A 57,671-nucleotide genomic window follows, 5' to 3' on the forward strand; every position below is an offset into this window, starting at 1 on the left:
GCAGCCTGCCGTAGAGACTGTCCGCTCGTCGAGGGCCGACCTTCTGTTTCATGCGCTGGGTGACGCCAATCGCCGTCGCATGGTGAGTCATCTTGCGGAGCAGCCCGCGAGCGTTTCGGAACTTGCTGCGGTACTGGCGATCAGCAAGACAGCGATAGGCCAGCACCTTGCAGTTCTTGAGGAAGCCAAGCTCGCCAGCTCGACCAAGCTTGGACGGGTGCGCACCTGTCAATTCGATCCTGCCGGGCTCGCGCCGTTGCAGGATTGGATCGACTATCACCGTCAGGAATGGAACGAGCGGCTGAACCGCCTTGATGATTTGATCAGCGGCATCGTTTCCAACGAAGACTGCGCCTGAACGTCGGCTTCTGCCTAGAACTGTCGTTCGGGTTATCGCTGCAATCGGCGGGAATGTCCCCAAACCAAGCCGCTCGGATCGGCGCTTTTGCGACATGAACGCGCGGCCGAAGTTGAGAAGCCGAAACGAGCCCGCGAACGTCCGCAACTGGTCGTCGCGGCCTCTAAGTAGCCCAACAGTTTTCTCCTCCGTCGTCATGCGCTGCCGATCCCCATGGACATCCATGGGCCAGCCTTAAGCGTATTTGAAACCCTGAAGGTCAAACCTGCCTAGTTGGCCACTACATCCGGCCCGAGCCACGCGGCGCGAAACGCGAGTTGTTGGGCGGTTGGTTTAACCCCTGCGGTTTCGTAGCGGACCACCTCGACAGTGGGGTCGGCGAGGAAGGTCAACGTGGCGCGGCGGTCGAGGCCGCGTTGGCGGTAGGTGATGTCGGCGGTCTGACCGGGTTTGTAACGGCCAAGCACCGCAGCCGCGTCAGCATCGCTGGTGATCACCGTCCCGCCTAGGCTGACGAGCTGGTCGCCGTTGTCGAGGCCGGCGCGGTAGAGCGGAGTATCGGGGGCGGGCGCGCCGTCGATGCGGACGTCGGTGCCGGTAGTCTTGAGGCGGACGTTGCCGAGCCACGCGGCGGTCGGGTTGGCGGGACGGAGCTTCAGACCCGCCTGGTCGAGCAGGGGAGCATAGTCGGGAAGCGCCTCGGCATCGACCGAGGTCCTGAAGAAGGCGTCCGCGAAGGCGGGATCCTTCGTCACCTCGCCTAGCGCGCGCGACAGGTCGGCGCGGGTATAGGGGCGCTCGGGCTTGCCGAAGGTCTGCCATAGGTGGCGCATAAACGTGTCGAGCGTGATGCCCGGGTAACGCTGGCGCAAAGTCAGGTCGAGGGCGAGCGCGAGGCCGGCGCCATAGGTGTAGTAGGACACGAAGATGTTGGGGTTCGTCGCGTCGATCGACTTTGCCGCATCGACGAACGGCGCCCGCAGGCTCATTTCCTGCGGACCGCCGTAACGGCGGGCGGTGCCAGTGGTTAGCGCGTTGACGGTAGAGCCGACCCCGCGCAGATACGCGTCGATCGCGGATTCCCCCGCTCGGCGGATCATCAGCGGCCCGTAATATTGGGTGAACCCTTCCGCAAGCCAGAGCGACGGGGTCGGGTTGGCGCGGGTGAAGTCGAACGGTTCGAGCTCGGCAGGGCGGATGCGCTCGACGTTCCAGCTGTGGAAGAATTCATGGCTGAGTGTGTCGATCTGCGCAAAATTCGCCGCGGTGAACGAACGCGGCTGCGATATGATCGTCGAGTTGCGATGCTCCATGCCGTCGCCGCTGATCTGCGGCATATAGTCGGCGATGAAGGTGTAGGTGCCGAAGTCGTAGGCGGGGTGTTCGCCCCACATCGCTATGTGCTGCGCGACGACCTTTTTGGCGCTGGCGGCGAAGCGATCGAGGTCGGCGGGCGAGCCGTCGTGATGGACCGCGAGCCGGATCGTGGCGCGCGTCGATCCCTCTCCGACCTGCCATTCGCGCAGATCGAAATTGGACAGCTCGGTGGGGCTGTCCATGAAATATTGGAAGTTGGGCGCGGCGAAGGTGTAGGGGTCGCCGGTCGGCTGGAGCTGGGTCGCGACCTTCCACTTGGTGTCGAATGGCACGAACCGGACGCTGATCGGGCGCGCGTCCTGCCCGACCGCCCACAAAAAGGTCGCGGGCATATTGAGATGCGCGTGGGTTGCGTCGATCTGCGCATATGTGCCGTCTCCGTGATCGCCGAACAGCGTGTAGGTGACGCTTACCGTCCCGTCGTGCCCGGGAATCGTCCAGCCATAGGGGTCGGTCCGCGTCATCGCGAGCGCGCGACCGCGGCCATCCTTGGCGGCGAGCGAATAGACGTTCTTGGCGAATTCGTGGATCGCGTAGCGGCCGGGCGAGGAGCGCGACATCTGGACGCGCAAGGGGGCCGGTCCGAGGTCGCGCCAGGTGACGGTCACCTGTGCCTCATGATGGACCGCGTTGGGGAAAGCGATCTCGTACCGGGTCACCGCTGGCGCCTTGGTCTGTGCAATCGCGGGGCCGGCGAGCAACGCCAGCGTGGCGGTGCAGGTCGCGAAAATCGTCTTCATGGCTGGTCCCCCGGATCGTCTATCGGCACCTAGGATCGATCGACATTCACCTTGTCAATGCTCCCGCCAGCCGAGGAGGAACGGCGGCCAAGACCTAAAGCCGAGATTATCGCGTAGTCGTGTGACGGATATGAACGAGCGTCCGGAGTTGCGAGACGCTGAAAGCTGTCGGACCGACCGGTCTTGGGGGCGAATCTGATTTTGGAGCAAATTGGAGCAAGAGCCCGAATTTTGGTTGGTTAGATCAAGGCGTTAGGCTGGAGCGAACGTGGCGATCTCATTCGAGTCGAGAGCTACGCCATATCACGCCGGTTTTCCCGAGTCCGAACATGGCCACGTGACAGGGCTGCTGCATCGTTCACGCCGGCGAGCATCAACGTGCGCGCGAACTCTTCTGTCAACAACGTCAGAGCGCGATCGACGCCTGCTTCGCCGCCGGCTGCGAGGCCGTACAGATAGGGGCGCCCGATCGAACAGGCGGTTGCCCCGAGCGCCAACGCCTTCGCCACGGCCGAGCCGCGTCGGATGCCGCCGTCGCAGATGACGTCCGGCCCACCGCCAACTGCGTCGCGTACCGCTGCGATCTGGTCGATCGGGGCGGGCGCTCCATCGAGCTGGCGTCCGCCGTGGTTCGATACCATCACGCCGGTCGCGCCCGACGCGATCGAACGTCGCGCGTCCTCGGGTGTCATCACGCCCTTGATCGCGAGCGGCCCGTTCCACTCGCGTGCGAGCCATTCGACGTCGCGCCAACCGACCGACCGATCGAACTGGCCGCCGATATAATCGAACAGGCTCATCGGTCCCGACGCGAGCGCGTCGATCCTGTGGCTCACGTTCGCAAGATCGAACTTGGACCCTGTCAGCGCAGGCAGCGACCATGACGGATGCCGCGCGAAACTCAGCAACGACTTCAGCGTCAGCTTGGGCGGCAGGGACAATCCGCTGCGCCTGTCTCGCTCGCGGTTGCCGGCGACCGGCGTGTCGACGGTCAGCGCCAGCCCGTGAAAGCCTGCATCCCGGCAACGCGCGACGAACTCTGCGGTCAGACCGCGGTCCTTGAAAATATAGATCTGGAAAACCTTCGGTCCGGCGAATGCCTGGGCAAGGTCTTCCAGCCGCGTCGTTCCCATCGTCGACAGACTGTACGCTATGCCGTGACGCGCAGCAGCGCGAGCGACGGCCAGTTCGGCATCGCAGTGGAACATACGGGTGAGCCCCGTCGGCGCCAGCATCAGTGGCCAGCGCGATGGTTGTCCGAACAGCGTCGTGCCGGTGCGGACTGCAGAGACGTCGTTCAGTATGTCCGGCACCAGCTCGTAGTTTGAAAATGCGGTGACGTTTCGGCGTAGCGACACTTCGTCGTCGGCGCCACCGTCAATATAGTCGAAGATCGGTCGTGGCAGCCGTTTGCGTGCCATGAGGCGCAGGTCAGCAACATTGTTCGCCCGGTGAAGCTGCCTCATGGCCGTGCCCGCGTCTTGATCGCAAACAGCTGCGCACCCTGATTCACCATCACTCTCCCACGTCTTGACCCCTCGCCGATGTCCGGGATGGCAAGCACGGCGAGCAGACGTAATCCCGACGCGTCGTCCCCGTGATCCGGATATCAGAAGAGCTGTCGCAGTCTGCGCGCATTCGGGGCAGGCGACGAAACCAATTACTGTGCAAGGCCGCTGCATGACTGTGCGCACCGAAGGCATTTGGAGCGTACCGCCCTGTTCTAGGGTATCACTGCGAAGCGTCGACTACAGGCAGGGAAATGAGCGCGTGGGGATACATCATCGGATGGTCGGCAGGGTAGCAAGGCTGGTATGGCGGATCAGCAAGCCGCGCACGATCGGTGTCCGCGCTGTGTTGCTGGATCCGGACGAGAGGGTCGCGTTGGTGCGGCATACCTATGTCGATCAATGGTATCTTCCGGGCGGCGGCGTGAAGAAGGGCGAAAGTATCGCCGCCGCGCTTGTGCGGGAGCTTGCCGAGGAAGTGGCGATCGCCGCCCCGGTGATCGAGCGGGTGCTGGGCGTCTATCACAGTCGCCGAGAGAGCAAGGACGACCATATCGTGATCTTTATCGTGCGAACGGCAGCAAGCGGAACCCTGGGGCGTGCTGATCTGCAAGAGATCGAACAGGCTGACTGGTTCCCGGTGGACGACCTGCCTGAAACTACGTCCCCGGCGACCCGACGGCGCATCGCCGAATACCGGCAGGGGGCGACTGGAACTGGAGCCTGGTAACGCGGGCGGGTGCTGGCCCGCCGTACGGCACGATCAAAACAACGATTGGCATAGCCTGAGTTCGAGACTGGCGCCTCGCGGCTGCTACCTTTGCCTCCGACCGCTGCTGCGGATCCGAAGGAGAGAATATCGTGAGCGAACCTATGGTCTCGACCGCCGACGGTATCGTGCAGGGAGGGGCCACGGGCGGTGTGCTGCGGTTCCTCGGCGTGCCTTACGCCGCGGCGCCGGTGGGTGCGAACCGGTTCGCGCCGCCACAACCGGTCACGCCGTGGTCCGGGGTGTGCGACGCGACGACGGCTGGACCCAACGCGCCGCAGCGGACCAGGGCATTTCCCGGCCTCGATATTGTACCGCTGATCGGCAAAGGCTGGGTGTCGGGCGATGAATATCTGACGGCGAATATCTGGCGTCCCGATGACGACCGGACCGGCTTGCCGGTGATGGTGTTCATCCACGGCGGCGGCTTCGTGATCGGCAGCAAGGATGCACCCGTGCAGGACGGCGGCACCTTCGCGCGCGACGGCGTGATCTGCGTCGCGATCAACTATCGGATGGGGGTGGACGGCTTCCTGCCGATCCCGGGCGTGCCGACGAACCTCGGCCTGCGCGACATGATCGCGGCGTTGACGTGGGTACGGGACGGCATAACCCAGTTCGGCGGCGATCCGGGCAACGTCACGGTGTTCGGCGAATCCGCCGGCGCGATGGCGATCGCCGACCTGATGGCATCCCCGCTTTCGAGGGGATTGTTCCGGCGCGCGATCGTTCAGAGCGGGCATGGCGGCATGACGCGTTCGATGCCGGTGATGCAGCGTCTGGTGAAGAAGCTTGCGAAGATCCTGAAGATCACCCCCGACGTCAGTGGTTTTGGCAGCGTGCCGTACGATGCGCTGATCGACGCGGTAGAGGCGGTATCCGCGCCGACCGCACGGATCGATCTGCGCGACGAGGGCGGGCACGAACCGGTGTTCGGAATCAGCCGCTTCGTCCCCGTCCACGGCGACGACGTGCTGCCGCAGCGTCCGCTCGATGCGCTAGCGAACGGTGCGGGCGCGCAAGTCGACCTGCTGATCGGCACCAACGCGGAAGAGATGAACCTGTACCTCGTCCCGACCGGCGTGCGGGACAAGATCGGGCGGTTGCTGGCCACCTATGTCCTCCACAAGTCGCAACCGCATGCCCGCAAGGTATTGAAGGCATATGGTATCGGGGCGAAGGGCAGGAAGCCCGGCCAGGCGCTGACCGACGCGATGAACGACCTCGTCTTTCGCTGGCCCGCACGCAGGTTTGCCGAGGCGCACCAAGGGCGCACGCACATGTACGAGTTCGACTGGCGTTCGCCGATGTTCAGCGGCCAACTCGGTGCGTCGCACGGGATGGAGTTGCCGTTCGTGTTCGATACGCTGGCGACCGCAACCGGCGAGCAGGGCTTGTGCGGACCCAACCCGCCGCAAGACCTCGCCAACCGGATGCACGCGCTGTGGATCCGCTTCGCAACAGACGGCAGCCTGCCTTGGGTCGAGTTCGATGCAGAAACTCGACAGGTCTATTCGCTGGTCCGGCAGGAGGCGCGGCATGAGCCCGTCATGCCCGCCGCACCCTATCTGCCGTAAAGGACGGGTCAGGTATCTCGAACGACTAAAGCTGACCGGCCGTCGTGCTGTCGTGACGGGTGGCGCGGCGGGAATCGGTCTCGCCTGTGCCGAGGCGTTAGCCGAAATGGGCGCACACGTGACGTTAGCCGACCGCGACGCGGTGGTGATCGCGGCGGGGCGGGCTGCGCTTGCGGACAAGGGCCATGCGGTCGACGGCCATGTGGTGGACGTGACGAACTCTGCACAGGTCACCGCCCTGGCCGATCGGCTCGGGGCGATCGACATTCTCGTCAACAATGCCGGCATTGCACGGAGCGAAACCGCCGCTGAGGACGTCGCCGACGAGCATTGGCTGAACGTGCTCGACGTCAATCTCAATGGGACCTTCTGGTGTGCACGTGCCTTTGGACGGCACATGCTGGCGGCAGGGAAGGGGGCGATCGTTAATGTCGGTTCGATGAGCGGCTTCATCGTCAACCGGCCGCAACCGCAAAGCTATTACAACGCATCCAAAGCCGCGGTGCATCAGCTCACCAAGAGCCTCGCGGCCGAATGGGCGCCGCGCGGTGTGCGCGTGAACGCCGTCGCGCCGACCTATATCAACACCGTCCTCAACAGCTTCGCGGACCGCGAGGGGGAGATGTACAAGCGCTGGATCGACGGTACGCCGCAGGGGCGCTTGGGGGAACCTGAAGAAGTCGCGGCGATCGTCGCCTTTCTCGCCTCGGACGCGGCCAGTCTGATGACCGGCAGCATCGTGCTCGCCGATGGCGGCTATAGCTGCTGGTAGCGTACCGATCGGCGAAGCCCGCGAGCCGGGCGGCACAGTCGATAACCTTTCAGACAGGTCAGCTATCAGATAGCTTGGAGCCTAGAAGTAGCCGGCGATGGATCGGCGCTCTGAGGGGATGAGGATCCAATGCGCTTCAAGACATTGCTCGCCGGAGGATGCGCCGTCGCCGCGCTCGTCACCACGCCGGTATCCGCGCAAGACGCCGCCGATCAGGCAAAGGCGACACCTCCCGCACGCTCCGACGACATCATCGTCACCGCACGTCAGCGCCAGGAATCGTTGAAGGATGTGCCGATCGCGGTGACGGCGATCTCCGGCGACCGACTGAAGGAGTTGCAGGTCAATACGGTGAAGGACATCGCGTCCTATACGCCCGGCCTCAACATCAATTCCGACAGCGTCGGCCGCGCATTCGTGTCGATCCGCGGTATCGGTACGACGCTGATCGACACGGTGCAGCCCGGCGTCGGCATTTTCATTGACGGCGTCTATCAGCCGAACACATCATATCTGAACTCTCCGATCGTTGACGTCGCGCGGATCGAGGTGTTGCGCGGGCCGCAGGGAACGCTGTTCGGCAACAACACGCTGGGCGGCGCGATCAACGTCATCACGCGCCAGCCGGGTAACGAGTGGGAGGGGCGGTTCGATGCCGCGATCGCCGGTACGGACAACTACGCCTCGGTCTCGGGGTCGGTCAGCGGGCCGATCGTCCGCGACCTGCTCCAGTTCCGGATCGGCGCGTCCTATCACGAGCAGGACGGCTTCATGCGCAACACGCTGACGATCGGCGACATGAACCCGCTGAAGCAGCAGAGCGTCGGTGGCACGCTCCGCTTCACGCCCGCCGACTGGGCGGTGTTCACCGTCAACGGCAACTACGACCGGGCCGCAGGCGGCAGCACGTCGTACATTCATGTCGCCGGGCCGACTGATTACCGGCTCGATGGCGCGACCAACGTGCTGAACCGGGCGGTGATCGATTATTACGGCGCGAACGTGAAGGGCGAGTTCGACGTCGCATCGCTCAAGACCAAGATCACCGCGATCGGGGCGTACAACCAGAAGAATCTCTCCGGGGTCAATGACGGCGATTTCGGCGCGGTCGACCTGCTCCGTACCCGCGGTGGTTCGACCTTGAAGACCAAGACAGCCGAATTGCGCTTCGATACGCAGTGGAGCGATGCGTTTTCGACGCTCATCGGGCTGTATGGCAACCGATACACGCAGGTGAGTGATCAGCTGACGACGATCGATTTCCGCGCGCTGCTGGGCCCGGCCTTTCCGCTGCCCGCCTCGACCACGCCCTCGTCGACCTATGTCCGCAACGACACGCGCGCGATCTTCGCGACCGCTTTCCTGAAAGTGGGCACGCTCGATCTAGCGGTCGGTGGGCGCTACGATCATCAGAAGCTGGTCGCGAGCCAGGTCAACGGCGTGACGCCCTATACCGCGCCGGTCTATAAGAAGGACCAGTTCCAACCCCGCGTCACGCTGACCCAGCATTGGACGCCGGCGGTGATGAGCTATGCCTCGGTCGCCAAGGGGATCCGCGGCGGTGGTCAGAACGGTCCGGGTACGCGGCCGCAGGACGCGACGTACAAGGGCGACAATGTCTGGACCTATGAGCTGGGCACGAAGTTCGATGCATTCGACCGCCGCCTGACGATCAACGCGGACATATTCTACAACGACTACAAGGACTTCATCGGTCAGAACTCGCTGGCGCCGAGTGCCACGGGCGGGTTCGTCGCGATCAACCTGAACACCGGCACCGTCAAGAGTTACGGCGCCGAACTGGAAGCGCACCTCCGCCTTACCGATCATTGGCGGATCGACGCCGGCGCCTCCTATCTCCATGCCCGCATCACTGACGACAGCCAGTATTTCGCGACCACCGGCGTCCACGTATCAAGCGACCGTGTGATCTTCACGCCCGACTACAACTTCAACTTCAATACGACCTACACCGTCCCGGTCGGCGATAACGCGGTGTTGCTGGACGCGGGGATCTTCGGGAAGGGCAGCCGGATCGGGTCGTCGCTCGACCCCGATGTCGCGCCAAGACTATCTGCCTATGCTATCACGAACGCCTCGCTCGGCTTCCGCTTCTCCAGTGGTCTGACGGTGACTGCGTTCGGCACCAACCTGTTCAATACCAAATTCATCGAAAGCTATATCGACAAGTCGGCGTTGGTGCGGGCCGGGCTTGCGCCGCTGGCGTCGAACCTCGCCATCCAGGGCGACCGCCGCCGATACGGCGTGCGCGCGAGCTTCCGGTTCTAGGATGACCATGCACGTCGAACAGATCGAAAGGGCGCCGCTCGATCCGGCGTTCGTCGCAGCGCTCCAGCAGCGTTTCGGCACTGCGCTGCACATGAGCGACGCGATGCGCCTCCACCACGGCAGCAGCGAGGCGCATTTCGCCCCGATGCTGCCCGACGCGGTCGTCTTCGCGCGGTCGACCGAGGAGGTGGTGGATCTCGTCAGGTTGTGCGCCGCGGCCAAGGTGCCGATCGTCCCGTTCGGTGCGGGGACCTCGATCGAGGGCAACACGCTGGCTGTGCATGGCGGCGTTTCGGTCGACCTGTCCGAGATGACCCAGATCGTGTCGATCAACGCCGAGGACTTTGATTGTACGGTACAGGCCGGCGTCCGTCGCGAACAGCTCAACGAGCATATCCGCGACCTGGGGCTGTTCTTCCCGATCGATCCCGGTGCGAATGCGACGATCGGCGGAATGGCCGCGACGCGCGCAAGCGGCACCAATGCGGTGCGCTATGGGACGATGCGCGAGGCCGTGCTGAGCCTGCGCGTGGTGACGCCTGACGGGCGCGAGATCCGTACGAGCCGTCGCGCGCGGAAGTCGGCGGCGGGCTATGATCTGACCCGGCTGTTCGTAGGCTCCGAAGGCACGCTCGGCATCATCACCGAGGTGACGCTGCGGCTGCACGGCATTCCCGAGGCGATCTCGTCCGCGGTGTGCAGCTTCCAAACGTTGAACGGCGCGGTCGATACGGTGGTTCAGGCGATCCAGATCGGCGTGCCGCTCGCTCGCGTCGAAATTCTCGATGACATGCAGATCAAGGCGGTCAACGCTTGGTCGAAGCTAGATTACCCCGAACTGACCACGCTGTTCTTCGAATTCCACGGCTCACCAAGCTATGTCGACGAACAGGCGGAGACCGTGCGCGAGCTGGCGGCGGCAAACGGTGGCGGTGATTTCCGCTGGTCGAACCTGCCCGAGGAACGCTCCAAGCTGTGGAAGGCGCGGCACGAGGCATATTACGCGGCGGTCAACCTGCGTCCGGGCGCAGTCGGCTGGGCGACCGACGTGTGCGTGCCGATCAGCCGCCTGGCGCAGTGCATCGGCGAGACCAAGGCCGACCTCCAGGCGTCGTCGGTCCCCGCGACCATTCTCGGTCATGTCGGCGACGGCAATTTCCATGTCGTCTTCTCGATTGATCCAAAGTCCGAGGCGGAGCTGGCCGAGGTCTCGGCAATCAACGCACGGATGGTCGAACGCGCGCTGGCGATGGACGGCACCTGCACCGGCGAACACGGCATCGGCATCGGCAAGCAGGACTGGCTGGTCGCTGAACTGGGCGACGCGGTCGAACTGATGCGGACGCTGAAGCACGCGCTGGACCCAGACAATCTGTTCAATCCGGGCAAGATCTTCGCGTTCTAAACGCCGTTCCGGTATCGGACGCGCGTCACAACAAGGATCGTGGAGAGAATGATGGACAGCCTGCACCTGGTGGATCCGACGCTGCGCCCGCTGCTCGAGATGATGCCGCAGATCTCGCTCACCGCCGACATCCTGCCGGCGATGCGCGACCGACCGTCGATGCTGCCGCCCGCCGACGAAACCCTGGCGACGCTGGAGATTCATACGGTTCCAGGGCCTGCCGGGGCGCCCGATATCGACCTGCACGTCTTCCGACCGGCGGGCGTCACCGGCGACCTGCCGTGCATCTATCACATCCACGGCGGCGGCTATGTGATGGGCAAGGTCTCCGACTATGATCCGCTGCTTCGTCCGCTCGTCGCCGATCTGCAATGCGTCGTGGTGTCGGTCGAATACCGGCTGGCGCCGGAGACGAACTTTCCCGGCCCGATAGAGGATTGCTACGCAGGACTGGTATGGACGATCGCCCATGCCGACCGGCTTGGGATCGATCCGGCGCGGCTCGGCGTGATGGGGCAGAGCGCGGGCGGCGGGTATGCCGCGGCACTGGCCTTGATGGTGCGCGACCGTGGCGAACATGCGCTCGCATTCCAGCACCTGATCTACCCGATGCTCGACGACCGTAGCTGTACCGCACCGCCGCATCCCTATGCCGGCGAGTTCGTCTGGACCGCGCAGAGCAATCGTTTTGGCTGGACCGCCTTGCTCGGCCACGCGCCTGGTGGCGACGCCGTGTCACCCTATGCGGCACCAGCGCGGGCGACGGATCTCAGCAACCTGCCGCCCGCCTATATCGCAACCGGCGCGCTCGATCTCTTCGTCGAAGAGGACATCGACTATGCGACGCGGCTGATCCGCTCCGGAGTGCCTGTCGAGCTTCACGTCTATCCCGGCGGCTATCACGCCTTCGACATCTTCGCCGACGGTCCGGTCTCGCAACAGGCACGCCGCGACAGCCACGAGGCTCTGCGCCGTGCGCTTGCATAAGGATCCAGAATGACAGATTTCGCCCGACCGATCGAGGCGGCCGCACCGCCATTTGCCAAGACGCTGTTGCCGCTGCTCGCGCTCGCGCTGGCCATGGCGGTCGGCTTCACGATGATGGGCGCATTCGGCACGGTGCAGGAAGGCGCGAAAGCCGAACTCCACCTCAGCGACTATACGCTGAGCCTTATCCAGGGGCTGTCGGCGGCGCTGCCGCTGGCGGTGTTCTCGATCCCGATCGGCATCATGGTCGATCGCTACAACCGCGTGCGAATGATGATCGCACTCGCGTTCGTGTGGACGCTGGGCACGGTGCTGACCGGGCTCGCGCATAGCGTTCCGTTGCTGTTCGTCGCACGCATGCTGACCGGGATCGGCACGACCGGCGCGCTGACCGCAGCGCTCTCGCTGTGCGCCGATTTCTGCGTTCCGACGCAGCGGGGCAGGGCGATGCTGATCGTCAACCTCGGCAAGTCGCTCGGCGTCGCGCTCGCCTTGGCACTGTCGGGCGCACTGTTCGGGCTGTTTGCACATGGTCGCGTGCCAGCGTGGTTCGCAGGGATGATGCCGTGGCGAAGTGTGCATCTGTGCCTGGCGGTCATCAGCGTGCTCGCCATCCTGCCACTGTTCCTGCTGCGCGAACCGGTGCGGCAGGAGGTTGCGGCCGGCACGCATGCGCCGTTCAAGGTCGTGGCCGGCGAACTCTGGGCGCGTCGCGAGTTCCTGATCCCGTTGTTCATCGGCCAGATCAGCGTGGTGATGGCCGATGCCGCGGCTGGGATCTGGGTTTCGCCGGTCCTGTCGCGAACGTTCCACCTCCAACCAGACCAGTTCGCCGGCTGGATGGGCGCGCTACTGTTCGGTGCCGGCGTGGTCGGTGCGATCGTCGGTGGTCTGTCCGCCGATCGTGGGCAAAAGAGTGGCCGCCGCGGTGGCCTGCTGATCGGTGCGATCCTTGCCGCCGCGCTCGGCGTACCCGCGGCGTTGTTCCCGATCATGCCCTCGGTCCCGCTGTTCGGGGTCGCCGTGGGTCTGCTGGTAACGTGCGGTGCGGTGACGGGCGTTGTGACTTCGGTGGCGTTGACCGTGCTGATTCCCAACGAACTGCGCGGGTTGTGCATCGGCTCGTTCATCGCGATCGCGGGGCTGATCGGCTACGGCCTCGCACCCACGCTGGTCGCGGCTGCAAGCGGCATGCTGGGCGGCGAAGCGCATCTCGCGCAAGGTCTCGCGATCGTCGGCGTGGTGACCAGCGCGATCTCCGTCGTCGCCTTTACGATGGCAATGCGTCGCGCACCGGTGTCAGCAACGGCTTGACCTGTAAGATAGCTCTTGCAGGAGCTATCTGATAGCTGCATAATCGACCCAAGCCCGGCAAACGGGAGAAGGAGAGCGGTGGTGGGCGAGGGAAGCATGCAGAAGGAACGCGTCACGGTGTCGCCCGAGATGGCGGCATTCATCGGGGAGGGTATGGTCGACCCGACGACGTTTCCCGCCGATGCCGTGGTCCTCTGCTTCACGCTGGGCGAGCAGACGCCGGCCCAGGTCACCGTCACGACCGGTGCGGTTCCTTCGGAGGAGCGGGCGGTCCTCATTCTTGCAGTCGAACGCGGTGCCTGCCTGCGGGTCTTCGATTACGCGCCTGACGCGGACATCGCGTGTCATCTGCCAAGCGAATTGCGGCTGATCGTCGTCGCGATCCGCGACTGCGCGCTCTCCGAGCCCTGGCGCAGCACGCACCGGTCCGCAAAATGCATCGAACTCCTGTCCATCACGTTTCAACGGATCGTTGAGGACGACCTTGTGCCGCTCGCGGGCGCCGGGCAGTTGTCTGCGAGGGACAGCCAGCGGATCGTCGCGGCCAAGCGCATGATCGACGAGCGTTGGGGTGAGAAGATGACGCTTGATTCGATCGCGCGCGCTTGTGGACTGAACCGTGCGAAGCTGACCCGCGGCTTCCGCGACATGTTCGCCTGCACGGTCGCCGACGCGCTGCTGGACAGGCGGCTCGGAGCGGCACGCCAGATGCTGATCGCGACCGATCTCCCGGTATCGTCGATCGGATACCAGTGCGGCTATCTCAACAATGCCAGTTTTACGCGGGCCTTCTCGCGGCAGTTCGGCGCGACCCCGTCGTCGCTGCGCGCACCACGGCTCGCGGCATGAGCGCGACGAGCGTGCGACTGATAGAGGGCGGCTCGCTGGTCGATCAGGCGGTCCATGCGGTCCGCACACATATCCGCACGAACGACATGAAAGTCGGCGACACGCTGCCGTCCGAAGGGCATTTTGCGACAGAACTGGGTGTCAGCCGCCCAGTACTCCGCGAGGCGTTCGGCGCGCTAGCGGCGTTGCGACTGATCGACGTGGGCAACGGCAGGCGCGCGCGCGTAGCCGCGATCGACGGATCCGTGATGGCAACGTCGCTCGACCACGCGGTGGCGACGGCGCAAATCTCGATGGTACAGATCTGGGACGTGCGCCGCACGCTGGAACTGCGCACTGCCGAGCTCGCCGCGATCGACCGCACCGACGAAGAGGCGCAGACGATCATCGGTCTGGCCGAGGCAATGGAAGCAGCCGGTAGCGATATCGATGCGCTGACCCGCCACGACATCGCTTTTCACCAAGCAATCGCGCAGGCTGGACGCAACATGTTGTTCTTGCAGATCATCCGCTCGTTCGCACCGATGATGGTTCATGCCGTCCCTGCAGCGTGGGCAACGCGGACCACCGCGCGGCAGCGTGCCGCCGTGCTGGCACATCATCATGCGTTAGCGCGCACGATCGCCGATCGTGACCCGACAGCTGCGACCGCAGCAATGAACACGCATTTTGTCGCGTCCATCGGTGATCTGTTTGCCCGTCGTGAGAATGACAATTAGCCAGCGCTTTCTGGGCGAGCATCGATCGTTTTTGAATGAGGTTAGAGTACCGGCTGTACTAACAGAATGACATCAAGGATTGGCGGATGCGGACGCTTATATGTCGCCTCAAAGGACGTAGCTCTGCGAGCCGGCACGCGCAATGAAGCTTACGAAATGCCTTAGCCTTGGAAGGTCTGGGATCAGATGCACATGGCTTGGCGACGAATTGGCGACGCTTCCAAGCATCCTCCGTTGCGTTACCCCGCCAAAACCGGCTCCGATCAATGATAAACGAGCGTCCACTTTCGTGACGCAACCGACTGAACTTTAACGTCCGCAACTGGGTCATCCTCCGCAAATATTGCGACCCGGCGGGCTATCCACGCTGTCTGCTCACCGGCGGAAAGAATCAAATGCCGAATATGTATCAAGAACTCGACGAGCGCGATCGACGACGGGTTTGTCGATCAGTTTGCCGTCGACGGCAACGGCTCCGAACGCGCCGTCGATAGCGGCGACCACGCGGGTGGCCCAGTCCACGTCAGAGGCGGAGGGTAGGAATGCCGCGTTGACGATCCCCACCTGTCGTGGATGGACGCAAAGCTTTCCGCCGAAGCCGAAGCGACGTGCGTGGTCGGTGTCGCGTGCCAGCGCCTCGTCGTTAGAGAGATCCGTCGAAACGCCATCAACTGGTGCTGCAAGTCCGGCGCTTCGCGAGTGAAGGACGAGCTGTGTACGGACATAGTCGATCTCCGCCTGGTCGCCGTCGATGCCGGCGTCCGCCTGGAAGTCCACCGTGCCGAACGACAACCGTGAGAGACCGGGCGCGGTGACGAGGTCCGCCAGACTCAAGACCGCCGAAACGGTTTCCACCAGTGCATGAAGCGGCTTGCCGGCTGTTGCCTCGTGCATCGCCGCGAAGTCCGACGCGCGCTCGGCCTTGGGCAGCATCAGTCCAGCGACGCCTGGCAATGCCGCGAGGGCACGTACGTCGTCGGCATGCCACTCGGTATCGAGACTGTTGACGCGTATGAAGAAGCGCGGGGCCGACAGGCCTGTGAGCGCATCGTATATCGTATCGCGCGCGGCAACTTTACGGTCGGGGAGGACAGCGTCTTCGAGATCGATCACAACGATGTCCGCGCCGCTCGCGCGCGCCTTTTCGAAACGCTCGGCACGATCGCTAGGCACGAACAGGATACTGCGGGCGGCACTGGTCATGAAAAATCCTCTACAGGCCGGATACGGGATCGCGGCGGAAGGTCTGAGAATAGGAATATCGGTCCGCGGGATGTGTATTGATCGCCATCTCGACGACCTCGCCGCGTGCGTTCAGATACTGGCGCGTCAGGCACAGGCCCGGCGCGCCGGTCTTGGTTTCGAGCAACTTGGCGATCGGCGCGGGGATCGCCACCGCTTCGATATGCTGGCGGACTTCGGCGACGCGCTCGCCAAACTGTTCCTCGATCCGGCTGAAGATCGGCACGTCGCCGACATCGTCGTCGAGCTTCAGGCTGCGGAATGCGGGGTGGAGGTAGATGTCCGAAAAGGAGATCGGGCTGGTCCCGGCGGCGCGGCGCAGCGCCATGAGATGCAGCCAGGTCTGGCCTGATGTCGCGCCGACTTGTTCAGAGAGCGGGCCGTCCAGCGCGATCGTCTCGCGCGCGATGATCGTGAGGCTGGTCTCGTTGGTGTATTGCTGGAGATCGGACAGCCCCTCCATCACCTGACGATACGCCGCCGGGCGCGACAGCCCGAGGACGCGCGTGCCGACCCCGGCCTGTCGCGAAACCATGCCCGATTGCACGAGCCGCTTGATCGCCTCGCGCACGGTGAAGCGGCTCGCGCCGAACTGGTCGCACAGCTCGAACTCGGTCGGCAGCAGCGTGCCGATTGGATAGCGCCCATCCTCGATCTCGTTGATCAGCGTCTGGGCGAGTTGCAGGTAACGCGGTTGCTGACGAAGCTGGGGCATCAAATATCCATCGGTCGCTTTGTCGGGTGATCCGGACAATAGTGCACCGTCCAATGCCTTGGCGTTTGATGCAAGCGCGGGTGTCACCGGACCGCGCCGCGGGTCCGCAAGGCTGCCACGTCGTCATCGGTGTAGCCGAGGGTCGCGAGGATGGCGCCGGTATCCGCACCGAGTGTGGGAGCAGCCTTGTCCGGATGTTCGACGCCGCCCGCGCGGATCGAGGAAGCGATGCCGGGCAGGGGGCCGTGTTCGGGATGCTGGAAATCGATGATCCGCTTCGATTCCGCGAGAAACGGATTGTCGAGCGCCTGCTGAACGTCGAGCACTGGCGCGGCCGGCACGCGTCCTTCGAACAGCTGCATCCAGTCCGCGGTGGTGCGGGTCGACAGCACCGCATCGAGATCCGCGTTGAACGCCGGACGGTTCTCCAGCCGGGCGGCGAAGGTCGCGTAGCGCGGATCGGTCGCCCATTCGGGACGCTCGATCAGCCCGCACAGGACCTCGAAGAACTTCTCCTTGTTGCACATCACGAAAATCCAGCCGTCGCTGGTCGTGTAGAGCTGGCTGGGGGTGAGCGACGGATGGCTCGAGCGTGACGTGCGTTCGACGGTGACGCCGCCGTTGAGATACCATTCGGCGACATAATTGAGGTTGCCGAGCGCGACGTCGAACAGGCTGACGTCGAGATCGCGGCCGATCCCGCTGCCGCGCGCCGAGACGACGCCGGCCAGGATCGCGAGCGCAGCGGTGGTGCCGGTCATGAAGTCGACGATCGACAGCCCGAAGCGTGCGGGCGGCGTTCCTGGCTCGCCGGTGAGCGACAGATAGCCGGCCTCGGCCTGCATCAGATAGTCATAGCCTGGCCACGCCGCGCGGCTGCCGGTGCGGCCATAGGCGGAGAGGTGGACGCAGGCGATCGCGGGGTTGAAGCGCGACAGTGCGGCATAGTCGAGCCCGAGCTTTGCCGGCAGGTCGCCGCGCAGATTGTTGAAGACCACGTCCGACTCCGCGACGAGCTTCTCGAGCACCGCGCGCCCGTCCGCGCTCTTCAGGTCGAGGCCGATGCTGCGCTTGTTGCGGTTGAGCGATTCGTAGAAATGGCTGTCGCCCGGCGCGAAGAAATACGGGCCGACATGCCGACCGATATCCCCGCCGTCCTTGTGATTCTCGATCTTGATGACCTCGGCGCCGAGATCGGCGAGCTGCTGCGTACCGAACGGCCCGGCGCCATATTGTTCGACCGCGACGATGCGGAGACCCGCGAGTGGCTGGTTCATGCCGGGTTCCGCGCGATGATCTGCTTGGCGATGATGATGCGTTGCAGTTCGTTAGTGCCTTCGCCGATCGTCAGCAGCGGCGCATCGCGGTAGAGCCGCTCGACATTATATTCCTTCGAATAGCCGTAGCCGCCGAAGATCCGCATCGCCTCGATCGCGTTCTCCAGGCCGGCTTCGGTCGCGAAATACTTGGCCATGCCGGCTTCCATGTCGCAGCGCTCGCCGCGGTCATACGCCTTGGCGGCGGCTTCGGTGAGTAGCCGCGCGGCGTAGGTGCGCGTCGTCATCTCGCCGAGTTTCAGCTGGATCGCCTGATGCTCGCAGATCGGCTTGCCGAACGTCTTGCGCGTCTGCGCATAGGCGACCGCCTCGTCGAGTGCTGCCTGCGCGATGCCGACGCCGCGCGCGGCGACGTTGATGCGGCCGAGTTCGAGCCCGCCCAGCACCTGCTTCAGGCCGACGCCCTCGACGCCTCCGATCAGGCGGTCGACTGGCACACGGTAGCCGTCGAAGGTCAGCGCGTTGCTGTCGATCCCCTTGTAGCCAAGCTTCTCCAGCTTCTTCGACACGATGAAGCCGTCGCCCTTCTCGGCGATCAGCAGGCTCATGCCCTTGTGGCGTGGCTCGGCGGCCGTGTCGGTCTTGACCAGCAACAGGATGGTGTTGCCCGAGCCCGAATTGGTGATCCACATCTTGCTGCCGTTGACGACATAGTCGTCGCCGTCGCGCACCGCGGTGGTGCGGATCGCCTGCAGGTCGGTGCCCGCGTCGGGCTCGGTCAGGCCGATACCGCCGCGCAGTTCGCCGGTCGCAAACTTCGGCAGGTAATGGTCCTTCTGCGCCTCGGTGCCGCAGCGCTGCACCGTCATCGCCATGATCATGTGGCTGTTGATGATGCCCGCGACGGACATCCATACGGTCGAGATCTTCTCGATGATCCGCGCATAGGTCAGCGTCGAGACGCCGAACCCGCCGAATTCGGGGGCGATCATGAGCCCGAACAGGCCCATCTCCTTCATCGTGTCGACGATCTTCTGCGGATATTCGTCGTCATGTTCGAGCTGGTGAACGAACGGCTTCACATCGGTTTCAAGGAACTTGTCGATCGAATCGAGGATCATGATCTCTTCGTCGGTCATCGCGCCATCGGCGGCGATCGCGTTTGCCAGGGTCATGCGGATACTCCTTGAGGGGCAGTGGCGCCGGCGAGGATGTCGCCGAGCGCGGAAGCGGGGTGCAGGTGCAGGTCGAGCACGGCGGCGCGGATATGCGCGGCGCGGGCCGCGTCGACCGTGCGAGCGGCGTTCTCGAAATATTTGGCGTCGATGTCGGCGTTGCTGAGCGGCCGGTCGGACGCGCCGCGGTTGATCGCCTCGCGGTGGCGCAGCATGCGGCCATCTCGGGTTTCGACCATGACTTCGCCGGTGAAGTGCTTGGGATAATCGCTGTCGGGGTCGACGGCGTATGAGACGCGGGCGGCTAGATCGAGCACCGCCGGATCGTTCAGTGCTGCCGGATCGAGCGAATCGAGCGTGAACTTGCCCGTCAGCAGCGCGGTTGCGACCGTGTAGGGGATCGAGAATTGCGCGTCGTAGCCGGTGTGTGGCGTCCGCTTGGGAGCCACCGGCTCGCAGACGATCGGAATGACCGCCTCGGGCACCAGCACGATGACCTTGGCGATATCGGCAGCGGTCAGGTCGTATTCCGCACGCATAGCGATCGCCGCATCAATCGCGGCATGCGTCATGTGGCACGCGGGTAGCGGCTTTACCGACACCGCCTCGATCTCCCAGGTCTCGCTAAGCGCTTCGGTCGCCTGCGCGAGCAGGGCGGGGGCGGCGTCGCGAAGATACAGGGCATAAAGACCGAAGCGCCCTTCATAGGCAGCCGGCGGTCCGACGAAGCCGCGCTTGGCAAGCGTCGCCGCGGTCAGTGCCGAACTCGCCGCCCAGCCGGGATGCAAGCGCTTGGTCCATGCACCGTCGGCCAGGAACTCCAGACTCCCGCCGGCCATCGACAACATGATCCCCTGCGCCATCGCGATCTGCTGCGCATCGAGTCCGAGCAACCTGCCGGCCGCGAGCGTCGATCCGAACGCGCCGATCAATCCCGTCGGGTGAAAGCCGAAGCCGTGAAACCCGCCCGCGCCGACCGCCGCGACGCGGGTCGAGACCTCCATCGCGGCGATATAGGCGACGAGCAGGTCGGCGCCCGATGCGCCGGCTTTGTCCGCCGCGACCAGCGCGGTCGGAAAGGCGCTGACGGTCGCATGGATGATCCCGCGTGAATGCGTGTCGTCATAGTCGAGGCCGTGCGTAACGACCCCGTTCATCAGCGCCGCGTCCCGCATCGCCAGCGTGCGGCCATAGCCGAGCACCGGCGCTGTTCCGCTGCCGAGGTCGCCCGCGGCGGCGAAAGTCGCCTCGGCCCAGTCTGCGCCGACTGCCGCTAGGCCCGTGCCGACCGAGTCGAGGATCAGGTGGCGTGCGCGCTCCTTGACCGGCTCGGGAATGGCATCGATCGTCAGGCCGGTCGCGAAATCGGCGAAGGTTTGCGCGAGCGTCACTTGGCGGCTCCCCCAAGGACCAGCGAATCGTCGGCGACGTCGTCGAGCGACTGACCGGTGGTCTCGATGTTCAAAAGACCGACGGCGGCGATCATGCAGGCGAGCACCACGCCGACCATGCCGAGCACGCCCTCCAGCCCGAAGCGCTCAAACAGCGCGACGGTGGCATAGGGCGTGACCATCGACGCGGCCCGTCCGCACATGCCCGCGAAACCGGTGCCACGCAGCCGATAGGCGGTCGGGAACAGCTCGGGGATGTAGGCGAACAGCGCCAGCGTCACGAGCGTGTAGATGCTCGACACGAGCAGGAAGCCCGTTAGCGGCACCATCAGGTCACCGTGCGCATTGGGATACAGGAAGCCGAAGATCATGATCGCGACGGCCGCCGCGATCAGCGAGGCGCGACGCGAGATGCGGTCGGCGATACCGATCGCGACGATCGCACCGAACACGCTGCCGAACGACATCAGCGTCGTGTACCAGAGCGAGGTGACGATTCCCGTGCCGTGGCTCACCAGGAAGGTCGGCAACCACGCGACGAACCCATAGACCGAGACGTTGACCGCGATCGCGGCGAGCGTCGCGGCGATCAGGCGGCGGCGCAGTCTGGAGCCGAAGAGCGCGCTGAGCGGTGCGTGGACCTTTGGTACGATGCGGACTTCGGGGACGGCGGCGAGGGGGCCCTTGTGCTTGACGACGTCGGCTTCGATCTCGCGAAGCGTCGCCTCTGCCTCCTCGTTGCGGCCGACCGATTCCAGCCACCGCGGCGATTCCGGCATCTTCTTGCGCATCACCCAGACGATCAGCGCAAGGATGCCGCCGATCGCGAACATGTAGCGCCAGCCGAGCGTCGGGATGACGATATAGCCGACCGAGGTCGCGACCAGCAGGCCCGAATTGACGACCATGCCCATGATCGAAACCCAGCGACCGCGATAGGCTGGCGGGATGAACTCGCCGAGCGTGCCCGCCGCGACCACCAGCTCGGCGCCGAGGCCGATGCCCATGATGAAGCGGCAGACGATCAGGAACGTCATGTTGGGCGAGAAGATCGCCGCGATCGAGGCTAGCCCGAACAGCGCGAGGTTGAACTGGTAAGAGGCGCGACGTCCGAAGCGATCGCCGACATAGCCGGCCATGCCTGCGCCGATCATCATGCCGAGGAAGGTCATCGACATGAACACCGCGGCCTGCGCCAGCGTCGAGAATCCTTCGGCCTTCAGCGCGGCGATGACACCCCCCGCGAGATACACGTCGAACGCGTCTAGGAACGCGCCCGCGCTGATCAGCCCCAGAATGCGCCAGTGGAATCGGGAGATAGGCAGACGGTCCAGCCTGGCTCCGGCGTTGACGGCGATGGTATCGGCCATGGGGCTACCTCTCTTCGTAATGACGACGGGCCGGGTCTTCTTTTGTCGAAGCTCTCGCAGGCCGCGCTGGGGGCGTCCGGTCACCAACGGCGACCGGTTAGTCGATCAGTCGGGCTATTTGTCGTCGGGAGATGCGCCGCGCTTGTAGACCAGCGAGTTGCGCGTGAACTCCATGATCTGCTTGGCGTCCTGATTGAACGCCCGAGTGCGGGTGGTGACGATCCCCTGCGTCGGGCGCGACTTGGACTCGCGGATTTCGAGTACTTCGGTTTCCGCGGTCAGCGTGTCGCCGCCGAACACCGGGTGCGTCAGCTTGATCTCGGTCCAGCCGAGATTGGCGGGGGACTTGCCGCTCACGTCGTTGACGGTCATGCCGAGCACGATCGCCAGGGTCAGCCCGCTATTCACCAGCAGCCGCCCGAACTCGCTCTTGGCGGCATATTGCGCGTCGCAATGCATCGGGTGCGAATTCATCGTCATCAACGAGAACTGGATATTGTCCGCGTCGGTTATCGTCCGCCCGGGGCGATGCTCGTAAATGTCGCCCACGACGAAATCCTCGAGATACCGGCCATAGCTCGCGCGGTAGCGTTGCTCGCCAACTTTGATAGCCGAAAGGCTCATACATCCTCCTTATCGCTTTGTACGGACATTATCGAACTTATGGTACGCTGGCAAGGTGAAGCCGACGTCGACGGTCAGAACGCCACTTCGGCCCGTGCCGCGAACGTGTCGCCGCTATCGCGCCCGATGAAACTGCCGGTCCGGTTGTCGGTACGGAAATGGGTATAGTCCGCCATGAACCGGAAATTATTGGTCAGCGACCAGTTCAGGCCGACCGTACCTGCCGTACCGGTGCCGCCGAGCGGGAGGCTCGAACTGTCGAGATCCTCGTAGCGTATCACCGCCTCCAGCGCCCCCCATCCGCCATCGAGCACCGAGTTCAGCACGTTCGGCGCGACATAGGTGCCGCTGCGCGAAGCATAGGTCGGCGTCTCGCCGGTGATCCAGAAGCCGCCATTGACCGACAAGGCCTTGATCTTGCCGCTGCGGAAGGTCGAGGTCGGGCCGCCATGCACGGTCCGCTGACCATATTCGCCGAACGCGTAGAATGGCCCGAGCGTGCCGCCGAGCTCGAGGCCGAACGCCTTTGATCCGTCCGCGCCAGCCAGCGCTGCGGACTCGACACGGACGCTGTTGTTGAGCGCGCCCGCCATGCCTTGCGCGAACGTGGTCGGCAGCGTCGTATCGGGGATGTTCTCGCTATACGCCCAACCGCCGATGTGGATCAGGCCATGCTTGGTGAGGATCGGGTTCCAGTGCGCGCGGCCCAGCAGCATGCGGTTGTCGCTACGCGTGAAATCGCTGTCGATCGCATCGCCGTGAACGCCAAGGCTCGCATGCCAGTTTTTGCCACCCGCACGGCCGACCGCGCCCATCAGGAAGACCTTGCCGCCCTGCGTCGCGAGCGCGGTGGTGTTGATGTTGGTGGTGATGAAGGGGTTGGCGGTCGACGCGGTGCCGATGTCGATGCCGCGATCGGTGATGAGGTTGCCGAACCGGACATCGGCGTCGGTCTTGCCGAACTTCTGGCGGTAACCGACGAACGCCTGCACGACCTCGGTCGCGTTGCGCCGGAAATCGGTTTCGAACTGATAGAAGAGGTGATCGCCGATCGTGCCAATCGCGCCGACGCGAAACTGGCGCAGCGTCGAGACGGTGATGTTGCGACGGTCGAAATCCGACCCCCCGGTCGAAGAGATATCGGCCAACAACCGCCCGCGCATCTTGAACGTGAACTTTCCGTCGCGGCTGCTGAACACGGGGGCCCCCCGGCTCCAGTCGACCGCGAGATCGGCGGGCAGCGCGACCCCGCCGGCGTTGACGACCTGCGGGTTACCGACCGGCACGGGAGCGATCTTCGCGCCGGGATCGGCCGTCTGGTTGGCGACCTGCACGCGGGTCGGGGCCGCTGACGGGGGTGCTGGCACAGGCGCTGCCAGTTGCGGGGCCGTTGATGGCGCAGCGGCCGGAGGTGGGGCATTCGCGGCAAGCGCACGGCCGGCTTTCGCCTTGGCATTGGCGATCAGCGTATCGGCGCGCTCGCGGCTGACCAGCTTGTTCTCGACCATCTCGTCGATCAGCGCCAGCATCGTCTGGTACGACGGATCGGTATCGAGCGGCGACGCCGTCTGCGCCTGCGCTGCCGATGGCAGCACGGCTAGCAACGCGCACAGCGATACGGCGTACGAATGACGCATACAGACATCCTCATCGATTGGGATCGTCCGTCTTGCGCGGCGCGACATCCTGGAACCAGCTTCACTGGCGTAATATGATCCTAATGTCCGTACAAATACGCTGTCAACATGGTTTTACGCGGCGACCCGATCCGGGGTGTACCGATCAGGGCATATGCGGGATCGTCGTACGTGGCGCGAGATCGGGCCGCATCCGGATCAATCCCTCCTGCGTGACATGCGCGATCGCTCGCCCGTCGCCGCTATGGAAGACACCGCGCGCGATGCCGCGGCCATGTCCCGACCACGCGCTTTCGCTGGTATAGAGCAGCCAATCGTCCAGTGGCACGTCGTCGTGGAACCACATTGCGTGATCGAGGCTCGCGGTCTGCATGCTGTGCTCGAACATGTTGACGCCGTGCGGGATCAGCGACGCGCTGAGCAGCGCATAATCGGACAGATAGGCGAGCACGCCGCGGCGCACGACGGGATCGGTTGGCACGCTTCCCCGAAACCGGATCCAGACATGGGATACGGGCGTGCCGGGCTTGGTCTGGAGGAACGCGGGAACGCCGCAGGGCCGGATATCGAAGGCGGACGGCTGGCCGAGGAACGCGACGGCTTGCGCGGAGATACCCGCATAGTCGCCAGCGAGGATGTCGAGTGAGCGCAGTTCTTCTGGCGGGGGAAGGTCGGGCATCGCGGTCGCATGCTCCAGGCCAGCTTCCGGCCGTTGGAACGATGCGGCCAGCGTCAGGATCGTCGCGCCGTTCTGGCTGGCGGTGACGCGGCGGTTCGCGAACGACTTGCCGTCGAAATCACGCTCTACCCGGAAGATGATCGGTTGCGTCTCCGTGCCGGCGCGCAGGAAATAGGCGTGCATGCTGTGCGCCACGGCGGGTGCATCGACCGAACGCTGCGCCGCCATCAGCGCCTGCGCCACGACCTGCCCGCCGAAGACGCGCGCGGTTGCGCCGGGTCGCTGGGGTCCGCGGAACAGGTCGGTATCGAGCGGTTCGAGGTCGAGCAGCGCGACCAGTTCGGCGGCGAGGTCGGGCGTCGATAAGGTTTCGGTCATTGCCGCCCGTACCGCGCGCGGTGCCAGGGGCAAAGCCGCGCGGTCAGCTTTGTTCGGCAGCAAGCACCTTGGTCGGGGCGATTTCGTCGACGCGACCGGCAAGGTCGAGCAGGTCGCGGTGAAGCCGACCCGCGGCGAACGCGAGCCCGAATACGCGGCCCGATGCATCGAAATCCAGCGTCGCCGCGGCTTCGCTCCGTCGGAACAGATCGAGCGCGGTACCGAACATCCGATAACAGGCTTCGACGTCGCCCCGATCGACCTTACCCCGCGTGCGCAGCGCCTCCGAACACCGGGTCGCCAGCGCGGCATGCGCGGTCAGCATCGCCGCCGATGGCTTGGCGAGCGCTGCCATCGCCGCCGGGGGCAGCGGCTCGTCGAGTGCGCGACCGCTCAGCACCAAATCGTTGCGGATCCGCCAGAGCGTGCGCGGTACGGCGGCGGGGATACCGTGATCGGCGAGACGCGAGGCGCGTTCGCGGTCGGCATCCTTCATCGCCAGCTCCACCGCGGCGAGCGCATGACGCAGCGCGGCGTGTTCGGGGGATGATGGCAGCGCCAGCCCGGTGGTCAACGCGTCGGCCTGCGCCCGCAGCATCCGTTCGATATGGCTCAGCACGGCAAGCGTTCGCGCGATCACCACGCCGTGCGAGCGTGCCGGCAGGATCAGCATCGCCGCCAGCACACCGATCATGCCGCCCAGGCCGATCTCGATGATGCGATCCCGGACGAAGATCTCCACCGAAGAGCCCGGCGGCGCGCTGAGCAGCATGATTGCCGCGGTGACCGGCGCGATCCGCAACCGCGGCCGGACCGACGCGACGAGCGCGGCGATGCCGGTAACGGTGACGAGCACCAGCCCGAGTTCGAGCGTATCGGTTCGCCCGAGTGCCGCGCCGATCCCGCCCAGCACTGCGCCCAGCAAGGTCCCCAGCAACCGATCGGTCGCTGCGCCGAGCGTCCCCCCGATCGATGCCTGCATCACGATCAGCACGGTGAACACCGCCCAATAGCCTTCGTGCAGGCCGAGCGTCTTGTACGCCGCAAACGCTGCTGCAGTCGCAACGATCACGCGGACCGTCTGGCGCAGGCTGTCCGCATTCGCCTTGATCAACGCGCTCGGTCGGAGATCCAATGTCAGCGCTTTTCCCTCCAACTACCTGTAAATCAGTCCGTCGGCGGTAATGCTCTTACCTGCAATCGTAATTCGCCTTGATTGGCTTAGTTACAAGCCGATTGGCTGATATCGTCGCCCCCCGGGCTTGGTCTTTGCTTCAGCCTTACGCTCGCGCAGGACGCCTAGGATCTGATTCTCGGAAGATCGGCCATGCCGCATCACTCCCCCTCCATCTGACGAGATAACTTACCAATCGGATGAATTCTGAGGAGCAGGTCAAGGGAGATCACTGCACCGTTTATAGGTCGCTGGCCCGCTCAAGCTGCTCCGTACCGCTGGCATGATCGAAAGCTCAAGTCAGCGGCGAACATGAACGGATGTCGGAAGCTGGAACGGCAAAAGCCGCATCGGGATCACGGAATGTTGGTCTGGGCAGCCCTGCAATGCCCAACAGTTTCGCCCACTTCCGGACTTTTAGGCTGGCGATCCGGGCGCCAAATAACGTTATTCGTTCAGCGCGAAATTTCCCGTTTCTCCGTCTCCGATTGGCCATCTTGGGAAAGGCCAATCGGGAACGGATCTTGGGACGTAAGCTGCCCTAAGCTGTCTGCGTGATCGCCGGGGCGGCTGTCCCACTCTAAGTTTGTCTTTGGGAAGGTCTCTACAGTCACCCCGCCTACATCATTTTTCTTTTTGCGGGCCTCGCAGATCGGCATCGATCAGGGCCGCAACGTCGGTGACCGGAAGACCCTGCCGATCATTGAACGTGCCTGCCTTCGGCCAGGACACACCGCGACCGATCGCGAAGGCGGCGCGGTATTTGCGCATCATGTTTTTCGGATCGTTCGCTAGCTCTTCCATCAGGAAAGGCACGGTCCAAACCGACCGCTTGAAGGCCCGGCCCAGTGCCACCTCCAATTTGTCGGCGACCTCGCCATATGTAACGGTGTCACCGGCCAGGAAGACGATGTCGTTGCGGATCGTCGGCTCGAAGAACACGATCTCGGCAGTCAGCACACCGATGTCATCCGGCGTCGTCAGCGTCACAGCGGTATCAAGGCTGCCGAGCGCGTGAACTTCGCTATTCTCCAGATCGACGACACCAAAGTCCGGCTCGAACAGGTAGCTCATGAACATGCCCGTGGAAATGATGACCCACTCGGTCTTGTCCTGCGAGCGCAGCAGCTCGCGCACGTCGAGCTGCGCATCGAAGATGTCCTGCGGCCCGCCGCGGCCGATCGCCTCGAAGTCGACGCCGAACTGCCAGGGGAAATAACGCGGGATGCCGGATTGCAGCGCCACCTTGGCGAGCTTCATCGGCGTGTTGATCCCCGCTGCGTAACCCGCGCAGCCGATCACCGTATCGTAGTCCGAGAAGAGCGATGCCAGCTCATCGATGGTGTCGTTCACCAGGTCGCCGAGCACGATCTCGATCCCCGCTTCGCGGATCTCGGCGATATCACGCTGCTTGGAGGGATCGCCCGACTCGACGGCACTCTCGCGGAGAAGGACGCTGATCCTGGCACCGTCGATGCCCTTGGCGCGACGCGCCATATTGCGGAGCACGGGCATGCCAAGCTCGCCGGCACCCAGTACGAGGATATTGCGTGAGTTCACATTGGAGACTGTATCGTTCATCGTTCTAACTCGTTTCACCGTGGATGCCGGTGATCTGGCAAGCCACGGGCAAGCGTGAAAGATGGGTACATGCGTGATACTGCCGTTCAATCTCTAAGCGAGGAGGACATCCTCCGATATTCGCAAACGGTTTGCGATGGCCTTCGGGACGATGACGACGGGGTGCGCCGTGAGGTGTTGGCCCATGCCGGTAACCGCTGGTCGCTTGGTGTCATCCATACGCTCGGCGTGTACGGCCAGCTTCGCCACGTGGAAATCGGCCGACGGATGCACGGTATTACGCAGCGGATGCTGACGCGCACGCTGCGCCATCTGGAGCGCGATGGATTGGTGGTGCGTCACGACTTCGAGGAGGTGGTTCCTCATGTAGAATATGCTCTATCCGAAACCGGATTGAAGCTACTGGTCATGATGGTTCCCCTGTGGACGTGGATCGTCGAAAACGTCGACAGCTTTCGCGCATCACGAGAGATGTTTGATCGGGAACACGCGGGAGAAGAGCCCTGAAGGCGACATCGGCTTACAGGCTTAACTTTCCAGAAATACCATCGTCTTTGGAAAAAGACCGCGCCCCGCTCTGTCTGCTATTGCAATAAACCGCTCCGTAAGCCTCCCGTCGACGCGCTTTCCTATGCTCGAACCGGCGACATTCTCGTAGTGTGGAAGCTCGACCGGCTTGGCCCTACCATGAAAGAACTAAGACGGTGTCTGAGCCTTCATCTCGGGAGCGCCATTTAAAAGTCGGCGAATTCAGACGCTGTCGGTTGTCGGCAACAATCAGCCAAGCTCGCTAAGCATTGATGTCGACTGGCTCGGTCGAAAAATCAATGAGATCGACTTATATCGTTTCAAGAACCCTAACTACGTCGCCACCTAATACAATAGATCCGCTGCAAGATTATTATCAATCGTGGCTCTTTCCACCGTCTTGGCATTCTGGACCTGAAGGAGGCTAGCCCTGATGATTAATATTAGCATCTTGCCTGTTGATGACTGCTGATCCAGTCAGACGAAATCAAGCTCTGCAGCGGTCAAATACTGTCCCCGCAACCAAACCCTACGACAGCGCCGAAGCGAAAGCTTCAGGGCTGTCGTCGTCATTATGCCAGCGCATAGTGCGAACACGAAGACCAACTCGCCCCATAGATAGATGGTGAAATCAGGTCCAGAAATGGGTCTGGTCGAAGCCGTAGGGCTGGAGCGTGCCTGCCCAAACTTGGCATTCGTTCACCGTGATGGATGCGACACCGTAGCAATGCTCGACAGATCGGTTGTCGGATCGATCGGGACGCCGCGATCCTTCCGCTCCGAATACCGGTCGACGAGCTGGGCCGCGTGAGGGCGGAGCAGGACCGTGAAGCGGACCATCTCCTCCATCACGTCGACGATGCGATCATAGTAGCTGGACGGCTTCATCCGGCCGGCGTCGTCAAACTCCTCGAACGCCTTGGCGACGCTCGACTGGTTCGGAATCGTCACCATCCGCATCCAGCGGCCGAGGAGGCGCAGCGTGTTCACGCTGTTGAACGACTGCGATCCGGCCGACACCTGCATGACGGCGAGCGTCCGGCCCTGCGTCGGTCGCATCCCGCCCATCGACAGCGGCAGGTGATCCACCTGCAGCTTCATGATGCCGGTGATCTGACCGTGCCGCTCGGGGCTGCACCACACATGCCCCTCGGACCACAGCGACAGCTCGCGCAATTCATGGACCGCCGGATGATCGTCGCCAGCCACCTGATCGGGCAGCGGCAGGGTCGAGGGATCAAATATGCGCGTCTCGGCTCCGAAGAACCGGAGCAGGCGCGCGGCCTCCTCGACACAAAGCCGGGAATATGACCGCTCGCGCAGTGAGCCGTAGAGCAGCAGGATGCGCGGGGGCGGGTCTCCCGCACCCAGTCCGATGGCGGGCCGGTCAAGCGTGTACCGTCCATCGAGTGCGGGCAGATGGTCGGGGTCGGAAAGCGTGCGCAGGGGCATCAGGGGTATGTCCTGTCTTTGGTTCGATTCAACGGCATCAGGCGGCACCGAGCCGCAGGGCGAGCGCGGCGAGCGTTACCAGGAGCACCGGGATCGTTAAGGTCGCTCCAATCCTGAAATAGTATCCCCAGCCGATGCGGATGCCTTTCTGCTCGAGCACGTGCAGCCACAGCAACGTCGCGAGCGAGCCGATCGGCGTGATCTTGGGGCCAAGGTCGCACCCGATCACGTTGGCATAGATCATGGCGTCCTTGATCGCGCCCGTGGCGTGGGTCGCGTCGATCGACAGCGCGCCGACGAGCACGGTCGGCATGTTGTTCATAACCGACGACAGCAGCGCGGCGATGATGCCGGTGCCGAACGCCGCGCCCCACACACCGCCCTGGGCGGTGCGGTCGATCAGACCGGCGAGGTGATCGGTCAGGCCGGCGTTCCGCAGGCCGTAGACGACAAGGTACATGCCGAGCGAGAAGATCACGACCTGCCACGGCGCGCCGCGCAGCACCTTGCGCGTCTCGATGACGCGGCCGCGCCCGGCGACGACGAGCAGCAGCACCGCGCCGGCAGCGGCGACTGCACTGACCGGGATGCCGACAGGTTCGAGAAGGAAAAAGCCTGCCAGAAGGGCCGCAAGGACGACCCAACCGGCCCGGAATGTCGCCCGATCGCGGACGGCGTCGGCCGGCGCGCGGAGCTGCGCCACGTCGTAGTCGGCTGGCACGTCACGGCGGAAGTACAGCAGCAGCACGATCAGCGTCGCACTGATCGACGCGAGGTCGACCGGCACCATCACCGACGCATAGTCGGCGAAGCCGATGCGGAAGAAGTCGGCCGACACGATGTTGACCAGGTTGGAGACGATCAGCGGCAGGCTGGCCGTGTCGGCCACGAAGCCGGCCGCCATGACGAACGCCAGCGTCGCCCTGTCGCGGTAGCCGAGCGCCCGCAGCATCGCGATGACGATCGGGGTCAGGATCAGCGCCGCGCCGTCGTTCGCGAACAGCGCCGACACGGCCGCGCCGAGAAGGACAATCAGGACGAATAGCCTATGGCCATGTCCTCCCGCCCAGCGAGCGACGTGCAGCGCCGCCCATTCGAAGAAGCCGGCCTCGTCCAACAGCAGGCTGACGATGATGATGGCGACGAACGTCGCAGTCGCGTTCCAGACGATACCCCACACCACCGGGACGTCGGAAAGCGAGACCACCCCGACGAGCAGCGCCACGACCGCACCACCCAGCGCGCTCCACCCGATGCCGAGCCCCTTGGGCTGCCAGATGACGAGCGTGATCGTGGCGACGAAGATGGCGAGCGCGAGCAGCATCAAGCGATGCGCTGACCCGAGGCGTCCACCACCGCTTCGCCGTCTTCCTTGGCAAAGGCCCCCAGTTGCGGCTCGGGAAGCAGATCGAGGACCGCTTCGGACGGTCGGCACAGCTTCACGCCCAGCGGCGCAACGACCAGTGGCCGGTTGATGAGGATCGGATGCGCCATCATCGCGTCCACCAGCGCGTCGTCCGTCAGCGCCTCATCACCAAGCCCCAACTCCGCATAGGGCGTCCCCTTCTCGCGCAGCAGTTCGCGAGGCGTCATACCGGCGCGGTCAATCAGCTGGACCAGCAAAGCGCGCGAGGGCGGGGTTTTGAGATATTCGATGACGTGCGGCTCGATGCCGGCATTGCGGATCATCGCCAGCGTGTTGCGCGACGTGCCGCAGGCGGGGTTGTGGTAGATCACGATGTCGACGGCCATGACGCGTCCTTTCAGCAGCAGGGGGTGAGTTCGGCCAGAAGCGGCACGCACAGCTCGGGCGAGCCAGCGCAGCAGTCGTTGACCAGGAAGAGCGTGAGTGCGCGCAGGCCGTCTAGATCGGCGCGGTAGATAATCGACCGGCTCTGTCGCTCGGCGCGGACGATGCCGGCGCGCGCTAGGATGCCGAGATGCGCGGACATGGTGTTCTGCGGCACGTCGAGCCGGCGGGCGATTTCGCCCGCCGCCATGCCCTCCGGTTCGTGGCGCACCAGCAGCCGGAATACGTCGAGCCTGGTGCCCTGAGCGAGCGCAGCAAACGCAACGATAGCCGAATCCTTATCCATAAATCCAGCATAGCGGATATATTTGACGGCAACAGCACGAACTTCCGACATGCCGGTTTTAGAGACTGCCGACCGTTTTCGATAAGGGCGAGGGCGCTGCGGATCTCAGCCATACCCAGTCGGACACCCCCGTGGCAATTCATACGGCCGAGAGCGCGGACATTCGCTCAGCCCGATGACGTCTGATCGTTCGTTGCCAGCGGTAACTTCCGAAAAGGTCTATCGAGAGAGTATTTCGTATAAGCGGACTGACCCGGCGGATGTCAGCGCCAAGGAGCGGGCTGTCCAACAGCGGGCTTCTGCTCCGGTAAACCGGCTCAGTGGAAACCGGCAAGATTTGCTAGCCGCCCAACATTCACTATCTCTGCTGAACCGACTTGGCTGCCGATAAGTACTAGTGCTAATATCAACCGGCAGCTCAATAACGGAGACAAAGATGTTTGCCGTTGCTCTTATGTTTTCCGAGGCGGTGGCCGTCGCTTCCAACCCGCTCGAATCCGGCAACGTCGTCAGGAGCGTGCGGGAATCGATATGTGAACTGCGCGCACCCTCGATTGCCGACGACGCCATTGGTCTTCTGGCCCTGCCAGCGCCGAAGCAAAAGAACGAGATGGGGGTCTTGCTCCTGGTCAATTGTTCGGACCGAAAGATCATAAGCCTGCGAGATCCAAGTCGATCACGACGGCACGTGAACGAGTTTCCGTACGACCCGCGGGTCGTGACGAAATTGCGCCATGACCCCGGGCGCTACGAGATCCTCAACTTCAACCAGAGGGCCAACAATTCCGTTGGGGACCACACGACCCATTCAAAATCGACTTATTGGACGGGGCCTTGCGAATATACGGGGCTTCAACTGACAACTGCCGCCGCAGGCGACGATCACAGCCGGCAAACGGTCGTCTTCGATCTCAACATCTGCAAGAACCAGATCCTCGCAATGCTAGAGCCCAACAAGGCCGTAATGTCCCCTTAGGAAGACGCCAGAGAGCCGCCCGCAGAATACCACCGCGTGCCACGATCAACGTCCTGCCCAATACGTGGTTGGGCGAATGCCCCTCGTCAGGGCGGCGTCGCTGAAGTCATAGAGAGGCGGATGCGGTGGCGCATTTAACACTCCACGCTCTAAAAATGGCCACCCGGTTTACCGCTCATCTATCGAGAGAGTCGGCAATCCTCTCCTGATCAGTCATTCGCTGCTGCAAAGATAAAAGTTTCGCAATACAGTCGCTGATGCGAGGTCGGGCTTGCAGCGGTGCAAGGTGCGAATCGAAGTGGAGGCCGGGTGATGATTGCTTTATTCTTCGCATTGTCGCTGCAGGCCGCCACCCCTGATATCGTAATTTCTGGCAGGCAGCTTTCGGAAGCGTATGCAGCCTGCGTCGAGCAGGGCTGTCCGCCGTTGCGAGATGCACAGGCGTCGATCGCCTTTGCCGAGCAGCAATTCCGGGATGGTGCGTACCTCAAGGCGCGTCACACGCTTATGAGCGCCATATCTCGTAACAAGCGTCACGCTGCGACCGACCCGAAACCGGTGTCCGCACTGTATGAAGCGTATGCGACCGTCTCTTTGCACGACGGTGATCTGGATGCGTTCAAGAGCGCGGTCGGTGAGCAGGTTCGCACACTGCGCGACAATCTGCCGGCCAATGACCCGGCCGTCGTTGCCGCGGCATTTGCGACCGGCGATATGTGGCTCGCGATGCGCAAGGGGCGTAGTGCCGAGATTTCGTATAAGGCGGTGGAGCGTCAGGCGTTCGCGGACGGAAACGCGGTGCTCGCCCTGCAGGCGACGTTGCGCCGCGTCAGACTGGCCAACGCACGAGGCGACACGGCCGGTGCGGCCAGGCTTATGGCCGAAGCAGAAGCCCGGCCGATCGCGGCGGATCCAAAGTTGCGCAACCTGCTGCAAGTTGTCCGGTTGCGCTTGGCGGCGGGGCAAAAGGACAACGCGCAGATTGACCAGCTGGTGCGTGCGATCGGCCGCGACGGCTCGACCCGCCCTGAGCTGGTCTGGGCGCCGCCTTATCGACCTACGGCGCTGGCGGCTGCGCAAGACGAAGCGCGCAAGTTCGACTTGCGCAATCCGCTTCCCGCGAGATCGTCCGATGTCGATCCGATCAAATGGGTCGACATCGGCTTCTGGATCCGACCCGACGGCAAGACGGACGAACCCGAAATCTTGCGCGGCTCGCGTTCGACGGGATGGGCAGGGTACCTCCTCAAGCAGGTTGCCGAACGACGCTACACCGGCTTTTCGACCAGCAGCACTGATCGGGGTGTGTACCGTGTCGAGCGGTTCACCTTACGCGGTACGTACCAAGTTCCAGTGGGGAGCCTGATTGCAAGGCGAGGGGGCGCTGCAAGGTTGGAAGTGCTCGACTTGACCCAGCCAGATACGTCCGGCTCGTCGAACCGGTCATAACGGCAGATGTGAGACGGGCACCGAGGGCGGCTGATGATGCAATAGCTGCTTCGCTGGGGACGGCCGTTTGGCGGGGCAGTTCGGCCACGTTCATCGTTCGCCGTGCCACGTTGCAGGTACGACACCACGTCATCCGCGCCGACGACCGCGTTCCGGTGTTAGGCCATCACCCCATCCAGGCCGACGATGTTGGCAAAAGGTCGTCTGAAATTCTGATGGTGCGATGGTCGCCGGGATGCGTTTCCGCCGTTTGTGTCATCGCAGACGAAAGAGCACCAGCGTCAAAGGGGCGGCGCGTTGGTGACCGGACGCCTTACATTGCGTCGAACGCGAACTATCTCACAGCGGCGCATGACACTCGACCGACCTTTGATTCTCGCAATCGGCGACAGCCTGATTGCCGGTTACGGACTACCCGCCGCCGATAGCTTTCCCGTACAGGCCACAATGCGGTCGCCGTCTCCGTTGCGGATCGTCACCGCCTCCAGATTGTCCCCGCCGTGAAGTTCGACGGCATGGGTGCCGTATTCGATGGTGATCGCGGGGTCCGCCTCGAGCCTGCTCGACAGATAGCTGGACATGGACGAGGCCAGGGTATCGCCGCGCACCAGCAGGCGAACGTGCCGCGCCGTACGGCTGAGGAACATCGCCGCCTGCCCGGCCGAATTGCCGCCGCCGATGACCAACACCTCCGTATCGCGGCAGAAGCGAGCTTCATTCTCGGTCGCTGCATAATAGATGCCCGTGCCCTCGAACTCGGCGAGGCGGGCGATCGGCAGGCGTCTGTACTGGACCCCGGTGGCAACCACGACAGAGGCGGCGAGAACGCGCCGACCATTGGCGAAGGTTGCACAGAAGGCGCCATTGTCGAGCTGGTCCAGCGACTCGATGCGGCGGGGCATGACGAAGCGTGTGCCGAACTTCATCGCCTGCACCTCGCCGCGCCACACAAGATCGGCGCCGGAAATGCCGGTGGGAAAGCCCATATAATTCTCGATCCGGCTGGACGTGCCGGCCTGGCCGCCGATCGCGGTCTCGTCGACTACCAGCGCGCGCAACCCTTCGGCTCCCGCATAGACGCCCGCTGACACGCCGGCGGGGCCGGCCCCGACGATGAGCACGTCGAAGGCCTCGTCTTCGGGAACGTCCTGATCGAGTCCGAGCAGCCGTGCCACCTTTTCCGGCGTCGGATCGCTCACCACCACGTCGCGGCCGAACACCACGACGGGTTCGCGCGGCGTGGTTCCGCAACTGCTGGCGACATGCGCGGCCTCGGCGCTGCCGAGCGGGTAGGAGCGGTAGGGCAGGCGATTGCGTGCAGCGAACTCGGCCACTCTTCTGACGGCCCTGTCCTCCTCTTCGCCAACCAGCACCAGCATGCCGTCGCCGGCATCCAGCTGCCGCCGACGGCGTGCCGCCAGGACCGTGATGACGATGTCCGACATTTCCGGTATCGCCGCCATCAGGCGCAGCATCGCGGATCGCGGAACTTCGACGACGGTCGTGTCGCTCGCTGCGCGCATCGGGAGCGACCATGTGCCGCCTGACAGCAGCGAGATTTCGCTCATGAACTGGGTGGGGCCCAGCGTTGAAGGCACCAGCCGATCGCCCGTGAACGGGTTGACGACCTCGATCTCCCCCTCTTCGACATACACGAAGCGGTCGGCCGGCGCGCCGATCTCGGCGAGCATCATTCCCTTGGGATAGTGCTTACGCGTCCCTGCGGCCCGGATCGCGGCAATATGCGCAGGCTGTAGCGGAACCCGCTGCATTTCCCGCAGGTCACGGCCGATCGTTTCCATGAGCGCTGTCCCCTCTGCGCGGCGACACTAGCGCGGCGAACGTGACGACGGCAATCGCCTGGGAACGGCCCAGTCCAAATACGCGCGCGGCCCGATCGCATTGACGGCGTTCGGGACAGCTTGCAGGACCACTGGGCGGGCAGGAAAAGGGGCGGCTCTGTGCATCCAGCGGCAAACTTCGAGCTGATCATCCTCATGTTCCTGGTGGTGCTGGGGCTTCACTATCTGGCCCGGCGTCTGTCGCTGCCACCAGCAGCCGCGCTGATCGTCGGCGGATGCGCCGTCGCCTTCGTACCGGGTGTGCAAGGGATCGCGATCGATCCGGAGCTGGTGCTTGTCCTGTTTCTCCCGCCCCTGCTGATGGATGGCGCGTGGTTCACCGCGGTCGCGCCATTCCGGCGGCACATGGCCGGCATTCTTTCGCTGGCGGTCGGCGCCGTCTTCTTCACCACGGCGGTTGTGGCGATCGTGACCAAGCTGCTGATGCCGGAACTGCCCTGGGCCGCCTGCGTCGCGCTGGGCGCGATCCTGTCGCCGCCCGATGCGGTATCCGCGCGTGCCGTGTTGCAGCGGGTGACGCTCCCGCGCAGGCTGACCACGCTGCTCGAGGGCGAAAGCCTGCTCAACGATGCCGCGGGCCTTGTGCTGTTCCGTTTCGCGGTGGCAGCGGTGCTGACCGGCAGCTTCCATCTGGGGGCGGCGACCGGAACGTTTTTCGTGCTGGTGGCGGGCGGCATCGCGGTCGGCGCGGCGATCGGCGGGCTCTGGGTCGTTCTGCTCCGCCGGCTAGGCGATGATACGCTGATGATCGCAGCGACCGTGCTGGTGTGCTGGAGCGCCTATATCGCGGGCGAACTGCTGCACGTGTCCGGCGTCATTGCCGTCGTCACCGCGGGCCTTGTCTGCGGCTGGTATCAGCATGTCGTCTTCACCGCCCGCGTGCGCATCCGGGCAATGGCATTCTGGCAGGTGCTGGTGTTCCTTCTCGAAGCCACCGTGTTCCTGCTCATCGGCCTGTCCTTGCGGGGGCTGCTGGACCGGGTCGGCGGGCTCGACATTGTCATAGACACGATGGCGCGGCCCGTGCTGCTCATCGTCCTGGCGGTCGTTGCCGCGCGGTTTCTGTGGATCTTCGCGGTCGATGCCGGCGTCGCCACCGGTCGCCGCATCGGGTGGACGCGACAGCAACCGCTCGGAACGCGGGCGGCGGTGGTGATGAGCTGGGCCGGGATGCGCGGCGTGGTGACGCTCGCGGTCGCGCTCTCGCTGCCCGAGGCGATGCCGGCGCGGGATCTGATGCTCGTCACCGCCTTCGTCGTGATCCTCGTTACCGTCCTGGTGCAGGGCACCTCGCTCGGCTGGGTCATCCGGACCCTGAAGCCGCACGACGACGGCAGCGCGCGACCGCCGCTCGATCTGCACGCCGCCGAGATGATGCTGTTCCGGGCGCAGTTGGGACTTGTCGAGCGCGAGGCGGTGGCGATCGACGGCACGGTCATCCACCCGCAGCTCCTGCGGCGCTACCGGACCCGTGCAACCGCAGCGGATGCGTTCGACGGTACGGTGGAGGAGCGCAACGCGGCGATTGCGAGCCATTTCGACGTCATCATCGCCGCGGTCGCGGCCGGCCGCGCCGAGCTGGTCCGCCTGCACCGTGCCGGTCGTATCGATGACGAGACGCTCCACGATCTCGAGCACGATCTCGACCTCGAGGAGCTGGCCGCAGCGGCAGCGAAGGGGTGAACGAGTTCGGTTGCCCGGAGCCGCGATGAAGAGGCGCAGACGTCGGCCGGATCAATAGGGCGGGTCGAGCCGCTCACGCTGGCCGCGGGCGGCCTGCGTCCACCAGCCGAGATCGTCTGCGAAGCGCGGGAAGGCGCGGGTGAGGGCGGCGCCACCGTCGCCCGCTGGTTCTCCGCTCGCATCGAAGGCGTGGCCGATCCCACCCACCGCGATCGTGCTGGACACCACCACCATGCCCATCTCGGACAGGATACCGTGCCATGCGAGACCGGCACGCGCACCGGCGAAACGTCCGGCCGAATAGCTGACGATCGCCGCTGGCCGCCAGTACCATTCCTCCAGGAAATGGTCGGTGAGGTTCTTGAGCCCGGGCTGCACGCCCCAATTATACTCGCCGGCCACGAAGACGAAGGCGTCGGCCGTCCTGATCTTTTCGGCGAGTGCCTCCAGCGCCGGCGGCGCCTCGCCGCTGGGATGTTCCTTGTACATGCGGTTGAGCATGGGGAGGTCGATCGCCCTGGCGTCGATGAGCTCGGCCGATGCCCCGCGTTCGGCAAAGGCGCGGACGAGCCACTCGGCGAGGCGAATGCCCTGCCGATCGGATCGATAGGAGCCGTAGAAGATCAGAACCCGGTCGGGCATCGCGGCATTTCCTTGTGAAGCGTGTCGTGCAGAGGCACGGAGCGCGCCATCGCTCCGTGCCCTGCCGTGGATCAGCCTTCGATGAAGGCGAGCAGATCGGCGTTGATCCGATCGGCGTTGGTAACCGGCATGCCGTGGGGAAAGCCGGGGTAGGAGATGAGCTTGGCGTCCTTCACGATTTCAGCCGACATCTTGCCGGTGGTGGCGAACGGAACCACCTGGTCGTCCTCGCCGTGCAGGACCAGCGTCGGTACGTCGATCGCCTTGAGATCGTCGGTGAAGTCGGTCTCGGAGAAGGCCTTGACGCCGAGCGTATGGGCGAGCGCCGAGCCCATCATGCCCTGGCGCCACCAGTTGAGCCGCACCGCCTCCTTCACCTCGGCGCCGTCGCGGTTGTACCCGAAGAAGGGAAGCGTGAAGTCGTAGTAGAATTGCGAACGGTTCGTGGCCGTCTGCTCGCGCACCATGTCGAATACGTCCATCGGCACGCCGTCCGGGTTGGCATCGGTCTTGACCATGATCGGTGCGACCGCACTGACCAGCACGGCCTTTTTGACCCGCCCGGGCTTGGCGCGCGCGACATAGCGGGCGACCTCGCCACCGCCGGTCGAGTGGCCGACATGGACGGCATCGCGCAGATCGAGCGCGTCGGTCAGCGCGATGACATCCGCGACATAGGTGTCCATGTCGTGACCGTCCGCCGACTGGGTCGAACGGCCATGCCCGCGGCGGTCATGTGCGATGACACGATAGCCCTTCGTGACGAAGAACATCATCTGCGCGTCCCAGTCATCCGAACTGAGCGGCCAGCCGTGGTGGAACATGACGACCGGCGCGTCCGTGTTGCCCCAGTCCTTGTAGAAGATTTCGGTCTTGTCGACGGTGGTGACGAACGGCATTCGATGTCTCCTCGGGCTTGGTCGGGTACGCGGCACGCTACAGAGTGAAGGTGACAATCAGGCGGCGTCGACGAGGACGATCTCTCTATCCTCGATAGCGGTCATGCGCAGCACGGCCTAGTCGGCAACGGCGGGTCCCTCTCGCCGATCGAGACGCGTGAAGTTGACCTTGATCGACCCGATCGCCGGTATCAAGTCGCTACGCTGGTCGGCGCCGACCAGATATTCGGCGATTGCCTTTGGCAGGGCCTGCACCGCGTCGGAATGCGCCGCCTCGCGCGCATCGCGACACCGACGCAATAGACGTTGGCGAGGCAGAATTCGTCGGTCGCGAATTTGGGAAGCACGCAGACGTCGGCGGCCGTCAGGCTCGGTCCCCGCCGGGCAGCTGTTCAATGTCGGGCGAATGTGCATGATTGGCCATGACCGCAGCGCATCGGCAACGCCTTGTTCGCTATCTGGGCATTTGGGCCGCATGGCTGGCTGTCGCGGTGGTGACGGCGTTCCAGACCTATGCCGCGGGTTTCGCGGGTGGGCCAAAGCTCGCGCTGGGGCAGGCATTGGTCAATGGACTGATCTGGTATTCGGCCTGGGCAGCACTGACGCCCGGGGTTGTGAGCGTGGCGCGGGCGTTTGCCGACGAGCGGCGGCTGGGCAGGCTGCTGGTCATCCATCTGGCCTTCGGGCTGCTCTTCGCGGTGCTGCACGCGGTGCTCTACAGCGCGATGAACGCGATGCTCTATTTCCGCGCGCCCTGGGCGCCGTGGAGCAATGGGCTGCTGATCACAAAGCTGGCGACCAGCATCCACGTCCATCTGATGATCTACGCGCTGCTCGTCGCGATCGTGCTCGGCGCGCGCGCCTATCGGACGATGCGCGATCGCGAAGTCGCGGCGGCGCGGCTGGAGGCGCAGCTCGCAGAGGCGGAAACCGCGGCGCTGCGCGCGCAGTTGCAGCCGCACTTCCTGTTCAACACGCTCAACGCCATTTCCGCGCTGGTGCCCGACGATCCGATCGTGGCGCAGCGGCTGATCGCGCGGCTGGGCGATCTGCTGCGGCTGTCGATCGATCAGCGCAGGTCGCAGCACAGCGCGCTCGCCGATGAACTCGACTTTACCGACACCTATCTGGCGATCGAGGAAGCCCGGTTGGGCGAGAGACTGCGGATCGTCCGCGCCATCGCGCCCGGGTTGGAGACCGTCCAGGTGCCGGCGCTGCTGCTGCAGCCGCTGGTCGAGAACGCGGTGCGCCACGGGATTGCGCCGTCGATCGAAGGCGGCACGCTGACGATCGAGGCGAAGCCCGCGGGTGACATGCTGCGGATCAGCATCGCCGACAACGGCAAGGGCGCGGGCGCGATCCGCGAGGGCGTCGGGCTCGGCAACGCACGGCTGCGGTTGCGCCAGCTCCATGGCGAGCGCCAGTCGCTTGAGATCGACACGGCGCCAGGGGAGGGCTTCCGCGTCATCATCCTGGTGCCGCGGTGATCCGGACCCTGATCATCGATGACGAGCCGCTGGCACGCCGGGCGGTGCGCCAGTCGCTGGCAGGGGCCGACGATTTCAAAGTGGTCGGCGAAGCGGGGCACGGGGCGGAAGCGGTGGCGGCAATCGGCATCTTGCGGCCCGATCTGGTGTTCCTCGACGTGCAAATGCCCGAGATGGACGGCTTTGGCGTAATCGAGGCGATCGGGGTGGATGCGATGCCGCTGACCGTCTTCGTGACGGCGTTCGATGCCTATGCGGTGCGCGCCTTCGAGGCGGAGGCGCTCGATTACCTGCTCAAGCCTTTCGACGACCAGCGCTTTGCCCGCGTTATCGAGCGGGTGCGGCGACACATCGGCACGGGCGACGGCCCGCGCGACGGGATGCGATCGCTGCTCGGTGGGCAGGGACCGCTCATCGCGCGCAGCGGTGGCTCGGCGCACCTGATTCGGCTCGACGAGATCGACTGGATCAGTGCGGCCGGCGACTATGCCGAGGTCCATGTCGGTGGACGCAGCTTGCTGATCCACGAACCCCTGACGTCGCTCGAGACGCGATTGCCCCAAGCTGCGTTCGCGCGGATCCATCGCGCCGCGATCGTCCGGCTCGACCGGTTGGTCGAAGTCCGGCCCGGCACGCACGGCGACGGTGTGGTGCGGCTGGCGTGCGGCGCGGAGCTCCGGTTCAGCCGGCGATATCGCCAGCCAATCGACGTCTACCTTACCCGCTGATCCCGCTTGGCGATCCGCCGAACCCGCCCGGCGAAAATCCATTGCCGGCGAACCCCGTTCCGGGCCCGTATGCCGCTCAACCAAAACAGGGGGTGGGCATGGGGTTGAGGCACAGGGCATATGCCCTTTTCGGGTTTCCGACGGCGGTATTCGCGCTGGCGATCCTGTTCCACGCAAGCCCTTCATCGGCGCAACGCGCAAACCCCCGGGCCATGATCAAGCTCCACGGCGAAGGCCGCCAGGCCCCGCGTGCGACGATCGCCGACATGGCGTGGATCGAGGGCCACTGGATCGGCGACATGCCCGATGGCCCGGTCGAGCATGTGCTTCTCAGTCCTCGCTTTGGGCAGCTTCCAGGCTTCGTCCGCGCGCTCGCTCCCCAGAACCTAGCCTTTTACGAGATCGGGGTGTTCGCCGAGATCGGCAATTCGCTGACGCTTCGGGTCAAGCACTTCACGCCGGAACTCGCCGGTTGGGAAGCGCAGGCGGCTTATATCGACCGTCCGCTGGTCGATCGTGATTCGACCAGCTTCTACTTCGACGGCGCGACTTTCTCGCGAACCGGGCCGGATAGCTTCACGGTCTATTTCCTCAATCGCTCGGAGGGCCAGGAACGCGAGACACTCGTGATTCCCTTCCGGCGTACATCAGGCCCCACGCGGCAAAGCGATGGAGCGTCGTCATGACCGGGCTCCGCAAGCTTTACGCCGTTGCCTGTTGCTTGCTGGCGCTGTTCGTCGCTCCGGCGATGGCGCAGCCGCAGGGCCGGCTGGTTGCCAGCACGCTGCAATCGACCAGCTTCGCCGGCAGCAAGATCGGCATCTCGCCCGTTCGCAACCTCACGGTCTACCTGCCGCCGCGCTACGCCGAGGCAGGCAAGCGATTTCCCGTCCTCTACTTCCTCAACTATTTCTTCGAAGATCACCGCGAACCCTTCGCCAGCCACGGCGCAAGGGCGTTGCTGGACAAGGCGATAGGGCAGGGTCTGATCGGCGACGTCATCGTCGTGACCGCCGACTTCACGACCCCCGCGGGCAGTTCATGGTACGTGAATTCGCCGGCGACGGGCAATTGGGAGGATTTCATGGTGCGCGAGCTGATGCCGCACATCGATGCCACCTACCGCACGCTCGCCACCCGGGATTCGCGCGGGATCGCGGGGGACGGTCCGGGGGCGTATGGCGCGATCCGCTTCGGCATGCGCCATCCCGAAATGTTCGGCGCGGTCTATGGCATGCAGCCGGTGGCGAGCGGGCCGAATATCCAGCCGACGCACAGCCGCCCGAACTTGGAACGCATGGCGCGCGCGACATCGCTCGACGATCTGCGGGACGACGGCTTCTCGCTGATCTTCACGTCGATCTATCAGGCCTTCGCGCCGAACCCGAACCGACCGCCGCTGTTCTTCGATCCACCGGCGCGGCGTGTCGACGGGCGCATCGTAGTGGACAGCGACCGTACGGCGCGTTTCAAACAGGGATTCGCGCTGACGGCCTTGCTCCCCGCGTATGCCGACAATCTCAAATCGCTGCGGGGCTTCAAGTTCGACTGGGGGCGTCAGGACACGCTCGTCGATCATGTCTATGGCGCGCAGGCCTTTTCCAATATCCTCGCCGAATATGGCGTGCCGCACGAAGCCGAGGAGCATGGCGGCGGCTTTCGCGACCGGCATTGGGGCGAGCAGGGACGGTTCTATACCGATGTGCTGCCCTTCTTCGCGCGGCACCTGTTGTTCGGACCTCCCGCGACGCCGACCGAACGCGTCAACGCCGCGCACGCGAAGCTGCGTCAGGCGATGCTCGCCAATGATGCCGATGCTCGCGCCATGCTCTACCGCGCAGATGCGCGCTCGATGCCCGAATATCAGCCGGTGCTGATCGGCACGCGCCAGATCGCGGCCTATCACCGCGCGATGCGCGGGCGGCGGCGTGTGACCAGCTATGTGCCGGTGGCGAGCGAAGTCCTCGAGCTGGACGACACTTTGGTCGAGATCGGAACCTTCACGATCCGCTGGTCCGACCGCACCGACGAAGAGCGGGGAAAATACGCGCATGTCTGGGGCGTCGAGCGGGACGGCAGCCTGAGGCTCAAGGCCGACACCTGGGGCTATTTCCGCCCGCTGGCCGATCCCGCGGGCTTCTTCACCGCGATCCCGGAGCCGTCGTCCTCGCCCATCCCGTTAGCCGCAGGCGATCGGTCCGTGGGCGAATTCCTACGGGCGCATAACGACCGCGACGCCGAGGCCGTGCGGACCAAGGATGTCGAGGCGAAACTCGTGGATTATACCGACGACGCCATCTTCATGCCCTTCGCCGATACGCCCAAACGCGGCATGGCCGAGATCCGCCCCTATCTGATCGCCTATACCGCAGCGGGAACCGGCGCGACCTTCCGCGACGTGCGGGTCTGGACCCTGGCGTTCGAGAACCTCGGTGCGTGGGTGATCGAATATCCCAAATTCCGCGTCGAGTGGACCGCGGGGGGCCAGTCGGGCACCGTTACGGGCGGCGGCATCCGGTTGTGGCAGCGTCAGGCTGGCGGCTCGCTCAAGCTGCATCGCCAGATCGGAACACACGACTATGTCGTCCCGGCCCGTTGAGGCGGCGCCCCGCTTGGTCCGGATCGGAAGCAGGCATTCCGCTATCAGCCTGACATCGGAGTTCTTCGTTCGAGGCGGGCATCTACGAGCGTAGCGAGTTTCTCAGATCACGATGGGGCAAGGCTCAAGAAACTTGGTTTGCTTAAAGATCACGATTTCGCGTCATTTGAAAATTGTTTGCGGCGCTGTCGGCGAACGTAACCGGGCCTGAAGGTTGGGCGCGCACACGCCGTCTGGAATGTCCCGAAGGCGGTCGTCCTGGCCGTTGTTCAGGCGGGCACTCCTTGCGCTGTCGGCAATGCAGTGATGTCAGATGATCCCGACCAGAGATTGACGCCGCCATCGTCGGCCGCGTTGTCGATCGCGGTGAGTTCGTCGGCGGAGAAGTCGAGCGTCTTCAGCGAGTCGAGGGAACCGTCGAGCTGTTCGACCGTGCGGGCGCCGATCAGCGCCGACGTAACGCGCGGGTCGCGCAAGACCCACGCGATCGCCATCTGGGCCAGGGTTTGTCCGCGCTCACCCGCGATATCGTTCAGGGTACGGATGGCAGCAAGGTTGTGATCCGTGAGCAAGGCCTGCGACAGCGATCCGTCACGCGTGGCTCGCGCATCCTGCGGGACGCCCTGGAGGTATTTGTTCGTCAGCATGCCCTGCGCCAAGGGTGAGAAGGCAATGCAGCCGACGCCCAGCTCCTCCAGCGTCGCCAGCAGATCGCGCTCGATCCACCGGTTCAGGATCGAATAGCTGGGCTGGTGGATGAACAGCGGCACCTTTTCCGCGGCCAGGATCTCGGCCGCACGGCGGGTCAGCCCCGGCTCGTAGGAGGAGATGCCGACATACAGTGCCTTGCCCTGTCGATGAAGTTGCACCAGCGCGCCCATCGTCTCCTCGAGCGGGGTCGCGGCGTCCACCCGGTGCGAATAGAAGATGTCGACATAGTCGAGGCCCAACCGCTTGAGGCTCTGGTCGCAACTCGCAATCAGGTATTTTTTGGATGAACCGACATCGCCATATGGTCCGGGCCACATGTCCCAACCCGCCTTGGTCGAGATGATGAGTTCGTCGCGATGGGCCGCCAAATCAGAGGCGAGGACGCGACCGAAATTCTCCTCCGCCGAGCCATAGGGCGGGCCGTAATTGTTGGCGAGATCGAAGTGGGTCACGCCACGATCGAATGCCCGCCGCAGGATGGCTCGCCCCGTCTCGAACACATCCTGTCCGCCGAAGTTCTGCCACAGCCCCAGGCTGATTGCCGGGAGCCTCAGCCCGCTTCGGCCGGTGCGTCGATAGGGCATGCCGCTGTCATACCGGAGCGGGGACGCGACGTACGGACGGGGAAACGACATTGGTGACTCCTTGTGAACGTCTTCGATGCGCAACGCGCTAACCGTTTCGGCGCAGCGTGCATCACTCTTCTGAACTGCCTCGATCGCGTTGGGCAGGTGCGCGATGCAGCGCCGCAGTTACGCGCTCAAGGTGCGCTAACGCTGGCCTAGATCAGCCATTCGAAAGCACGCTTCAGTCGTGCCGCACCATTGGTGTCGAACGGCTGACCATGAGCGAAGATCACCCGGTCAGGCTCGAGCGCCACGATCGCTCGCACCGCCTTTCGAGCGTCCGCGCCGCCTAGCCGTACTGGTAGCCGAAGGTACCGTGCGGTCGTGCCGTCCGTGGCAGCGGAGGCCTGCATCAATAGCCGCGTGACAGGCGGCAGCTTGTCAGGATCGAGGTTTTCGATGAGGTCGACGAGCACGAGCGTCCTGGTCTGCCGGTGGAAGAACCAAATCTCGTTGAAGCCAGCCCCTGCCGGCACCATGCCTTGATCAAGCGTGTCCGACCATTCCGCCGGGGCCGTTCCACCGAGTTCGGCATCGAACCGCACCGACGATGCACGGACCTGTGCCCGGTCCCGCAGTCCTGGCGCAGCCCAGGTGGTCGCATCCGGGTAGGCCCGTTGCCAATCGGCAATGTAGGTCCAGTGCGCGATGTTGGGGGCAACGAGATGCCGTACCCGGCCCAGCGCTCCGATCGCCTTGGCCAGTTCGGCCGAATAGGGGGTCGGCGAATGCAGAAGCAGATCGCCGTTTTCGAGGCGGATGATCGTCATGCGCACGGGCAGCGCTATCCCCATCGCGTTTTTTGGTCCGCTGTCGACGATCCAGATACCCTCGGCAAAGACTTTCGGGACATCCAGTGGCGGGTAGGTCGCGCGATGCCGGGCTTGGGTATCGTCCGGGCGTCGATGACTGTCTGCCAACTTCCAAAATCCAACGGCGGCAACGCCGATGACACCCGCCGCGCCGGCGATCCGACGCCGTCTGCGCGCTTTCGAGGACGCCTGGTCGGCAAAGAAGCGTCGCATATCCGCCAGCAGGAGCCCGGGCTGTTCGAGCGCCGCGAAATGGCCGCCTGCCTCCATCTCGTTCCAGTGGACGATGTTGTAGGTCTTGCGCGCCTGCGAGCGCGGAGGAGGCGGGAAGACGGGATCGGGGAACGCTGCGACGCCGGTCGGCACCTTGATACGGCTGCCTGCGGGAAGTTCGCCCGAACCCTCCAGCATGCGGCCGCGATACATCCAGGTGGACGTGATGAAGGACCCCTCGACGAGGTACAGCATGATGTTGGTAAGGAGCGTATCTTCATCGAACGCCTGCCAGAGATCGGGCCTACCGTGTTCATCACGCGGCACGTCCGCCCAAGCGCCGAACTTCTCCAGAATCCAGGCAGCAACGCCGACGGGGCTGTCCGACATGGCAATGCCGAGCGTCTGCGGACGCGTGCCTTGTTCGTGCGCGTAGCCGGTCTCCTCTTTCGCCAGCGTCGCCCGTCGTCCCGCCCAGGCGAGTTCGTCGGGCGTCTTCGGCGATATGTCCGCCGCCTGAAGGAGAACCATGTTGAGGTGCAGCGCGGCCACGGCTTCGGGATGATCGTGCGCCATCCAGCTCCCGATCGCCGCGCCCCAGTCACCACCTTGTACCAGATAGCGCGCATCGCCGAAAAGCTCGGTCATCAGACCGTGCATCAACGCGCCTGTTCGGCGCGGTCCGATCGGCGCGGCAGGGCGCCCGGAAAAGGCGTAGCCCGGAAGCGAGGGCACGACGACGTCATGGCCGTCGGCGACCAATGGCGCGATGAGCGCCTCGAATTCCAGGAACGAGCCCGGCCAGCCATGCAGCAGGAGCAGGGGTGGGCGCGACCCATCGCCCCGCGCATGAATGAAGTGAAGCTTTTCGCCCAGCACCTTAGTCGTGAACTGCGGTAGAGCATTCAGCCGACGTTCCTGCGCGCGCCAGTCGAACCGCATGCGCCAATGGTCCACGAGCCGCTTGAGGTCCGCAAGCCCGACCCCTGACGTCCAGCTTCCGGCGTCCGGCAGCGCGCCCCAGTCGAACGATGCGACTTTGGCGTTGATGCCGGCGAGCCGCTCGTCGGGTACTGCAATCGTAAAGGGCTTTGCCATCTCGTGTCCTAGCGTTCCAAGGGCGCGCGCCCCTTCTCGAGCAACACCAACGCACGCACCTGCGTCGCGTTCAAATCGGCCGGCATTCCGTAGTGAGAGCACCTCTCGAAGCTCGAGCCCGATACGGTGAGATCGGTTCTGCGGCGCGCGTGGGACACCGCAGCGCCTTCAGAACGTTGAGAGGCTATGCATGATGACAGGCCAGCCCATCCGACGCGACAGCGTCCTCCCGCCGACGCTGTGCTGCCAAGCACCCCGAGCATGGTCCAATGAGCGCGGACCAACCACTGGCGGGACACCGGGTGGTGATCACCGGTGCATCGAGCGGTATCGGCGCGGCTACGGCGGTGGCCTTCGCGGCGGCGGGCGCACGGGTCGTGCTGGGTGCCCGCGGCAGGGAAGGGCTGGACGACGTCGCTAGCCGCTGTGCCGCGGCGGGCGGCAACGCGATCGTCCGGCCCGTCGACTGTACGGATGCAGCCGCAGTGGCGGCATTCGCTGCCGAGGCCCGCGATCTGCTCGGTGGCATCGACCTGTGGTTCAGCTGCGAGGGCGTCGGCGTGCTCGGCCGGTACGAGGACGTCCCGATCGCAGACCATGCGCGCGTCGTCGACGTGAACCTCGTCGCTCACATGAATGATGTGCACGCGGTGCTGCCGATCTTCCTGGCGCAGGATCGCGGCACCTGGGTCAACATGATCTCGGCCGGCGGCTTCGTCGCCACGCCGTATGCGGCGGCCTATTCGGCGAGCAAGTTCGGGTTGCGCGGGTTCAGTGCGGCACTCCGCGGCGAGGTGTCGAAGCGCCCGCACATCCATATATGCGACGTCTGTCCGACCTTCGTCGACACGCCCGGCGTCGACCACGCCGGCAACTATACGGGCGCACGGCTCGCGTTGCCGCCGGGTTCGCTCGCACCCGAGACGGTTGCGAAGGCCGTCGTGCGGCTCGCCACGCGACCCCGCAATCTCACCGCAGTCGGCGCGCCGGCGATCGCCTTCAAGCTGGGGGAGTTCGCAGCGCCGAACCTGCTGGCGGCGATCCTGAGCGGCTTCCTCGACACCTGGTCAGCCCGCGCACCTGACGGTAACGACAGCGACGGGGTATTGTTCGAGCCCGGCGTCGCAGCCGGTCCGGATGGCGGCCGGCGCGATCCGCACCGGGGGCGCAAGGTCGCGGCTGCGACGTCCGGTATCGCGGTGCTCGGCCTTGCGGGTATCGGCATCTGGCTCGGTCGTCGTCGGTGAGCGACAACGACCACGATCCTTCACTCGCGCCCGGCCAGGAGAGCGTGTGGCACTTTCCCCGCCCGGCCGTCGCCGAAGCGAGCGAGCGATGGATCCGTATCGAGCATCACGGTGTCCTCGTCGCCGATACGCGCCGCGCTGTCCGCACGCTGGAGACCAGTCATCCGCCCAGCTGGTACCTGCCGCCCGACGCTCTGAGCCCAGGCCTGCTTCGCCGTTCGGAGCGACGCTCGTTCTGCGAGTGGAAGGGCTACGCAGTCTACTGGCACCTAGCAATCGGCGCCGAAGTGCTGCGCGACGTGGCGTGGAGCTATCCGGAGCCGACGCCGGCCTTTGCGGTATTGCGCGACCATGTCGCCTTCTACGCCGGTCCGCTCGATACATGCACGGTGGACGGCGAGCAGGTGGTTCCGCAACCCGGCGGATTTTACGGCGGGTGGATCACGTCGGACCTTGTGGGGCCGTTCAAAGGCATACCGGGCAGCATGGGATGGTGACGGCCGTCCTGCCAGCCGGTCTTCGCGACTGGCGAGAAGCGCCGCGCGTGCGGGCGCTGAACGACCGCACGGTGAACGCTAGCGGACGATACGTGCTGTGCTGGCTGCAACAGGCGCTGCGGGCACGCGACAATCCGGTGATTGATGCGAGCATTCTGCTCGGCAACGCGCTCGGTTTGCCGGTCCTGGTGTACCACGGCGTGCGCGAGGATTATCCCTATGCCTCCGACCGACTGCATCACTTTATCCTGGCGGCGAGCCGCGACCTTGGTACCGGGTGCACAAAGCGTGGTCTGGCCTGCGTTCACCACGTCGATCGGGCTGGGCACCGTGAAAAAGGTCTCGTGCACCGGCTTGGCGCCGATGCGGCGGCGATTGTGCTGGAGGACCAGCCGACCTTCGTCGCCCGCTGGCAGTCCGAGCGGGTGGCCGCCCGCGCCGCGTCGCCGGTCTATGCGGTCGAGGCTGCGTGCCTGGTACCCCCGGCCGTGCTGGGCGGCGATATCCGTGGACGATCGGGGTTCCTGCGACGCCACGAACCCGAGCGGCTCAGTTGGGTGGAGACGGAGGAGGCGGTGCCGGAACAGCCCGCTTACGCCGGGACTCTGCCCTTCACGCCGGACAGGTTGGACACATGCGATCTCGACGCGCTGGTGACCAGTCTCGCGATCGATCATACGGTGCCGGTCAGCGACATGCACCCGGCCGGGCGGGGTGCGGCAGAGGAACGGCTGCGGCGGCTGGTGACCGAGGTGCTGCCCGGCTATGCATCAGCGCGCAACGACGCCACGCGCGCGGACGGCGCTAGCGGATTGTCGCCCTATCTGCACTTTGGTGTGCTGGGCCCGCGCGAGGTGATGGCCGCGGTCGTCGCGGCTGATGCAGGTAGCAGGCACAAGGCAAAGTTCGCCGACGAGCTTCTCGGATGGCGCGAGTGGTTCCACTACCAGGCGCGGGATCAAGCCGCGCCGGAGCGCTACGACCGCGTCGCCGGCTGGGCAGTCGACACGCTCGCAGAGCATGCCGCCGATCCCCGACCCGAGTTGGAGACGTTGAGCGCGATGCTTCACGGCGAAACGCGCGACGAGACCTGGAACGCCTGCCAGAAGCAGTTTCTCGTCGACGGCTGGATGCACAACAATCTGCGGATGTACTGGGGCAAACGCATCATCGCGATGACGCCCAGCCCGGAAGCGGCATGGTCTACCGCCTGCTATCTCAACGACCGGCTCAGCCTCGACGGTCGCGACCCGTCGACCTACGGCAACATCGCCGCGACGTTCGCCGGCTCGCCATCGGATCGCGAGCGACCGATTTACGGGCGCGTCTCGACACGCGGTGACGGCTCCACCCGGCGCAGGGACGGCGGCGACGAATGGCTCGCTGCGGCCGCGTCAAGGGCGGTGCCGCGGGTATCGGTTCCGGCGGAGGTGCCGGTCGATCCGTATCTCACCGGCGAGCCGACTATCTGAGCGGTCGTGCGACAGGGGGGCTTTGACCTGCAGATGCGGCCGAACAATCGCCTGCATTCCCGGCCTCTCTGTCATAGCTTCCCATGCGTCACCACCGCGCCCGTATTAAGAATGCCAATGATTTGCTGCTTCACCCGTCCATTCCGATTGCGGATTCAGGCTTCAAATCGAGGGGAAAAACGGGGGCGCGTCTCATCCGGCGCCCGCTGGCATTCTCTCGCATTGGTTTGTCAGGATCGCCGATAGTCGATCGCCGAAAGTCGGAGCCGCCCGACCCGACCGAGCCTGCGTCCCACGAAAAAACGGGGCGGCCGTGCGCCGCCCCAAGGGGGGGTGTTAGCGACCAGTGTACCGGTCGATCGAGGGTGTCCGATCGGCACGCTGCTCGTTATTTGCGTTTTCCCCGTATCTGTTCGATCACGTCCGCAGCAGCGTAGATCGTCGGCTGCGTAGTGAGCCCTGGAAACGAGGCCTGGTCGCCCGATCCCATCTGGATCACGACCGTGGTCTGCGCAGACTGGCTCGGACGCCAGCGTTCCAACACCTGGTAGGGAACGTCACCACCGCCAAAGCCACCCGTCGTAGGGCCATTTGGCACGGCGGCATCGGCCACCCCTGGAGGGCTGCCCGCCTGACTGGCCGAACCCATCGAAGCGCTGGCGCCGGTCCCTGTCGAGAAGCTCGGCCCGGTTTTGTCGCGCAAGTCAGAGCCGCCACCGGCAGCAAGGTCGCGCGTCTCGGCCTTGATGACGGCGAACCACTCCTTACCCGCATCCTGGGTGAGTTCCGCCGCCCGCAACATGGCGAATTTGGCGACATCATCGGGCTTCGCGCCCTTTGCACCGGTATAGACGATGGTCACCCTGCCGTCGGCGGCAACAGACGACTGATAACCAACGTCACTTGCCGCCTTCGCGGCCTTATACCCCTTTTGCGCAGCAGCCGGGGTGCAGATCAGCGCCGCTACTATCAGGACTGCATATTTCATCATGCCCTCCATCACGAAAGAAGATCGGGACGGTTTCGACCGTCCCGATCGCATAGCTTCAATACTGCAACAGGATGCCGAAGACGATTCGCCGATCGTTCAGGAAACTGAACCGATCATACAATTGTCCGCTCTGGTCGATTTGAACGCGCGCCTTGCTCTTCGTGTCGAGGATGTTGGCGACCGACGTGCGCAGCGTCAGGGGGCCGATCCTGTATCGAACCGAAGCGTCAAGGAACCCGGCCGCCGAGTTGTAGACGGGGTTGCCCGTCACATAGTCGCGGTAGGTCGTGAGATATTTCGAGCGCCAGTTATACGCCAGACGCATCTCGAGCGCGGAGTCCTGATAAATTCCGACCACGTTGAGGATGTGATCGGATTGTCCAAGAAGATCATCGACGCCGAACCGGAAAAAGGTCGTCTGGTCATCGACATTCCCGTCGCCATCACTGTCGACGCCGTTCGCAGGCGGTGTCGTCGACGAGTCGATATAGGTATAGTTTCCCTGGAAGCCGAGATGGCTCAGCACCCCCGGCAACTTGTCGAAAAATTGCTGGTAGCTGACCTCGATGCCTTTGACCTTGGCTTTGGCCTGATTCACCTGACCATTGTAGATGATATTGACCGTCTGCCCGTCAAGCGTCGTCGTTCCCAACGCCAGATCGCCATTCGTGACGATATTGGACAAGCTCTTGTAGAATCCGGCGACGGAGAAATATCCCCCGCGGAAATAGCGCTCGATCGAGAGATCGAAGCTGTCGGCCGTGGTCGGTCGCAGCAGCGGATTTCCGCGATTTACGCGGATGTCGCCTGCCGTGATATTCTGCGCACCCCGATCGATCCCGAACAGCGGGTCATTCTCATCGGTGATCGGCGGGAAGTTCACGCGGTTCGTGGTCACGACATATTCCTGCGACGCGCGCAGGTCCTGTACGTTCGGCCGGCTCAGCCCCTTGCTGTACGCGAACCGGATAAGTTGCTGCGAGTCGACATTCCAGCGCAGGTTGAAGGACGGAAGCCAGTTCTCGTTGGTCTGCTTGAAGCTGATCGGTACGGCCGCCTGAGCGCCGTACGCGATCGACTGGGGCAGGAAGTCCGCGGGATCGTCCCGGCTCTCCGCATCATCGGTTCTGGTCCGCTCGAGAACGCCGTCGCCATCGGTGTCGGCAAACGCCGGTGTCTGGGCATCGGCCACGAACGGCCGGAACGCCTGGAACCCGGTCGATCGCAATTTGGTGCGGACGTATCGGACGCCGAAGTTTGCGGCGATCGACATGCCGTTGTCGAACTCGTGCTTGAGATCAAGGCGAGCGTACGCGTTCGCCGTCTGCTCCGTGATATTGGACGTGTCCTCGGGGCGGAATATGGGGACCCCGAATTTACTGCCGTCGTCCGTACCCCTGGGCACCCAGTTGTAATTGCCGTTGGCCAGCTGCGGCTCTGCGTTCAGATATTTGCGGAATGCGGAATAGTCATTGAGAAGTGCGGAGTTCGCAAAGACGAAGGTCTGGTTCGGACCTTCGACCACGCCGCCCCGGAAGAAGTTGGCGAAGCTGATGGCCTCTGCAGCCTTGGTGGGTTCCTGAAAGGTGCCGACCACGCCGTAACCGCCGCGGCCATCCCATGCAGGCGAGATGGCACCCCAGTTCAGCGCCATTTCCGAGTTCGTCTGGCTCCGCTCGGAATAACGGCCACCGAATTTGACGCTGTCGAACCAGCCGGCAAGGCCGTCACTCCCCGACACGTCGTACGCGGTATCGGCACGGAAGGCGTAGAGATCGCCCTTGCCGACCTGGAACTGGTCGGCCGCAAATTGCCAGGTCGTGCCGTTCAGATCGCCGGCCGATGTCGGCGACGCGAGCGGATTGGCATCGCTGTCACCGCTGAAGCGCGTATTGCCCGGATTGAAGCGATGAGCCGGATTGACCGAGAACGCGATCCGCGGATTGTCGAGATCGGGCGCAATCTGCCAGTCGAGATAGGTGTTGAAGCCGCCCCAGATCTGACGCTGCCGTGCGCTTGCCTTGGTATATTGGCCGTCCACCGTGACCAGCAGGCGTTCGGTCGGCTGCCACCGCAGATTGAGGCTGAAATCCTCGGTCTTGCTCTCTTCCGTCCTGCCGATGCCAAGCGATCCGACCGGCGATCCGACCGCGCCCGTCCAGGCATCGATCCGGTTGGTGACGAAGCCCGATTCCATCAGACCACCGCGGATCGGGATCAGCGTCTCGCAGTCGCCCGGGTTTGAAGGAAAGCCGCCCGCACCGCTGCACATGGCGACACCATCAGATCCGAAACCGGGCTTCACGCTGAGGTTGCTGATCCCCGCAGTCGTGCCCGTATCGTGCTCGGGGAACCACTCGAACGTCCGCTCGATGCTGTCCGTGTCCTCCTCGACCCGGATATACTTGGCCGTAAGTTGCAGCGTGTCATTTTTCCACTGCAGCGCGCCGTAATAGCTTCGACGATCACGATCGACATCGTTCGTACGCAACTGAAATCCCGGCGTCGTACCAAGGATGCGTGACGGATCGACGCCCGTGAACTCGGACAGCTTCGCCGCGCCGGTCAGGCTTGTCTGCGGAACGTTGCCGGTCGCGTCGAGCACGCGCGGAAACGGCGAATTCTGCTGCCAGCCGTTGATACGCGAACTCAGCTTTGACCGCGAAACCGACGCTACCACGCCGAATTCACCGATCCCCGTCTTCCATCTGCTGCCGCCCGTGATGCTGCCCGACGGCGACGACTTTTTACGAAGGTCGGTGTAGGTATTGTCCGCCGAGATCGCGAGAAACGGCTTCTGGCGATCGAATGGTTCCAGGGTGCGCAGGTTGATCGTGCCGCTGATGCCGCCCTCGATGAGATCGGCCGTCTGGTTCTTGTACACATCGACTGCGCCGATGAGCTCCGGCGGAATACTCGAGAAATCGAGCACGCGCCCGCCATTGGCGCTGAACGCGTCGCGGCCGTTAAACTCGGAGCGGACAAAGCCCAGACCGCGGATCAGGTTGCCCTGGCCTTCGGGTGAGGGGAAGTCGGGTGACGCGCCGCCGGTCGCGAACCGCGAGATCGTCACGCCCGGGACGCGCCCGAGCGCCTCTGCCACCGACAGATCGGGCAAGGTGGCGATGTCGGAGGCTGTGATCGAGTCGACGACCGTGTCGGCGTTGCGCTTGATGTCCTTCGCGCTTTCGAGTGCGGCACGGATGCCCCTTACGACGATGTCCTCGGTCGTCGTCTCGTCTAGCTCGGTCGTCTGAGGCGCGGTCGCCGGGTCGGTATCCGGCAAACCGGATTTCGGCGGCGAGGTCTGCTCGTTTGCCGGTGACGAAACCGTCTGGGCCATGGCTGGTGACCCGATCAACGCTATCGAGAGCGCCGAAGTCGAAAGCAGAAAGCGCTTGGTCGAGCTTGATAACGCCGGAAAAACCGAATTTTGCATCACAGCATCCCCTCTTTGTCCGGTTTGTTCCGGGCTTCCTCCTCACCTGCGCCAGCTTCTGAGTGATTTAAGCTTTTGAGCTCTTCATCACGACCGGTCGTCAAATGTAAGAGTAATGCTACGTCCGCTTTCTGCGACAATCAAGACCTGAATATTGGACAGAAGGCTTGTCATTCTAACGACTTGCTGGCCTTCGCAACCACGCTTGCCTTCCCGCGCTCAGGCTTTAATCAAGCGTAAGGCGCCAATAGGCGCGGGGAACAGGAGGGGCAGCGGCGATGCCATATTGTGGTGCACCCGCAAGATACGTGGTGGGCGTTCGTGGCAGAACAGTCTGACATTAGCAGCATCTGCATTGTCGGGGGCGGCACCGCAGGATGGATGGCCGCGGCCGCCCTGGCGGCCAAGCTGGCGGGGCTCCCGATATCGATCACCTTGGTCGAGTCGGACGAGATCGGCACCGTTGGCGTTGGCGAAGCGACGCTGCCGCATATTCGAGCATTCAACCTCGCGCTCGGCATCGACGAAGCGGAAATGATGCGGGCGACGGAGGCCACCTACAAACTGGGCATCGAGTTTTGCGACTGGGGCCGCCGCGGCGATCGATATATCCACCCGTTCGGTGATTTCGGGCCGACGACCAACGATGTGCCCTTCTACCAATACTGGCTGAAGCTGCGGCAATCGGGAGACCGGAGCCGGATCGACGAATATAGTTACCCGGTCATCGCCGCGGAGCAGGGCCGCTTTCGACGGCCCTCTGGTGACCTGGACGCCGTCGAGTCGACCTTTGGTTATGCCTATCAGTTCGACGCGGGGCTCTATGCGAAATTTCTCCGAGGCTTTGCCGAGAAAAGGGGGGTGTCGCGCACCGAGGGGAGGGTGGTCAGGGTCGTACAGGACGGTGAAACCGGCTTTGTGCGCGATGTCGTGCTGACGAACGGCACGACGCTATCCGCCGACCTGTTCATCGACTGCTCGGGGTTTCGAGGGCTACTGATCGAGACCGCCCTGCAAAGCGGCTATGACGATTGGAGCGCATGGCTGCCGTGCAATCGGGCGATCGCGGTCCCGACGCAGAGCAATGGCGTGCTGCGCCCGTTCACCCGCGCGACCGCGCGAACCGCGGGGTGGCAGTGGCGGATTCCGCTGCAGCACCGTGTCGGCAATGGCCATGTCTATTGCAGCAGCTTCATTTCCGATGACGAGGCACATGACCAGCTCGTTGCGGGGCTCGACGCACCGATGCAGGCAGAGCCGCGCCGGCTGTCGTTCACGACGGGTCGGCGGCGCGAGTTCTGGAAAAAGAACGTCGTGGCGATCGGGCTGGCAGGCGGCTTCCTCGAGCCGCTCGAGTCGACGTCGATCAACCTGATCCAGGATGGCATCACCGAACTGCTCGCGGTCTTCCCGGACAAGGGATTCGCGGCGCGCGACATCGCGGAATATAACCGCCGCATAGGCCTCCACTATGAGCGCATCCGCGATTTCCTGCTGCTGCATTACGTCGCAACGCAACGCGACGACTCCGAGATGTGGCGCCATTTCCGCAATCTTCGCCTTCCCGACAGCCTGTCCGAGCGGATCGAGGCCTGGCGTAGCCGCGGTCACCTGATCCAATACGAGTTCGGCCTTTTCCTGTCGCCGAGCTGGGTCGCGGTGTTCCTGGGTCAGAATCTCGTTCCCGACCGGCATGATCCGCGCGTCGAGAACATGAGCGTCGATGCTCTGACGGCCAGAGCATCGGACGTGCGCGCGAAGGTAGATGCTGCGGTACGGCGGACACCCGAGCACACCGCCTTCATCCGGGAAAGCGGAGGAGCGGCGCGTCTGGCCGTTGCCGGGGCTTGATCGACGGACCGGGCACACCCGCTACGTCGACCTCGGGCAACGGCGTCAGCCACGTCATGGTCTGCGGCGGAGGACTTGCCGCCTGGATGACGGTCGCGACGCTTGCGCGCCAGTTGCCGGACACGGTGCGGATCACGCTTGCTGAGATCGATAGCGATCACCGGCGCACCGATCTTTTCTACGGCACCGTCTCCGGTCCGGCCAGCTATGCGTTCAACCTCACGGCCGGTGTCACCGAGCCCGCTCTCGTACTCGGCAGTTCCGCCGCCTTTTCCTGGGGCAGCAAATATGTGCGCTGGGCGGAAGGCGGGCGGTCCTGGATCCAGTGCTTCAACCTGACGCTGCCGGTGATCGACGGCGTCCTGATGCACCAGTATCTGGTACAACAGGGCATGACGCGGCTCGA

At 64.3% G+C, this 57,671-nt stretch carries 48 protein-coding genes (2 of these 48 only partly in view); 24 read left to right on the top strand and 24 right to left on the bottom strand.

The annotated features are described in order from the left end of the window. Positions 1 to 358, top strand: the 3' portion of a protein-coding gene (locus J3A66_RS00435; protein ID WP_209566508.1) for a metalloregulator ArsR/SmtB family transcription factor. 5 nt of this gene lie to the left of the window's left edge; 358 of the gene's 363 nt are visible here — the last part of the coding sequence; the start codon falls outside the window, past its left edge; the stop codon is at positions 356 to 358. A gap of 269 nt (positions 359 to 627) precedes the next feature. Here the strand turns inward: J3A66_RS00435 and J3A66_RS00440 are convergent, their stop codons facing one another. Together J3A66_RS00440 and J3A66_RS00445 are read right to left on the bottom strand one after the other, a co-directional pair. Continuing rightward, positions 628 to 2,475, bottom strand: coding sequence for a PDZ domain-containing protein (locus J3A66_RS00440; RefSeq protein ID WP_209566509.1), 1,848 nt, complete (start codon positions 2,473 to 2,475; stop codon positions 628 to 630). A 293-nt stretch (positions 2,476 to 2,768) separates the two neighbouring features. Further along, positions 2,769 to 3,941, bottom strand: a complete 1,173-nt coding sequence (locus J3A66_RS00445) for an alpha-hydroxy acid oxidase (protein WP_209566510.1) — start codon at positions 3,939 to 3,941, stop codon at positions 2,769 to 2,771. Between the two features lie 322 nt (positions 3,942 to 4,263). Here J3A66_RS00445 and J3A66_RS00450 point away from each other — a divergent pair, with 322 nt between their 5' ends. The 9 genes from J3A66_RS00450 (at position 4,264) to J3A66_RS00490 (ending at position 14,664) form a co-directional block, all read left to right on the top strand. Then, entirely contained in the window at positions 4,264 to 4,713 is a 450-nt protein-coding gene (locus tag J3A66_RS00450; protein ID WP_245336642.1) for an NUDIX domain-containing protein, read from the top strand. A 131-nt stretch (positions 4,714 to 4,844) separates the two neighbouring features. Beyond that, positions 4,845 to 6,329: a carboxylesterase family protein gene (locus tag J3A66_RS00455; RefSeq protein ID WP_348633960.1), complete on the top strand. Its 1,485-nt coding sequence runs from the start codon at positions 4,845 to 4,847 to the stop codon at positions 6,327 to 6,329. After that, positions 6,292 to 7,101 carry an SDR family oxidoreductase gene (locus J3A66_RS00460; protein ID WP_209570315.1) on the top strand — a complete coding sequence of 270 codons (810 nt, stop codon included), beginning with the start codon at positions 6,292 to 6,294 and terminating at the stop codon, positions 7,099 to 7,101. The genes J3A66_RS00455 and J3A66_RS00460 overlap by 38 nt, the downstream gene beginning before the upstream one ends. Before the next feature lie 129 nt (positions 7,102 to 7,230). Then, complete coding sequence (locus tag J3A66_RS00465) at positions 7,231 to 9,390, top strand: TonB-dependent receptor (RefSeq protein WP_209566511.1); 2,160 nt, start codon at positions 7,231 to 7,233, stop codon at positions 9,388 to 9,390. A 7-nt stretch (positions 9,391 to 9,397) separates the two neighbouring features. Next, the gene (locus J3A66_RS00470) at positions 9,398 to 10,795 is read left to right on the top strand and encodes an FAD-linked oxidase C-terminal domain-containing protein (RefSeq protein ID WP_209566512.1); all 1,398 of its coding nucleotides are present in this window, start codon (positions 9,398 to 9,400) and stop codon (positions 10,793 to 10,795) included. Between the two features lie 51 nt (positions 10,796 to 10,846). Beyond that, a complete protein-coding gene (locus J3A66_RS00475) occupies positions 10,847 to 11,782 on the top strand; it encodes an alpha/beta hydrolase (protein ID WP_209566513.1) in 936 nt (311 codons plus the stop codon). A 9-nt stretch (positions 11,783 to 11,791) separates the two neighbouring features. After that, positions 11,792 to 13,096, top strand: coding sequence for an MFS transporter (locus J3A66_RS00480; protein ID WP_245336643.1), 1,305 nt, complete (start codon positions 11,792 to 11,794; stop codon positions 13,094 to 13,096). Between the two features lie 96 nt (positions 13,097 to 13,192). After that, a complete protein-coding gene (locus J3A66_RS00485) occupies positions 13,193 to 13,945 on the top strand; it encodes an AraC family transcriptional regulator (RefSeq protein ID WP_209566514.1) in 753 nt (250 codons plus the stop codon). Then, positions 13,942 to 14,664, top strand: a complete 723-nt coding sequence (locus tag J3A66_RS00490) for a FadR/GntR family transcriptional regulator (protein WP_209566515.1) — start codon at positions 13,942 to 13,944, stop codon at positions 14,662 to 14,664. Before J3A66_RS00485 ends, J3A66_RS00490 begins: the two co-directional genes overlap by 4 nt. Before the next feature lie 375 nt (positions 14,665 to 15,039). Here the strand turns inward: J3A66_RS00490 and J3A66_RS00495 are convergent, their stop codons facing one another. From J3A66_RS00495 to J3A66_RS00545, 11 genes are all read right to left on the bottom strand, one after another. Beyond that, complete coding sequence (locus J3A66_RS00495) at positions 15,040 to 15,867, bottom strand: CoA ester lyase (protein WP_209566516.1); 828 nt, start codon at positions 15,865 to 15,867, stop codon at positions 15,040 to 15,042. 10 nt (positions 15,868 to 15,877) lie between these two features. Next, the gene (locus J3A66_RS00500; protein WP_209566517.1) at positions 15,878 to 16,621 is read right to left on the bottom strand and encodes a GntR family transcriptional regulator; all 744 of its coding nucleotides are present in this window, start codon (positions 16,619 to 16,621) and stop codon (positions 15,878 to 15,880) included. A gap of 83 nt (positions 16,622 to 16,704) precedes the next feature. Then, positions 16,705 to 17,898, bottom strand: coding sequence for a CoA transferase (locus J3A66_RS00505; RefSeq protein ID WP_209566518.1), 1,194 nt, complete (start codon positions 17,896 to 17,898; stop codon positions 16,705 to 16,707). Beyond that, positions 17,895 to 19,073 (bottom strand): acyl-CoA dehydrogenase family protein, encoded by a 1,179-nt coding sequence (locus tag J3A66_RS00510; protein WP_245336645.1) that lies wholly within the window; start codon positions 19,071 to 19,073, stop codon positions 17,895 to 17,897. Before J3A66_RS00510 ends, J3A66_RS00505 begins: the two co-directional genes overlap by 4 nt. Continuing rightward, the gene (locus J3A66_RS00515; protein ID WP_209566519.1) at positions 19,070 to 20,464 is read right to left on the bottom strand and encodes an MmgE/PrpD family protein; all 1,395 of its coding nucleotides are present in this window, start codon (positions 20,462 to 20,464) and stop codon (positions 19,070 to 19,072) included. Before J3A66_RS00515 ends, J3A66_RS00510 begins: the two co-directional genes overlap by 4 nt. Next, positions 20,461 to 21,834, bottom strand: coding sequence for an MFS transporter (locus J3A66_RS00520; RefSeq protein WP_209566520.1), 1,374 nt, complete (start codon positions 21,832 to 21,834; stop codon positions 20,461 to 20,463). Before J3A66_RS00520 ends, J3A66_RS00515 begins: the two co-directional genes overlap by 4 nt. A 114-nt stretch (positions 21,835 to 21,948) precedes the next feature. Continuing rightward, a complete protein-coding gene (locus tag J3A66_RS00525) occupies positions 21,949 to 22,458 on the bottom strand; it encodes a MaoC family dehydratase (protein ID WP_209566521.1) in 510 nt (169 codons plus the stop codon). A gap of 74 nt (positions 22,459 to 22,532) precedes the next feature. Then, positions 22,533 to 24,095 carry a porin gene (locus tag J3A66_RS00530; RefSeq protein WP_209566522.1) on the bottom strand — a complete coding sequence of 521 codons (1,563 nt, stop codon included), beginning with the start codon at positions 24,093 to 24,095 and terminating at the stop codon, positions 22,533 to 22,535. 145 nt (positions 24,096 to 24,240) lie between these two features. Further along, positions 24,241 to 25,152, bottom strand: a complete 912-nt coding sequence (locus J3A66_RS00535; RefSeq protein WP_209566523.1) for an acyl-CoA thioesterase II — start codon at positions 25,150 to 25,152, stop codon at positions 24,241 to 24,243. 43 nt (positions 25,153 to 25,195) lie between these two features. Then, positions 25,196 to 26,287: an FUSC family protein gene (locus J3A66_RS00540; protein ID WP_209566524.1), complete on the bottom strand. Its 1,092-nt coding sequence runs from the start codon at positions 26,285 to 26,287 to the stop codon at positions 25,196 to 25,198. A 663-nt stretch (positions 26,288 to 26,950) separates the two neighbouring features. Further along, positions 26,951 to 27,907: an aromatic alcohol reductase gene (locus J3A66_RS00545; RefSeq protein ID WP_209566525.1), complete on the bottom strand. Its 957-nt coding sequence runs from the start codon at positions 27,905 to 27,907 to the stop codon at positions 26,951 to 26,953. A 69-nt stretch (positions 27,908 to 27,976) separates the two neighbouring features. Here J3A66_RS00545 and J3A66_RS00550 point away from each other — a divergent pair, with 69 nt between their 5' ends. Continuing rightward, complete coding sequence (locus J3A66_RS00550; protein ID WP_031395707.1) at positions 27,977 to 28,414, top strand: helix-turn-helix domain-containing protein; 438 nt, start codon at positions 27,977 to 27,979, stop codon at positions 28,412 to 28,414. Positions 28,415 to 29,134: 720 nt separating this feature from the next. On the opposite strand, the gene arsH is transcribed toward J3A66_RS00550, so the two are convergent. Genes arsH through J3A66_RS00570 form a run of 4 tightly spaced genes read right to left on the bottom strand, consistent with a single transcriptional unit; the run spans position 29,135 to position 31,983 of the window. After that, positions 29,135 to 29,887, bottom strand: a complete 753-nt coding sequence (gene arsH, locus J3A66_RS00555) for an arsenical resistance protein ArsH (protein WP_209566526.1) — start codon at positions 29,885 to 29,887, stop codon at positions 29,135 to 29,137. Between the two features lie 37 nt (positions 29,888 to 29,924). Beyond that, entirely contained in the window at positions 29,925 to 31,211 is a 1,287-nt protein-coding gene (locus J3A66_RS00560; protein WP_209566527.1) for an arsenic transporter, read from the bottom strand. Next, positions 31,211 to 31,639, bottom strand: coding sequence for an arsenate reductase (glutaredoxin) (gene arsC, locus J3A66_RS00565; protein ID WP_209566528.1), 429 nt, complete (start codon positions 31,637 to 31,639; stop codon positions 31,211 to 31,213). The genes J3A66_RS00560 and arsC overlap by 1 nt, the downstream gene beginning before the upstream one ends. Positions 31,640 to 31,650: 11 nt before the next feature. Beyond that, positions 31,651 to 31,983: a metalloregulator ArsR/SmtB family transcription factor gene (locus J3A66_RS00570; protein WP_159512852.1), complete on the bottom strand. Its 333-nt coding sequence runs from the start codon at positions 31,981 to 31,983 to the stop codon at positions 31,651 to 31,653. 436 nt (positions 31,984 to 32,419) lie between these two features. On the opposite strand from J3A66_RS00570, the gene J3A66_RS00575 reads away from it, so the two are divergent. Then, on the top strand, positions 32,420 to 32,959 hold the full coding sequence (locus J3A66_RS00575) for a hypothetical protein (RefSeq protein ID WP_209566529.1): 540 nt from the start codon (positions 32,420 to 32,422) through the stop codon (positions 32,957 to 32,959). A gap of 312 nt (positions 32,960 to 33,271) precedes the next feature. After that, positions 33,272 to 34,408 (top strand): hypothetical protein, encoded by a 1,137-nt coding sequence (locus J3A66_RS00580; RefSeq protein WP_209566530.1) that lies wholly within the window; start codon positions 33,272 to 33,274, stop codon positions 34,406 to 34,408. 404 nt (positions 34,409 to 34,812) lie between these two features. Here the strand turns inward: J3A66_RS00580 and J3A66_RS00585 are convergent, their stop codons facing one another. Next, positions 34,813 to 36,210 (bottom strand): cyclic nucleotide-binding domain-containing thioredoxin-disulfide reductase, encoded by a 1,398-nt coding sequence (locus J3A66_RS00585; RefSeq protein ID WP_209566531.1) that lies wholly within the window; start codon positions 36,208 to 36,210, stop codon positions 34,813 to 34,815. Between the two features lie 159 nt (positions 36,211 to 36,369). Between J3A66_RS00585 and J3A66_RS00590 the strand changes: the two genes are divergently transcribed. After that, positions 36,370 to 37,953 (top strand): Na+/H+ antiporter, encoded by a 1,584-nt coding sequence (locus J3A66_RS00590; protein ID WP_209566532.1) that lies wholly within the window; start codon positions 36,370 to 36,372, stop codon positions 37,951 to 37,953. 51 nt (positions 37,954 to 38,004) lie between these two features. Here the strand turns inward: J3A66_RS00590 and J3A66_RS00595 are convergent, their stop codons facing one another. Then, the gene (locus tag J3A66_RS00595) at positions 38,005 to 38,595 is read right to left on the bottom strand and encodes an NAD(P)H-dependent oxidoreductase (protein WP_209566533.1); all 591 of its coding nucleotides are present in this window, start codon (positions 38,593 to 38,595) and stop codon (positions 38,005 to 38,007) included. Positions 38,596 to 38,666: 71 nt separating this feature from the next. Then, entirely contained in the window at positions 38,667 to 39,494 is an 828-nt protein-coding gene (locus J3A66_RS00600) for an alpha/beta hydrolase (protein ID WP_209566534.1), read from the bottom strand. Between the two features lie 422 nt (positions 39,495 to 39,916). Between J3A66_RS00600 and J3A66_RS00605 the strand changes: the two genes are divergently transcribed. The 4 genes from J3A66_RS00605 (at position 39,917) to J3A66_RS00620 (ending at position 44,308) form a co-directional block, all read left to right on the top strand. Then, a complete protein-coding gene (locus tag J3A66_RS00605) occupies positions 39,917 to 40,981 on the top strand; it encodes a sensor histidine kinase (RefSeq protein ID WP_209566535.1) in 1,065 nt (354 codons plus the stop codon). Continuing rightward, positions 40,978 to 41,709, top strand: coding sequence for a response regulator (locus J3A66_RS00610; protein WP_209566536.1), 732 nt, complete (start codon positions 40,978 to 40,980; stop codon positions 41,707 to 41,709). The genes J3A66_RS00605 and J3A66_RS00610 overlap by 4 nt, the downstream gene beginning before the upstream one ends. Before the next feature lie 212 nt (positions 41,710 to 41,921). Then, positions 41,922 to 42,395 carry a DUF6265 family protein gene (locus J3A66_RS00615; protein ID WP_209566537.1) on the top strand — a complete coding sequence of 158 codons (474 nt, stop codon included), beginning with the start codon at positions 41,922 to 41,924 and terminating at the stop codon, positions 42,393 to 42,395. Further along, positions 42,392 to 44,308 (top strand): alpha/beta hydrolase-fold protein, encoded by a 1,917-nt coding sequence (locus J3A66_RS00620; protein ID WP_209566538.1) that lies wholly within the window; start codon positions 42,392 to 42,394, stop codon positions 44,306 to 44,308. Before J3A66_RS00615 ends, J3A66_RS00620 begins: the two co-directional genes overlap by 4 nt. A 269-nt stretch (positions 44,309 to 44,577) precedes the next feature. On the opposite strand, the gene mgrA is transcribed toward J3A66_RS00620, so the two are convergent. Then, the gene (gene mgrA / locus J3A66_RS00625; protein WP_209570318.1) at positions 44,578 to 45,654 is read right to left on the bottom strand and encodes an L-glyceraldehyde 3-phosphate reductase; all 1,077 of its coding nucleotides are present in this window, start codon (positions 45,652 to 45,654) and stop codon (positions 44,578 to 44,580) included. 146 nt (positions 45,655 to 45,800) lie between these two features. Then, entirely contained in the window at positions 45,801 to 47,768 is a 1,968-nt protein-coding gene (locus tag J3A66_RS00630) for an alpha/beta fold hydrolase (protein WP_209566539.1), read from the bottom strand. A gap of 269 nt (positions 47,769 to 48,037) precedes the next feature. On the opposite strand from J3A66_RS00630, the gene J3A66_RS00635 reads away from it, so the two are divergent. The 3 genes from J3A66_RS00635 to J3A66_RS00645 are packed head-to-tail and all read left to right on the top strand — an operon-like array spanning position 48,038 to position 50,984. Then, entirely contained in the window at positions 48,038 to 49,015 is a 978-nt protein-coding gene (locus tag J3A66_RS00635; RefSeq protein WP_209566540.1) for an SDR family oxidoreductase, read from the top strand. Continuing rightward, positions 49,012 to 49,512: a DUF427 domain-containing protein gene (locus tag J3A66_RS00640; protein ID WP_209566541.1), complete on the top strand. Its 501-nt coding sequence runs from the start codon at positions 49,012 to 49,014 to the stop codon at positions 49,510 to 49,512. The genes J3A66_RS00635 and J3A66_RS00640 overlap by 4 nt, the downstream gene beginning before the upstream one ends. Further along, positions 49,506 to 50,984 (top strand): deoxyribodipyrimidine photo-lyase, encoded by a 1,479-nt coding sequence (locus J3A66_RS00645; RefSeq protein WP_209566542.1) that lies wholly within the window; start codon positions 49,506 to 49,508, stop codon positions 50,982 to 50,984. Before J3A66_RS00640 ends, J3A66_RS00645 begins: the two co-directional genes overlap by 7 nt. A gap of 388 nt (positions 50,985 to 51,372) precedes the next feature. Here J3A66_RS00645 and J3A66_RS00650 read toward each other — a convergent pair whose 3' ends face one another. Then, positions 51,373 to 51,972, bottom strand: a complete 600-nt coding sequence (locus tag J3A66_RS00650; protein ID WP_209566543.1) for a hypothetical protein — start codon at positions 51,970 to 51,972, stop codon at positions 51,373 to 51,375. 58 nt (positions 51,973 to 52,030) lie between these two features. Continuing rightward, positions 52,031 to 55,318, bottom strand: a complete 3,288-nt coding sequence (locus J3A66_RS00655) for a TonB-dependent receptor (protein ID WP_209566544.1) — start codon at positions 55,316 to 55,318, stop codon at positions 52,031 to 52,033. Here J3A66_RS00655 and J3A66_RS00660 point away from each other — a divergent pair. The 3 genes from J3A66_RS00660 to J3A66_RS00670 all read left to right on the top strand — a co-directional run. Further along, a complete protein-coding gene (locus tag J3A66_RS00660; RefSeq protein ID WP_197975285.1) occupies positions 55,317 to 55,493 on the top strand; it encodes a hypothetical protein in 177 nt (58 codons plus the stop codon). The genes J3A66_RS00655 and J3A66_RS00660 overlap by 2 nt on opposite strands. 242 nt (positions 55,494 to 55,735) lie before the next feature. Next, the gene (locus J3A66_RS00665; protein ID WP_348633961.1) at positions 55,736 to 57,265 is read left to right on the top strand and encodes a tryptophan halogenase family protein; all 1,530 of its coding nucleotides are present in this window, start codon (positions 55,736 to 55,738) and stop codon (positions 57,263 to 57,265) included. Continuing rightward, a protein-coding gene (locus J3A66_RS00670) for a tryptophan 7-halogenase (protein WP_209566545.1) crosses the window boundary here: on the top strand, positions 57,262 to 57,671 show its 5' end (the start). Its footprint extends 1,087 nt past the window's final position; only the first 410 of its 1,497 coding nucleotides appear in the window; its start codon is at positions 57,262 to 57,264; its stop codon lies off the right edge, out of view. Before J3A66_RS00665 ends, J3A66_RS00670 begins: the two co-directional genes overlap by 4 nt.

Origin of the sequence: Sphingomonas sp. PvP018, assembly GCF_017876865.1 — a bacterium.
Classification (GTDB): Bacteria; Pseudomonadota; Alphaproteobacteria; order Sphingomonadales; family Sphingomonadaceae; genus Sphingomonas; species Sphingomonas aerolata.

Excerpts from the sequence above, each read along its gene's own strand:
- J3A66_RS00440 (WP_209566509.1), bottom strand. The coding sequence starts at position 2,475 with ATGAAGACGATTTTCGCGACCTGCACCGCCACGCTGGCGTTGCTCGCC.
- J3A66_RS00445 (WP_209566510.1), bottom strand. The coding sequence starts at position 3,941 with ATGAGGCAGCTTCACCGGGCGAACAATGTTGCTGACCTGCGCCTCATG.
- J3A66_RS00450 (WP_245336642.1), top strand. The coding sequence starts at position 4,264 with ATGGTCGGCAGGGTAGCAAGGCTGGTATGGCGGATCAGCAAGCCGCGC.
- J3A66_RS00460 (WP_209570315.1), top strand. The coding sequence starts at position 6,292 with ATGAGCCCGTCATGCCCGCCGCACCCTATCTGCCGTAAAGGACGGGTC.
- J3A66_RS00465 (WP_209566511.1), top strand. The coding sequence starts at position 7,231 with ATGCGCTTCAAGACATTGCTCGCCGGAGGATGCGCCGTCGCCGCGCTC.
- J3A66_RS00470 (WP_209566512.1), top strand. The coding sequence starts at position 9,398 with ATGCACGTCGAACAGATCGAAAGGGCGCCGCTCGATCCGGCGTTCGTC.
- J3A66_RS00475 (WP_209566513.1), top strand. The coding sequence starts at position 10,847 with ATGGACAGCCTGCACCTGGTGGATCCGACGCTGCGCCCGCTGCTCGAG.
- J3A66_RS00480 (WP_245336643.1), top strand. The coding sequence starts at position 11,792 with ATGACAGATTTCGCCCGACCGATCGAGGCGGCCGCACCGCCATTTGCC.
- J3A66_RS00485 (WP_209566514.1), top strand. The coding sequence starts at position 13,193 with ATGCAGAAGGAACGCGTCACGGTGTCGCCCGAGATGGCGGCATTCATC.
- J3A66_RS00490 (WP_209566515.1), top strand. The coding sequence starts at position 13,942 with ATGAGCGCGACGAGCGTGCGACTGATAGAGGGCGGCTCGCTGGTCGAT.
- J3A66_RS00495 (WP_209566516.1), bottom strand. The coding sequence starts at position 15,867 with ATGACCAGTGCCGCCCGCAGTATCCTGTTCGTGCCTAGCGATCGTGCC.
- J3A66_RS00500 (WP_209566517.1), bottom strand. The coding sequence starts at position 16,621 with ATGCCCCAGCTTCGTCAGCAACCGCGTTACCTGCAACTCGCCCAGACG.
- J3A66_RS00505 (WP_209566518.1), bottom strand. The coding sequence starts at position 17,898 with ATGAACCAGCCACTCGCGGGTCTCCGCATCGTCGCGGTCGAACAATAT.
- J3A66_RS00510 (WP_245336645.1), bottom strand. The coding sequence starts at position 19,073 with ATGACCCTGGCAAACGCGATCGCCGCCGATGGCGCGATGACCGACGAA.
- J3A66_RS00520 (WP_209566520.1), bottom strand. The coding sequence starts at position 21,834 with ATGGCCGATACCATCGCCGTCAACGCCGGAGCCAGGCTGGACCGTCTG.
- J3A66_RS00525 (WP_209566521.1), bottom strand. The coding sequence starts at position 22,458 with ATGAGCCTTTCGGCTATCAAAGTTGGCGAGCAACGCTACCGCGCGAGC.
- J3A66_RS00530 (WP_209566522.1), bottom strand. The coding sequence starts at position 24,095 with ATGCGTCATTCGTACGCCGTATCGCTGTGCGCGTTGCTAGCCGTGCTG.
- J3A66_RS00535 (WP_209566523.1), bottom strand. The coding sequence starts at position 25,152 with ATGACCGAAACCTTATCGACGCCCGACCTCGCCGCCGAACTGGTCGCG.
- J3A66_RS00545 (WP_209566525.1), bottom strand. The coding sequence starts at position 27,907 with ATGAACGATACAGTCTCCAATGTGAACTCACGCAATATCCTCGTACTG.
- J3A66_RS00550 (WP_031395707.1), top strand. The coding sequence starts at position 27,977 with ATGCGTGATACTGCCGTTCAATCTCTAAGCGAGGAGGACATCCTCCGA.
- arsH (WP_209566526.1), bottom strand. The coding sequence starts at position 29,887 with ATGCCCCTGCGCACGCTTTCCGACCCCGACCATCTGCCCGCACTCGAT.
- J3A66_RS00560 (WP_209566527.1), bottom strand. The coding sequence starts at position 31,211 with ATGCTGCTCGCGCTCGCCATCTTCGTCGCCACGATCACGCTCGTCATC.
- arsC (WP_209566528.1), bottom strand. The coding sequence starts at position 31,639 with ATGGCCGTCGACATCGTGATCTACCACAACCCCGCCTGCGGCACGTCG.
- J3A66_RS00570 (WP_159512852.1), bottom strand. The coding sequence starts at position 31,983 with ATGGATAAGGATTCGGCTATCGTTGCGTTTGCTGCGCTCGCTCAGGGC.
- J3A66_RS00575 (WP_209566529.1), top strand. The coding sequence starts at position 32,420 with ATGTTTGCCGTTGCTCTTATGTTTTCCGAGGCGGTGGCCGTCGCTTCC.
- J3A66_RS00580 (WP_209566530.1), top strand. The coding sequence starts at position 33,272 with ATGATTGCTTTATTCTTCGCATTGTCGCTGCAGGCCGCCACCCCTGAT.
- J3A66_RS00585 (WP_209566531.1), bottom strand. The coding sequence starts at position 36,210 with ATGGAAACGATCGGCCGTGACCTGCGGGAAATGCAGCGGGTTCCGCTA.
- J3A66_RS00595 (WP_209566533.1), bottom strand. The coding sequence starts at position 38,595 with ATGCCCGACCGGGTTCTGATCTTCTACGGCTCCTATCGATCCGATCGG.
- J3A66_RS00600 (WP_209566534.1), bottom strand. The coding sequence starts at position 39,494 with ATGCCGTTCGTCACCACCGTCGACAAGACCGAAATCTTCTACAAGGAC.
- J3A66_RS00605 (WP_209566535.1), top strand. The coding sequence starts at position 39,917 with ATGACCGCAGCGCATCGGCAACGCCTTGTTCGCTATCTGGGCATTTGG.
- J3A66_RS00615 (WP_209566537.1), top strand. The coding sequence starts at position 41,922 with ATGATCAAGCTCCACGGCGAAGGCCGCCAGGCCCCGCGTGCGACGATC.
- J3A66_RS00620 (WP_209566538.1), top strand. The coding sequence starts at position 42,392 with ATGACCGGGCTCCGCAAGCTTTACGCCGTTGCCTGTTGCTTGCTGGCG.
- mgrA (WP_209570318.1), bottom strand. The coding sequence starts at position 45,654 with ATGTCGTTTCCCCGTCCGTACGTCGCGTCCCCGCTCCGGTATGACAGC.
- J3A66_RS00630 (WP_209566539.1), bottom strand. The coding sequence starts at position 47,768 with ATGGCAAAGCCCTTTACGATTGCAGTACCCGACGAGCGGCTCGCCGGC.
- J3A66_RS00635 (WP_209566540.1), top strand. The coding sequence starts at position 48,038 with ATGAGCGCGGACCAACCACTGGCGGGACACCGGGTGGTGATCACCGGT.
- J3A66_RS00645 (WP_209566542.1), top strand. The coding sequence starts at position 49,506 with ATGGTGACGGCCGTCCTGCCAGCCGGTCTTCGCGACTGGCGAGAAGCG.
- J3A66_RS00650 (WP_209566543.1), bottom strand. The coding sequence starts at position 51,972 with ATGAAATATGCAGTCCTGATAGTAGCGGCGCTGATCTGCACCCCGGCT.
- J3A66_RS00660 (WP_197975285.1), top strand. The coding sequence starts at position 55,317 with ATGGCTGGTGACCCGATCAACGCTATCGAGAGCGCCGAAGTCGAAAGC.
- J3A66_RS00655 (WP_209566544.1), bottom strand. The coding sequence starts at position 55,318 with ATGGCCCAGACGGTTTCGTCACCGGCAAACGAGCAGACCTCGCCGCCG.